Raw genomic sequence first — 56,280 nt, 5'->3', positions numbered from 1 at the left:
GCTCCGGATCCACCAGTTGCTGGATCCTGCCGACGACGACGGCGACTCCTCGGTGGCCGCCCACCGTGAGGGCCTCACGGACGGCATGTCACCGCTGGTCGCCGCCGAACTGCGACGCCAGGTGACCGTCCTGGAACTGGTCGCCGACCACGGAGCGACCGGACTGCGGCAGGCCCGTGATGTGTCGACCGAGGGGCGACGGGTACTGCAGGCGGTGGTCTCCCGCCGCGCCCGAGGCCGGTCCTAGAGACCTGCCTAAACCCCATCCCGTGCAAGGATCCTGTGACTGTCCTGCGGTCCGTGGGGCGGTCCTGCGCCGGTGTCGGGGACTCCTTCCCGAGAGCGTGACGCTTCACGACGGCGGGGCGCTCTTCCCCATGTGAACGCAACTGAGCTGACCAGGCCCCACGCCGCCACCAAGCCCGTGCGCTGGGCGGCCGACGTCGTCGCGGCCCTGCGCGAGGGCGCCCGGCTGCGGCTCGACTACTCGGCGCAGAGCCTGTGGCGGGTGGATCGGACGATCGAGGAGATACGCCGTCAGGGCGCCCCCTACGCCGCGGTGGAGCACACGCTGCGCGGCCTCGGCGCGTACGCTGGCGAGGTGGTCGTACGGCTGACCGGCGGAGAGTGGTGGACGACCGGCGGCGACCACTGGATCCGCACCCCCGACGGCCGCCTGTGGGACCCGATCGACGAGGCGCGCCGCTGTTACCACGGCGACGGCTCGCTGCGGCTGCTGTGCCGGGACGCGGAGGGCGTGGCGCCAAGGGACTTCCCGGCCCGTACGCATGACGGCCAGTGACACTTCCGTGGCAGCGGACGCTGATGACCTTGGGAGCGTGAGTAAGACCGGCGTGCCGCACGTGTGCGGGGACGCGAGACCACTCGCCACGAACGAGGACAGCGTTGGGCCAGGGAGGGGAACCCCGCCGCACGCAGGCGTACGACGGGGAGCTGGGCGCGGCCGTCGCACGGGCCCAGCAGGGGGACGAGGCCGCCTTCGCGGTGGCGTACCGGATCGTGCAGCCGGGACTGCTCGGCTATCTGCGCGGGCTCGTCGGCGACGACGCGGAGGACGTGGCCTCCGACGCCTGGCTGGAGATAGCCCGTGACCTCGGCCGGTTCAGAGGCGACGGCGCCGGCTTCCGCGGCTGGACCGCCACCATCGCCCGGCACCGCGCGTTCGACCATCTACGGCGTCAGCGGGTCCGCCCCCACTCCACGGCCCTCGACGGCGACGTCCTCCAGCTGCCCGGCCGCCACGACACCCACGACCAGGCCCTGGAGTCCCTGTCCACCGAACACGCCCTGGATCTCATCTCCCGGCTGCCGCGCGACCAGGCGGAGGCGGTACTGCTGCGCGTGGTCGTCGGCCTCGACGGGCCCGCGGCCGCCCGGGTCCTCGGCAAGCGCCCCGGCGCGGTCCGCACCGCCGCTCACCGGGGCCTGAAGCGACTCGCACGCGAACTCGCCGCCCCGGGTGTGACGGAAGACGGCAACGAGACGCTGGGGGAGTCGGAATGAGCGCGAGCACGGCGTGGGTCGGGGACGGAAACGGTCATGGGTGAGCGACACAACGGCGGTGGGCACACGGCCCGCCCTCTCGTACTCCCCGGCCCCGAGACGCGGACCGCCGACGCCCTGCGCGCCGCCTTACGGCCCCGGCGCCTCGACCCGGAGGCGGAGGCACGAGCCCTCGCCGCCTTCCTGGACGCCCACAAGCAGCGGCAGGGCACACGGCCGATGCGCACCCGGCGGCGCGACGACTGGCGTCCCAGCGCCCGGCGCCGGGCGTGCCGTTCGCTGCGCACGCTGCTCGCCGTGCTCCTGTCCGGCGCCGCCCTGGGCGGAGTCGCCGTCGCGGCGAGGGGTGATCTGCCGCACGACACCGCGCCGCGACGGCCCGCCGGCTCGCAGGCGCCCCGGACTCCGGGGCCGCCGCAGCGGACGAGCGGCATCGGCACGGCGGGCGAAACGCCCGGGGTGGGCGGGCGGTCCGGGAGGGCCGCACCGCCGAAAGCGTCCCGTAGTCCGGGCGGGGCGACGCGGAAGGCGGCCGGCAAGGGGGCCAAGGCCCGGCGAAAGGCCGACCGCAAGTCCGCCAAAGCGGCAGCCAGGGACGTGAAGAAGGCGGCCGGGGCCGCCGAAAAGGCGGACAAAGCGGCGAAGAAGACAGGCAAGGGGACGGAGAAGGTGAACAAAGGGGAGAAGAGGGCTGAGAAACCCCCCAAGTACCCCAAACCTTCCAAATCTCCCAAGCTCACGAAGTCCTGAAAGTCTCAGAAGTGGCTGCCGCCGATGGCAACGGCCGGGGCCGCCACCCCCCACAGGAGAGGCCCCGGCCGTCGCGCGGCACGGGCCGCGCGGCGGCCCGTACTCTCTACAGCGTCGTGGAGGCGTTTTCTGTCACACCTCCGCGTCACGGGTTGGTTGCGCCGCGTGCGAACGTGGACGTAGAGCGGTTTCAAGCCGTAACGTGCCTTTCGCGCCGACCGCGGATGATCAGAAAAACGTGAGAGGCAACCGCCACACATCACGCGCGGCCGCAGACCGCAACGAACGATGAGGGATCAGGGGCAGTTCGGGTGCTGGGGGACGACGCGGAGCTGACGGCCGCGGTGCTTGCGGCACAGGCCGGGGACGAGACCGCGTTCCGGACCGTGTACCGCGCCGTGCACCCACGGCTGCTCGGATACGTGCGGACGCTGGTCGGCGACCCGGACGCGGAGGACGTCACCTCCGAGGCGTGGCTTCAGATAGCCCGCGACCTCGAGCGGTTCAGCGGCGATGCGGACCGGTTCCGCGGCTGGGCGGCCCGGATCGCCCGCAACCGCGCGCTCGACCACATGCGGATGCGCGGGCGCCGCCCCGCGATCGGCGGGGACGAGACGGAACTGACCGGAAAGGCCGCCGAGTCGGACACGGCGGGCGAGGCCATGGAGGCCCTGGCGACCGGCCGCACCCTCTCCCTCATCGCCCAGCTCCCGCAGGACCAGGCGGAGGCCGTGGTGCTGCGGGTGGTCATGGGCCTCGACGCCAAGTCCGCGGCCGAGACACTCGGCAAGCGCCCGGGGGCCGTCCGCACGGCGGCCCATCGCGGGCTCAAACGGCTTGCGGAGCTGATCGGCAACGCCGGTCCCGAGGCGGATCCGGAATCGGCCGGCGTGCTGGGCGCCATGCCTCCTCAACGAGGAGCCCGCAGGCGCGCGGTGACGTCCGCCGGTGTGACGCATACGCGTTCGCGGACGCAGAGGGACATGTGATGGCCGACGAGCAGTACAGGTGGCTGGACAGTGACGCCGCAGAGCGTCTGCTCCGTGGAGAGCCGCTGGACGCCGTCGGCGACGACGCCCGCGAATCCGCCGCAAGACTTGCCGAAGCTCTTGCCGCACTCGCCGACACACCCCCGCCGACCAGCGCGGAACTGCTGGGCGAGGCCGCCGCGCTGGCCGCCTTCCGGGCCGCGCGCGCCGATCGGGAACAAGCTGGGGCGGCGCTCGGCCGGCCCGACCCCTCGCATGCCGCTCAACGGGCCGCGGACGCCGGGCTGGTCCGCCTCGGGCGTTCCGCCGCAAACGGACGGCGGGCCCGCTGGGGGCGGCCGCTGCGCTTCGGTCTGGCCACCGTTGCGGCCGCCGGGATGATCGGCGGGGTCGCGGTCGCGGCCGGAACCGGAGTCCTGCCGACGCCCTTCCAGGAGGAACCGGGACCCACCGTGTCCGTGTCGGCGGCCGAGTCGCCGCGGCACCCGCTGCTCACTCCGGCGCCCGGCGCGACGGAGACCGGCGGACCTGGGACACCGACGCCGGGCACCACCCCCGGCGCCTCCGCGTCGGGCGGCTCCTCGTATGACGAGGCGGGCGGCGTCTCCGCCGTGACCCGTTCCCCGAGCACCACCGGCGACCTTCCCTACGGGCGCACCCGGGACTGGTGGACCGCGGTCCGCTCCTCCTGCCGTGACATGGCCGGCGGCAGGGAACTGCGCGCGGACCGGCTGCGCGATCTCCGGGACGCGGCCGGCGGCAGCGGCCGGGTGAAGACCTTCTGCAAGGTCCTGCTGGCCGACGGCGAGGACGGTACGGGCACCGGCGACGGCCAGGGGTCCGGCCGGGACGGAAACGGCCGCGGCGGCGACGGCGACCTCGGCGGGGACCACGGCGGCAGCGGCGGCGACGGCCACCACATATGGCCGGGCGGCAGCGGTCTGGTCGGCAGCCCGCTCGGCACTCCGAGCCCGCAGGTCTCGGCGCTCTCATCACCAAACACCGGCTGACCTGCAGGTTCATGTTTTTTTGAATTTTCTTCGATGCGGGTGTGACACTTTCGGCCCCTGCGGCGCAGTACTGAGTGAGCCGACTGGTCATCGGCCGTCGCACAGAGCCGGGGTTCCCCCCGTACCCACGGCTCGGTGCATCGGCGCGGGCGGGACACGTTCCCCCGGTCCCGCCCGCGCCCCACACACTCCGCAGGACCCCCTCACCAGTGCACGACCACCTTGTCGCCGGTCCTCACCTGGGAGAACAGCGCCGCGATCGCGGCCTCGTCCCGTACGTTCACGCATCCGTGGGAGCCTCCCGCGTATCCGCGCGCCGCGAAGTCGTACGAGTAGTGCACCGCCTGGCCACCGCTGAAGAACATCGCGTACGGCATCGGTGCGTCGTAGAGCGTGGACACGTGGTGGCGCGACTTCCAGTAGATCCGGAACACACCCTCGCGGGTGGGCGTGTACTGCGTGCCGAACCGGACCGCCATCGTCGAGACCGTCGATCCGTCGATCATCCAGCGCAGCGTCCGGCTCCTCTTGCTGATGCACAGCACCCGGCCCGTCATACAGCGCGGATCCGGCGCGGCGGCCGGCTGCCCGCCCATCAGATACAGCTCCCACATCCCGGGCTTGTGCGTCATCCTCAGCAGCCGCTGCCAGGTGACTGGGTCGACCTCGCCCGTCCGCGGCAGCCCCCGCTTGCCCTGGAAGCCCTTCACGGCGTTCTCGGTGAGATCGTCGTACGTCCCTGTCGGGCCGTCGAACAGCCAGGCGGCCTGGCGCAGCCGGGCCTGTAGTTCGCGTACCTGTGGGCCCGAGTCCCCGCGCGCCCACAGTGCGGCGGACGAGGGCCCCCGGGCGGGCGCGGCGTCCTGGGTGCCGGCCCCGGAGGGTGTGTGCGGGATCTCGATGTGCACCGGTGAACGGCGCTTGCCGTCACCCCCGTTCGCGTCCACGGGCTGTGCCGTGCAGCCGGCGGCCGCGGCGAGCACGGCCGCCCCGGCCACTGCGGCAAGCGATCGTCCGAGGCGTTCAGTACGCATGCCCGCTCCCCGTGCACATGGTCACCCCTGTCGGCACACCGCCCCCCGGTGTCCCGTCGTGTCCCCGAGATGCTCCCCCTAGGTGACCGCCGCCGAACCAAGGGGCATGGTTGTGAGGAAGGTCCCAGCCGACGGCCCTCCACCGGGCGCACGGCCGCCGCTACAGTCCGTGGCGAGGATCGCCAGTACTGGCGAGTAACCAATGCCGGGTCACCAAGCCGAGTAACGAAGCAGCGAAGCAACGCGGAGGCACACACCATGGCGCGCGAGTCGGAGTCCGGACTGCCCATCGAGCCGGTGTACGGGCCGGACGCCCTCCAGGGCTGGGATCCGGCCGAGAGGCTGGGCGAGCCGGGGGCATACCCCTTCACGCGCGGCGTCTACCCGACGATGTACACGGGCCGCCCGTGGACGATGCGCCAGTACGCCGGCTTCGGTACGGCGACGGAGTCGAACGCGCGGTACAAGCAACTGATCGCGAACGGCACGATGGGCCTGTCGGTCGCCTTCGACCTGCCCACCCAGATGGGCCACGACTCCGATGCGCCGATCGCGCACGGCGAGGTCGGCAAGGTGGGCGTGGCGATCGACTCGGTCGACGACATGCGGGTGCTGTTCGGCGGTATCCCGCTGGACAAGGTGTCGACGTCGATGACGATCAACGCGCCGGCGGCCCTGCTGCTGCTCCTGTACCAGCTGGTGGCGGAGGAGCAGGGGGTCAGCGCGGACAAGCTGACCGGCACGATCCAGAACGACGTGCTCAAGGAGTACATCGCCCGGGGGACGTACATCTTCCCGCCGAAGCCCTCGCTCCGCCTGATCGCGGACATCTTCAAGTACTGCAAGGCCGAGATCCCGAAGTGGAACACGATTTCGATCTCCGGCTACCACATGGCGGAGGCGGGTGCGTCGCCGGCGCAGGAGATCGCGTTCACGCTGGCGGACGGCATCGAGTACGTGCGCACTGCGGTCGCGGCCGGGATGGACGTGGACGACTTCGCGCCGCGTCTGTCGTTCTTCTTCGTGTCGCGTACGACGATCCTGGAGGAGGTCGCCAAGTTCCGTGCGGCCCGCCGGATCTGGGCGCGGGTGATGAGGGAGGAGTTCGGGGCGAAGAACCCGAAGTCGATGATGCTGCGCTTCCACACCCAGACGGCGGGTGTGCAGCTGACGGCCCAGCAGCCCGAGGTGAACCTGGTCCGGGTGGCGGTCCAGGGGCTGGCGGCCGTGCTCGGCGGCACCCAGTCGCTGCACACCAACTCCTTCGACGAGGCGATCGCCCTGCCCACGGACAAGAGCGCGCGGCTGGCCCTGCGCACCCAGCAGGTCCTCGCCTACGAGACGGACGTGACGGCGACGGTCGACCCGTTCGCGGGCTCCTACGTGATCGAGAAGATGACGGACGAGGTCGAGGCGGCTGCGCTGGAGCTGATGCGGAAGGTCGAGGACCTGGGCGGCGCCGTCACGGCGATCGAGCACGGCTTCCAGAAGATGGAGATCGAGCGCAACGCCTACCGCATCGCCCAGGAGACGGACGCGGGCGAGCGGGTCGTGGTCGGCGTCAACCGCTTCCAGCTGGAGGAGGAAGAACCCTACGAGCCGCTGCGCGTCGACCCCGCGATCGAGGCCCAGCAGGCCGAACGCCTGGCGAAGCTGCGCGCGGAGCGCGACCAGCAGACCGTGGACGCGGCGCTCGCGGACCTGAAGAAGGCGGCGGAGGGCACGGAGAACGTCCTCTACCCGATGAAGGAGGCGCTGCGGGCACGCGCGACCGTGGGCGAGGTGTGCAACGCGCTGCGGGAGGTGTGGGGGACGTACGTGCCGTCGGACGCGTTCTGAGCTGGACGATTCGCCCGTATGGCTGAGCGGGGCGAAGAGTGCACGCCCCCGGCCACTCTCGTGGAGAGTGATCCCCGAAATGGAGGATGCCGTGGCTGTACTGCAACGCGAACTGACGTTGGGCGAGGCCGCCGACCTGCTCTCCCGTGCACTGCCGGGGCACCGCGTGGAGATTCTCCAGGGGAGGTTCACTGCGACACCGCCGCCGGACGGCCCGCATGCGCTGTCGTCCGCCCCTCAGAGCTTCGAGCGCGGCCAGAGCGTGGCCGTGCCGGAGAGCGTCGGCGTCCGCGTCGAACTCTCCGTCCACACCCTCCTCGACGGCGACGGCTGACCGTCTCGGCCCCCGGAACCCGGAATCGGAGTGTCGTACCCCCGTGCGACACTCCTTTCCATGTTCGGCGTCATCGATCTCCCCACCTACCTGGCAGGACTCGTCCTGATCGTGCTCCTGCCCGGGCCCAACTCCCTGTACGTCCTCTCGGTCGCGGCCCGGCGCGGTGTGCGCGCCGGGTACACCGCGGCGGCCGGGGTGTGGTGCGGGGACACCGTGCTGATGACGCTGTCCGCGGCCGGAGTCGCCTCGCTGCTCAAGGCGAACGCCGTGCTGTTCGGGATCGTGAAGTACGCCGGGGCCGGGTACCTGACGTGGCTCGCGATCGGGATGCTGCGCGCCGCGTGGACGATGTGGCGGACACGACGGGACAAGAGCCCGGAGGAGGCCCCGGCCGCCACGGCCACCGCCGTGGAGCGGCCCTACCGGCGCGCTCTGGTGATCAGTCTGTTCAATCCCAAGGCGATTCTCTTCTTCATCGCCTTCTTCGTGCAGTTCGTCGACCCGGGGTACGCCTACCCGGCGCTCTCCTTCGTCGTCCTCGGCGCCTTCGCCCAGCTCGCCAGCTTCCTCTACCTGACCGCCCTGATATTCAGCGGTACGCGCCTGGCGGCGGCCTTCCGCCGGCGCAAGCGTCTGTCGGCGGGGGCCACCTCGGCCGCGGGCGTCCTCTTCCTGGGCTTCGCGGTGAAGCTGTCGCTGGCGAGCGCGTAGCCGTCCGGGCGGACAGGGACGACCCGGTTCCGGTACCCGGTCAGACGGGCCGCGGCCGGTTCAGGGCCGAGCGGATCCTCGGTGTGAGCCGCTCCTCCACGAACCGGTTGAGCAGCCAGGCCAGCAGCAGCATGGCGGCGACCGTCAGCAGGAACGTGCCGTAGGACGGGATCCCCAGCCCCCGGTGGAGGGCGTGTATGACGACCCAGCCCAGATGCTCGTGGACGAGGTAGAAGGGGTACGTCAGCGCGCCCGCGACCGTCAGCCAGCGCCAGTTCGCCCAGTCGAGCCGGCCCAGCGCGATCGCGGCGACGGCGAGGAAGCCGAGAGTGACGACCAGGACGATGCCGAAGGCGCTGCGGTAGGAGAAGCCGGGCGCGTGCGGGCCGTGCCACAGCCTCTGCACGGCGTAGTGCTGGCCTATGAGCCAGCTCACGGCAACGATGCCCCAGGCGTACGCGTCCCGCCGGTCGCGGTGCACGAGGTACAGGCCGATGCCGCCGATGAAGAACGGCGCGTACTCGGGCATCAGGACGATCTCCAGCAGCGGCTGGTGGGCGCCCTGCGCGATCGCCGCCGCCAGGGTCCAGCAGGCGCAGAACAGGATCACCCGTCGGCGGTTCGCGCCCGGCAGCACGATGCACAGGGCGAACAGGGCGTAGAACCGTATCTCCGCCCACAGGGTCCAGCAGACGCCGAGTACGCGGTCCACGCCGAGCGGCTGCTGAAGCAACGTCAGGTTCACCAGTGCGTCGCTCGGCGAGACCGCCTGGTACGCCACCACCGGCAGCGCGAACACCGCCGTCACCAGAATGATCGCGGCCCAGTACGCCGGCATCAGCCGGGAGACGCGGGAGGCGAAGAACGAGCGCAGGGTGCGCCCCCAGCCGCTCATGCAGATCACGAAGCCGCTGATCACGAAGAACACCTGCACGCCCAGACAGCCGTAGGCGAAGTAGGAGTGCAGGGTGGGGAACTGGAGCCGGGGCGAGCCGCCCCAGGCCCGGGTGACCTCGCCGTCACGGCCACCGTAGTGGTAGGCCGCCACCATCAGCGCGGCCACCAGCCGCAGCCCGTCCAGGGCGCGCAGCCGGGATCCGCCGGAGCGGGGCCGTACCGGGGTGGTGGGCCCGGGCGGCAGGTCGGCGGCGGGAGGCCGGGCCGGTATGGAGTCCCGGAGGGGGCTCGTGGCGATGGACTGGTCGGACGTGGTCATGCCGGACTCTCTCAGCGAGGCAGCAGATGGAGGACGTGCTGTCACGGGGTGGTACGCGGCAGGCGCGCCGCGCCGAACCGGTGAGCTCCGGTCCATGACACCCGGGCGGAAACGTTCCTGTCGTGAAGGGGGGCCGTACGGCGCCCCCGTCCCGGCGAGGGGACGGGGAGACGGCGTCGTGGGCCACGGCGGTGCCGCCTCAGCGCTTGGTGCCCGCGCCCCGGCGCAGCTCGCGAGCCCGGCGGGCGACCCTGCGGACGGTGGCGTTGCGCGGGATGAACGCGAGCTGGACGGGGATCCCGCCGGGCAGCGCCAGCGAGGTGAGCCGCCGCCGCTTGAAGTAACGCCAGGTGTGCGGGCCCAGATGGCTGGTCAGATAGGCCTCGGCCTCGGCGCGCAGACCCGGGTAGATCTTCGGCTGCATCGCGAAGCCCACGGCGCGCACCAGCGCGTTGAGCGCCTCGACGTCCATGCCCTGGCGCCGGCTGGTGACCGCCGTGCGGTCGGACAGCTCCGGCAGCAGTGCGTCGACGATCGTGACGGGGATGCGGTTGCTGTTCTCGTACGGCGTCAGCCGCTCCAGGAGGGTCTCGGTGCCGATGCGGGCGACCGGGAGGCCGTAGAGCGCGGAGGCGGTGAGCAGCGCGGTGGAGAAGCAGCCCACGACCAGCACCGGACGCATGTGCTGGTAGAGGACCTCGGCGAGGACGGGGGTGTCGAGCACCGTCAGATCGGCGCCGAGCTTCTCCGCCTCCTTCTCCAGGAGGCGCGACCAGCGGGCGGGGGCCGTCGGGTGCGGCTTGAACACCACACGCGTGTGCCCGAGCGCGACCGCGCCCTTCAGCATGCGTACGTGCAGATCCTCCTCCTCCTCGGCGGTGAGGATGCCGAGTGCGGAGAGGTACTGGCCCAGCAGCAGCGCCGGCGCGTCGAGGGACGGCAGTCCCTCGCCGGTGTTCTCCAGTTCGGTGAGCACCTTGGCGAACGCGTCCGTCGGCACGATCTCCGGCTCGACCCCGAACTCGGTGAGCAGCAGCGGCTTCAGGCCGGGCACCAGGTCCAGGTGGAGCAGTCGGTCGACGCGGGTGCCGACCAGCGGGTCGATCTTGTTGCGGGTGGGGCCGTAGCTCATCAGGCCGTCCGCGTACACCGTGACGGGCGCCCCGGTGAAGATCTGGCAGACGCCGAGCGCAGGGTTGACCTGGATCGACTCGACGGCCAGTTCGATGTCGTCGTCGCCGAGGTTCCAGAGGAGCCTGAGATGCCGTTCCCACAGGGGGGCGTCGTCCAGGCGCGGAGCCCAGCCGCCCGGGTGGAACGGAGAGATGGTCTCGTTCCAGGAGACGATGTCGTCGAAGCGGCCGCGCAGGTGCTCGAAGCCGGGCATCTCGTCCAGGCCGGGCGTCGTCTCGGGCGTCGCCGCGTTGTTGCAGACGAGGAGTATGCGCCGGTCGGCGGGCGCGAAGCAGTCGCTGTCCAGCGCCGCGGCCAGCGTCGCGGTGCCGTACAGCGTCGACGCCAGGAAGATCTGCGTCGTCACGCGGCCACCCCCGAGGAGGCAGGACGGCGGCGCAGCCGGCGCAGGCGTGAGGCGCGCTCGATGTCCATGGAGTCGAGGGCCTCCTCGAGTACGTCCTGCGGCATGCGCCGCAGCGCGACAGCGCTCATCGACTTCAGTTTCCGTGCCACCGCCGGCTCGAACCTTTCGATGGATCCCAGATGATGGGAAATGATTGCGCAATATGTGCGAACGGCTTTGGGGAGGAGTTTATCCGCGTCCGGGTCCCCGGCTGTTTCGGCCACCACCTGATCGAACGCACGAATGAAGTCGAGCTGGCGAACATCACCGATCTGGGTGAGCGAGGAGGCGACGCCACGCCGGTAGAAGACGCCGAGCAGCCCCACCGCGGCGAAGGATTCCGCCTCGCGGTGGAGTTTCCAGATCCACGGCCGGTCCTCGGCCGTGCGGAGCCCGTCGGTGAAGTGCAGCAGTCCGCGGTCGACGAGCCGGCGGTGGTAGACGCCGGCCCACGCGTACGCGTAGTCGACGGAGGTGGAGCGGTCGGCGGGCAGGATGGCGTCGCGCGGGTTCATCACCACACCGCGCCGGCCGTGCGGCACCCGGTGGATGGAGCGTGCCCGGGCGGTGCACTGGACATGGTCGGTGCGGATGAAGTCGCAGCCCAACTCCTCGACCGCGGATACGAGTTGGCGGTAGTAGCCAGGGGCGAGCCAGTCGTCCCCGTCGAGGAACGTGAGGTACTCGCCGCGCGCCTTGTCGATCCCGGTGTTGCGTGCGGTCGCCAGCCCTCCGTTCTGCTCGTGGCGGACGTACACCGCGCCTGGCAACTCGCGTTCGGCGCGCGCGAGGATGTCCGGGGTCTCGTCGCGCGAGCAGTCGTCGACGAGAATGAATTCGAAGTCCTCACGCGCGTTCGCACGCAGGCTCTTCAGGGTGTCTGGTGCGTATTGCTGCACGTTGTAGAACGGCACGATGACGGAGAGCTTGACCACCCCTGTGACGTTAGGCGGCGGCCCGGCATTCGTCTTGACCGTCGGCTTGATGTCAGGTGAACGACGCGTGGCGGAACAGTGAACCAAGCTGTTTCGCATGCGTTTCGCGCCCTGATTCTCCGTTCGGCGGTGTGCTGTTAACCCTTTGTTGTATTCCGGTTGGGCTGCGCATCGGAATCGCTTCCTAGCGTCTTAGGTGTGCCAGCAAGTACCGCGAAGTCCCTTCGGGTCGCCGTCCTAGCCGATTCCGATACCCGGTGGAAATGGGGTGCGCTCACCGCGAACCGCATCTCGCCGACGGAATTCATCGAGTCCGACAAATCGAGCGAAATGGTCGATTCGGACATAAGGCTCGACGGTTTCCTCCTGAGGGGCCGTGCCACCCCCACCGCCCGCCAGCTCGAAGAGGTCGGCGTCCGCGCGGACTCCCTCCGCGAGGTAACCGCCGTCGAATTCCTGCGCGAGATGACGAAGGAGACCTACGACGTCCTCGTGCTCGCGCTCGTCGGCGGCGGTGTCCAGGCGATGCTGCACGGGCTCGCCCACGCCTGGCAGGGACGCGCACGGCGGCCCGTGGTCGTCACCGGCTATGTCGGCGTCGTCTACGAGAAGCTCGCCGACGGCCTGCTGCTGCGGCACGGCGCGGACCTGGTGCTCGCCAACTCCCGCCAGGACGCCGAGCGTTTCCGGACGGTCTTCGAGGGGGTGGGCGCCGACGCCTCGTCGGTGACCGAGGTGGCGCTGCCCTTCCTCGGGGGCGCCCCCTACGAGAAGAAGGACCCCTACACGGTCGTCTTCGCCGCGCAGCCCTCCGTGCCCGAGAGCCGCAAGGACCGCGCGTACCTGCTGGAGAGGCTGATCCGGCACGCGCGCAAGCACCCCGAGCGCGAGGTGCTTCTCAAACTCCGCTCCAAGCCGGGCGAGCACACCACGCACATCGAGGAGCTGCCGTACCAGAAGCTGGCCCAGAAGGAGGACCTGCCGGCCAACTTCCGCCTGGTGTACGGGAACATGGGGGAGGTCCTCGACCACACCGATCTGCTGGTCACCGTCAGTTCGACGGCCGCCCTGGAGTCGCTGCACCGCCGTATCCCCACCGTCGTCCTCACCGACCTCGGAGTGCGGGAGGCGCTCGGCAACCACCACTTCGTGGGCTCCGGCTGCCTCGCCTCCTGGGACCAGCTCGACGCCGGGCACGAGCCCGCGCCGGACCCGGAATGGGTCGCCCGGCAGGGTGTCGGGGCCGACGGTTCCTACACGACCGCCTTCGACGGGGCGCGCCGGCGCATCACCGAGCTGCTCGCAGCCGGTGAGCTCCCGCCCCTCGCGCCCTACTACACGCCCGTCACCGCGCCCGGCTATCTGCCCGGCGTCCTCGCCCGCCACCACCTCGCCCCGGACGGCAGCCCGCTGCCCGGCGCGCCCGCCGCCGACAAGGCGCCGAGCCCCGTACGCCAGATCGTGCGCCGCGCCGCGCGTGGCGCCTACCGCCACGGAGTGCAGCGCGTGGCGCCCGTGATCCGGCGGATGGGGGAGCTGTGAGCGAGCGGACCCCAAGTCAAGCACCTCAAGGAGCCGAACCCATGTCCAACCCGCAAGCGGCACAGGCGGCGCCGGTGCGCCGTGTGCTCGCGGTGATCCCCGCCCGCGGCGGCTCCAAGGGTGTGCCCGCGAAGAACCTCGCCCCTGTCGGCGGGGTCCCCCTGGTCGCCCGCGCCGTGCGCGAGTGCCTGGCCGCCCGGCTCGTCACCGACGTCGTGGTCTCCACCGACGACCAGGCGATCGCCGCCGCCGCTCGCGAGGCCGGCGCCGAGGTCGTGCTGCGCCCTGCCGCCATCGCGGGCGACACCGCCACCTCCGAGGACGCCGTCCTGCACGCCATGGACGCCCACGAGGCGCTGCACGGCTCGCCCGTGGAGGTGGTGCTGCTGGTCCAGTGCACCAGCCCCTTCCTCGTCCGTGAGGACGTCGACGGGGTGGTCGCCGCGGTCGTCGAGAACGGCGCGGACACGGCACTGACCGTGGCCCCCTTCCACGGCTTCATCTGGCGCGACGCCGCCGACGAGCCCGCCCCCGTCATCGGCTCCCAGCGCACCGGCGAGGTCGGAGGGGCCACCCGGGTCGCCAACGCCACGGCCACCGACGGCGGATACGGCGTCAACCACGACAAGTCCTTCCGGCCGCGCCGCCAGGACCGGCCCCAGGACCTGCTGGAGACCGGCGCCGCCTACGCGATGGACGCGGCCGGGCTGCGCGAGCACCGGCACCGCTTCTTCGGCCGCACCGAACTCGTGCGCACCGACCCGGCCCGCGTGCTGGAGATCGACGACCCGCACGACCTGGCCCGCGCCCGTGCCCTCGCGCCGCACTTCGACGCCGCGCGGCCCGGCGCCCTCCCGACCCGCGCCGACATCGACGCGGTCGTACTCGACTTCGACGGCACCCAGACCGACGACAGGGTGCTGATCGACTCCGACGGACACGAGTTCGTCTCCGTACACCGCGGGGACGGCCTCGGTATCGCCGCGCTGCGTCGCAGCGGCCTGACGATGCTGATCCTGTCCACGGAGCAGAACCCGGTCGTCGCCGCACGGGCCCGGAAGCTCAAGATCCCGGTCCTGCACGGCATCGACCGGAAGGACCTCGCACTGAAGCGTTGGTGCGAGGAGCAGGGCATCGCGCCTGAGCGCGTGCTCTACGTCGGCAACGACGTCAACGACCTCCCGTGCTTCGCCCTGGTCGGCTGGCCCGTGGCGGTCGCGAGCGCCCACGACGTCGTGCGCGGCGCCGCACGCGCGGTCACCACCGTCCCCGGCGGCGACGGCGCGATCCGAGAGATCGCCAGCTGGATCCTCGGCCCCTCTCTCGACTCCCTCGACAAGTAAGGAACCACCTGCCATGAGCAGCAACTCCCGTCTGCGCACGTTCGGTACCCGTGAGGTCGGCCCGGGCAAGCCCGTCTACGTCTGCGGCGAGATCGGCATCAACCACAACGGCGAGCTCGAGAACGCCTTCAAGCTGATCGACGTCGCCGCCGAGGCCGGCTGCGACGCCGTCAAGTTCCAGAAGCGCACGCCCGAGATCTGCACCCCGCGCGACCAGTGGGACATCGAGCGCGACACCCCCTGGGGCCGGATGACCTACATCGACTACCGCCACCGCGTGGAGTTCGGTGAGGACGAGTACCGTCAGATCGACGAGTACTGCAAGGAGAAGGGCATCGCCTGGTTCGCGTCCCCGTGGGACACCGAGGCCGTCGCCTTCCTCGAGAAGTTCGACGTCCCGGCCCACAAGGTCGCCTCCGCGTCCCTCACCGACGACGAGCTGCTGAAGGCGCTGCGCGCCACCGGCCGCGCGGTCATCCTCTCCACGGGCATGTCGACCCCGAAGCAGATCCGCCACGCCGTCGAGGTCCTCGGCTCCGACAACATCCTGCTCTGCCACGCGACGTCGACCTACCCGGCGAAGGCCGAGGAGCTCAACCTCCGCGTGATCAACACGCTGGAGAAGGAGTACCCGAACGTTCCGATCGGCTACTCCGGCCACGAGACGGGCCTCCAGACCACCCTCGCCGCGGTCGCGCTCGGTGCGACCTTCGTCGAGCGCCACATCACCCTCGACCGCGCGATGTGGGGCTCCGACCAGGCCGCGTCGGTGGAGCCGCAGGGCCTCCAGCGTCTGGTCCGCGACATCCGCACCATCGAGGCGTCCCTGGGCGACGGAGTGAAGAAGGTCTACGACTCCGAGCTCGGCCCGATGAAGAAGCTGCGCCGTTTCGCCGGCGTGGTCACCGAGGCCGAGATCGCCGCGGCCGCCGGTGAGCCGGTGTCGGTCTGAGCGCCTTACGGGACGGTCGTACGCCGATGAGCCCCCGCGCCGGATCCGCCGGCCAGCACACGCTCGCCTTCGTCGAGAGCCCGGTCCAGCTCCTGAACGTCCTGGAGTGGGCACACGCACACGCGCTCCGTACGAAGATCAGCGGTGCGCCGCCCGAGCGCGGGGTGGCGATCCCCGCGCAGGGCGGGCCGCGGTCCGGCGCGGGGCGCACGGCGGCGAACGGCCCGGGGGCGGCCGGGGCGGAGGGCACCGCGCCCGGCCGTCCGGCGCGCGAGGGGCTCACCCTTGTGGTGCTGTCGCCCACCGACCCGATGACCCGCGGCCAGCTGCGCCGCATGGCGGAACTGGCCCGTGACGAGGGCTACGAGGTCCGCTGGGAGGAGGCGCGGGGCGGCGCGATGGCTCCGTTCCGGACGATCGGCGGCCTCACCCGGCTGCTGCGCCGGGCGCGTCGGGTGGTGATGGGGGACCCTTTCTCCCGCTACGTCCAGCTGCTGCTGACCATCACCCGGGCCCGCGAGCTGGTGGTGGTGGACGACGGCACGGCGACGATGGAGTTCGTCGCCCAGCTCGCCCGCGGCGAACGTCTGGTGCGCTGGCACCGCAAGGGCGGCCGTCCGGGCGCCCGTGACCTGGTCTTCGCGCCGGTTTCCGCGTCGGCTCGGCGCCGGCTGACGCCGAGCGCGCGGCGCGCCGTGGAGGTCTTCTCGTCGATGCCGGTCGACGAGACCCCGGACGGGGTCACGGTCACCCCGAACGACTTCGCCTGGACCCGGGCCCGCTTCGGCCCGCCGCGCCTCACCAAGGGCGCGGACCTGGTGGGCACCTCCCTCGTCGAGACGGGCGTGGTGGACGGCGAGCGCTATCTGGAGGCGGTTGGTGCGCTGGCCGCCGCGCACGGCGCGCGGCGCTATTTCGCCCACCGCCGCGAAAGCCCCGAGAAACTTCACCGGTTGGCGGTCGAGACGGGCCTGGAGGTCGTCCGCCCGGACCTTCCTCTGGAACTGATCGCCCGGCGCGGCCCCATCGGCCGAACGATCCTCAGCTTCCCGTCCACGGTCGTCCACACCCTGCCCCTGGCACTCGTCGGCACGGAGGTGCGGGTCGCGGTGTGCGACGTCGACCCGGCCTGGCTGACGGACCGCGCCTCTCCGCGGGCCCAGGGCTTCCTTTCGGGGGTGACCGGGACGGCCCGGGACGTGGACCGGCTGCCCCCGGCGGCGGAACAGCGCCGGGCGACGGAACAGGGGATGGCCGCGGGGTAGACCACAGGATCCCCACGGCTCCCGCACGGAACAGACATGGTTCATTCACAGACCGGCCGCGTGGCACGGGCCGGACCGCCACGATCCGGCCATTGAATCCCCCCCGCGCGGAGCCGACCGGCACCGCGCGGGGAGATTTGTTTCCACCGTGACCACACGTGGCGGCCACACAGCAGGAGCCCGTCGCCCCGGATGCGGACAGACCGGATTCGGATAGACCGGGTGCGGACACAGAGAGCCCGGCGAGCCGCCGCACCAAGGACGAACTCGTCGAGGAGTCCCTCACCCGCGCGGGTCCGTGGAAGGAGGTCCGCGACCGCCTCCGCCAGCCCGGCGGCGCCCTCTCCGGCGGTCAGCAGCAGCGCCTGTGCATCGCCCGCGCGCCGGCCGTACGCCCCCGTGTGCTGCTCATGGACGAACCGTGCTCGGCACTCGACCCCACCTCCACCCGCCGGGTGGAGGAGACGATCCGGGAACTGGCCGGACAGGTGACGGTCGTGATCGTCACCCACGACATGCAGCAGGCGGCCCGCGTCTCCGACCAGTGCGCCTTCCTCCTGGCCGAGCAGGGCACACCCGGCGGCATCGTCGAGCACGGCCCGACCGACGAGATCTTCGGTACCCCGAAGGACCGGCGGACGGCGGACTACGTGGCCGTCCGCTTCGGCTGACCGGCCGGCGGCTTGCGCGCCAGAAGGAACGCCCGCTCCCGTTTCCCGTGCTCGTCCGTCCCGTCCTCGTCCGGGTCGAGGAGCGCGCGCGCGTGGACGAGCAGGCCGGCCCGCGCCAGGTGCCCGGTGACCGTGTCCGGGGCGTGCCAGTGGCAGTCCAGTTCGACGTCGTGCCCGAAGCGCTCGGTGAGGCGGGTGCGGTCGTCCGTGCCCGCCGGGAAGGCCAGGAGGACCTGGCCGCCCGGCACCAGGATCCGCTCGAACTCGGCGAACACCGTGGACAGGTACTCGGTGGGCACATGGCTGACGGAATGGAGCGCGGCGATGCCGCCCAGCGTCCGGGGCGGCAGATCCAGCGCCGTCATGGTGCCCACATGGAACCGCAGCTCCGGGTGGGTGCGGCGGGCCAGTGCCACCATGCGCGGGGAGAGGTCGACGCCGAACACGGGGACACCGAGGGCGTGCAGACGCGCCGTCCCGTGGCCGGGGCCGCAGCCGAGGTCGGCGACGGGGGCGGGCCCGTTCTCCCGCACCAGATCCGCGAAGGCGGTGACCAGGGCCCGGTCCAGCGGGCGGGTCGCCGGGCCGTCGGGAACGTGGGCGGCGTAGTCGGGGGCCAGGGTGTCGTACGACGCCCGGGCGGTGCGCAGGAAGTCCGGTTCCTCGGCGTTCACGGTGGCGCACGCTACCCGCCGGGGAGGGTGCCGCGGGGGCGGCTTCCCAGGGTTCATCCGCTCGTCACCCGTCACCGGGGCCCGCGAGGCAGGACCGCGACCGGGGCGGGAGACGGCGGCGGGGCGGGGTACTCGGGGGAGACGACGGCCCGGCGGTATGCCTGATGTGCCGGGAGGAAGGACGGAGACGGCGTGGTACCGGTGACGGGAGGGAACGGATCGGGCCCCGTGAGCGTTACCCCGGCGGGACGCTCCGACACGAGAGCGGTCCCGGTCAGGGATCCCCGGGCGCCGTCGGCGTGCGCCGGGACGGCTCCGCGTCACCCCGGCGGACCCGCTCACGGCCCTCAGGGATCCCGTCGCCCGGAAAGACGGGTGAGTGTACCCATCGTCACAGCCGGCTATGCGGCGTGCGGCCAGTTTTTCTTCCCCTGACGGGCTGAAGTTTTGTTGATCGTGGGGAGAACGGCCGCCCGATCGCCCTACCCTTCAAAGGGTGAACCACTTGATGTCCCGAGAGTCCGAGGCCGATCACTCCGGGGACGGCGTGCTCCCCGGCACCCTGTCCGAGTTGCTGCGGGCCGAGCTCGTGGCCTTCCGCCGCGACCTTCACATGCACCCCGAACTCGGCAACCAGGAGTTCCGCACGACCGCAGCGATCAAGGGCCGCCTGGAGGAGGCGGGACTCGCGCCGCGCGTGCTTCCCGCCGGCACCGGGCTCGTCTGCGACATCGGTGAACCGGACGGCGTACGCCCGATCCTGGCGCTGCGCGGCGACATCGACGCGCTCCCCATCCCCGACACCAAGACCGACTGTGCCTACCGGTCCACCGTGCCCGACCGCGCCCACGCCTGCGGGCACGACGTCCACACCACGGTCGTCCTCGGGGCCGGGCTCGTCCTCGCCGACCTGCACCGGCAGGGCAGGCTGCCGCGGCCGGTGCGGCTGATCTTCCAGGCCGCCGAGGAGGTCCTCCCGGGCGGTGCCACCGACGCGATCGCCTCCGGTGCGCTCGACGGCGTCGGACGGATCATCGCCGTGCACTGCGACCCGAGGGTCGACGCCGGGCACATCGGACTGCGGCACGGCCCTATCACCTCCGCCTGCGACCGGCTGGAAGTCACGCTCGCCGGCGCGGGCGGCCACACCGCGCGCCCCCACCTCACCACCGACCTCATCACGGCCGTCTCGCGTGTCGCGACCGATGTGCCGTCCCTGGTCGCCCGCCGCGTCGACGCGCGCAGCGGGCTCTCGGTCACCTGGGGGCGCATCGAGTCCGGCCACGCCTGCAACGTCATCCCGCAACACGCCGAGCTGGCCGGGACCGTGCGCTGCCTGGACCTCGAGACCTGGCGGCACGCACCCGACGTCGTCCACGCGGCGATCGACGAGATCGCGAACCTGTACAAGGCGAAGTCCGAGATCAACTACGTGCGCGGAGTGCCGCCCGTGGTCAACGACATGGCCGTCACGGAACTCCTGCACGACGCGATGGCCGCACGCCGCGGCGTCCACTCCGTCCAGGACACGCAGCAGAGCCTCGGCGGCGAGGACTTCTCCTGGTACCTGGAGCATGTGCCCGGCGCCATGGCCCGCCTCGGCGTCCGCCGCCCGGGCGAGCGGACCGTCCGCGACCTCCACCAGGGCGACTTCGACGTGGACGAGCACGCGATCACGGTCGGAGTGGAGCTGTTCACGGCGGCCGCGCTGCTGGACGCGAAGGACCAGACGGACGAGGCCTAGACGGACGAGGCCTGGACGGACGCGCCCGGGCGCCGGACGGGGCCGGGTCTCCCAGCCCCAGATGGCCGAAAGGGCGCCCCGGTTCGCCCCTTTCGTGAGCTTGCGTGACCCTTCTGTAACCGGCGGCGCGAAAACGCAACGCGGTGTCGGCACGAATCGATAACGGCCACGAGAAACCCCGTTCCCCTCCCCTTCTACGCGCGTTACTGTGCGCCGAATCGCTGCGGTGGCGGCGCATTGGGGAAACGGACCGGTGACGGTGCCGTGGGGATGAAGGGGTGCTTGCTGTGCGTCTGATCTCTCGGAGGACGAGGTTCTCCCAAGCTGCGGTGGCCGTCGCGGTCGTCGCCCTCGCGGCCGCCGGGTGCGGCAAGTCCAGCACCGACGCCTCGAACAGCTCGGACAAGGGCTCGTCCGGCTACACGGGCAAGGGCATAGGCCTGGCCTACGACATCGGCGGCAAGGGCGACCAGTCCTTCAACGACGCCGCCTTCGCCGGTTTCGAGAAGGCCGAGAAGGAGTTCAAGATCGGCGGCCGGGACATCGAGCCGCAGGACGGCGAGTCCAGCGCGGACAAGGTGCAGCGCCTGGAGCAGCTCGCGAAGGCCGGCTACAACCCGATCATCGGAGTCGGCTTCGTCTACGCGCCCGCCGTCAAGGAGGTCGCGGCCAAGTACCCGAAGATCACCTTCGGCATCATCGACGACGACACGGTCAAGGCGAGCAACGTCGCCGACCTGGTCTTCCACGAGGAGCAGTCCTCGTACCTGGCCGGTGTCGCCGCCGCGAAGGCGACCAAGAAGAACCACATCGGCTTCATCGGCGGCGTGGACATCCCGCTGATCCACAAGTTCGGGGCGGGCTTCGCCCAGGGTGCCAAGTCGGTCAACCCGAAGATCAAGATCGAGTCGCAGTTCCTGACGCAGACGCCCCAGGAGGGCGGCTTCTCCAGTCCCGACAAGGGCAAGGACGCGGCGAACGGCCAGATCGAGGCGGGTGCCGACGTGATCTACCAGGCGGCGGGTCTGTCGGGCCAGGGTGTGATCCAGGCCGCCGCCGAGCACAAGGTGTGGGCGATCGGCGTCGACTCCGACCAGTACCAGCAGGGCGCCCTCGCCAAGTACAAGGACAACATCCTCGGCTCGGCCCTGAAGAACGTCGGAGGCGCGGTGTACGACCTGACCAAGTCGGTCGTCGAGGGCAAGCCGCTGAGTGGTGAGCAGCGCGGCGACCTCAAGTCGGGCGGCGTCGGCTTCGCCGACTCCAACCCGAAGTACCAGGCCCTGAAGGACGTCGTCGCGGCGGTCGACAAGGCCAAGCAGGACATCATCGACGGCAAGGTCACGGTCAACACGCAGTGACGCCGCCGTTCCGGCCGGCTACCGGGGTGCCCCGTAGCCGGTAACGGACGCCGTGAGTGAATCCGCCCCGTCGGCTCCGGTCCGGCGGGGCGGAGCGCTGAGCGCCCCCGCCGGCCCCGCATCGGCCCCGCATCGGCCCCATGCCGGCCTCACGTCGGTCGGGGTGCCGCGGTCCCGCGGCAGGCGCAGGCTGGGAGACAGGACGGTGGCCGCGCGGAGAGGGGCCGCCCGTCCGCGGTGCAGAGGTCGCACGGTCGCACGGTCGTACCTGGGGTCACAAATCCCCCTTTTTTCTCCTAGCTCACCTTCACATCAGGAGCCCCTTCCCTCCCTGTGATCCCCCGCACCCTTGCCTCGCGCAAGCGCCGCACCGCGCTCCGTAACCTGCCCTGTGTCAGTGGCCACATCTCGATAACGGACCGGACAGAAGGGGTTTTCCGTCCGGTCTACGCGCGTTACGCTGCCGCGGAACCAGCGCCTGGTATGGGCGCTTGCACAAAGGAGTCACGTTCCATGCGCCGGGTGTCCCGTATCGCCGTTGCCGGGGTTGCGACCGCAGCCCTTGCAGTCACCGTATCCGCCTGTGGCAACTCGTCCACGTCGTCTGCCGGTGGCAGCGGCAAGTCCAAGGGCGTAGGCCTCGCGTACGACATCGGCGGCAAGGGCGACCAGTCCTTCAACGACGCCGCGTACGCCGGTTTCCAGAAGGCCGAGAAGGACTTCGGTGTCACCGGCCGTGACGTCGAGCCGCAGGACGGCGAGACGGACGCCGACAAGGTGCAGCGCCTGGAGACGCTCGCCAAGGCGGGTTACAACCCCGTCATCGGTGTCGGCTTCGTGTACGCGCCGGCCGTCAAGGAGGTCGCGGCGAAGTTCCCGAAGGTGACCTTCGGCATCATCGACGACAACGAGATCCACGCGAAGAACGTCACCGACATGGTCTTCCACGAGGAGGAGTCCTCCTACCTCGCCGGTGTCACCGCCGCCAAGACCACCAAGAAGAACCACATCGGCTTCATCGGTGGTGTGAACATCCCGCTGATCCACAAGTTCGAGGCGGGCTTCATCCAGGGTGCCAAGTCGGTTAACCCGAAGATCAAGGTCGAGTCGCAGTTCCTGACGCAGACGCCCCAGGAGGGCGGCTTCTCCAGTCCCGACAAGGGTGAGAACGCCGCGAACGGCCAGATCGACGCCGGTGCGGACGTGATCTACCACGCCGCCGGCCTCTCCGGTCAGGGCGTCATCAAGGCCGCCGCCACGCACAAGGTGTGGGCGATCGGCGTCGACTCCGACCAGTACAGCCAGAGCGCTCTGGCGTCGTACAAGGACTACATCCTCACCTCGGCGCTCAAGAACGTCTCCGGTGCGGTGTACGACCTCGCCAAGTCCGTCATCAAGGACAAGAAGCCGCTGACCGGCGAGATCCGCGGCAGCCTCGACAACGGTGGCGTCAGCCTCGCCGACTCCAACCCGGTGTTCAAGAACAACGCCGACCTCCAGGCCGCTCTGAAGAAGGCCGAGCAGGGCATCAAGGACGGCTCGATCAAGGTCAAGACCTCCTGACCGGAGATCACAGGCCGACCGGAAGCATGGCCAAAAGAACGCTGTAGTGGCAGCGTTACGGTCGCGGAACGGGGCGCGGGGAGGAAGACCGACTCGCGCCCCGTTCGCGCGGCAGAATGCTCGGAACGGATCGACAGGGATCAGGTCCGGGCACTATTTAAAGCAGGGGCGCTACGCGCGTAGAGCGGCCCCTTTCCCAAGGAGAGTGCGCCATCGACGCGTCCAGCAGCCCTCCGCTCACCGCACCGTCGACGACCGCGGTCGAGCTGGCGGGGATCACCAAGCGATTCCCCGGTGTCGTCGCCAACCACGACATCCACCTGACGGTCCGCAAGGGCACCGTGCACGCCCTCGTCGGCGAGAACGGTGCCGGCAAGTCGACGCTGATGAAGATCCTCTACGGCATGCAGAAGCCGGACGAGGGCACGATCACCGTCGACGGCGAGCAGGTGTCCTTCAACAGCCCCGCCGACGCCATCGTGCGCGGCATCGGCATGGTTCACCAGCACTTCATGCTCGCCGACAACCTCACGGTCCTCGAGAACGTGGTCCTCGGCAGCGAGAAGCTCCACGGCATCGGCAGCGGCGCCCGCAAGAAGATCAAGGAGATCTCCGAGCGGTACGGCCTCGGCGTACGCCCCGACGTCCTGGTCGAGAACCTCGGCGTCGCCGACCGCCAGCGCGTCGAGATCCTCAAGGTCCTCTACCGCGGCGCCAAGACCCTCATCCTCGACGAGCCGACCGCCGTGCTCGTCCCGCAGGAGGTCGACGCGCTCTTCGACAACCTGCGCGAGCTGAAGTCCGAGGGTCTGTCCGTCATCTTCATCTCCCACAAGCTGGGCGAGGTGCTGTCGGTCGCCGACGACATCACCGTCATCCGCCGCGGCACGACGGTCGGCACCGCCGTTCCCTCCCAGACGACACCCCGCCAGCTCGCCGAGCTGATGGTGGGCAGCGAGCTGCCCACGCCGGAGACCGCCGAGTCGACCGTGACGGACCGGCCGGTGATCGAGGTCAAGGGCCTCATCGTGCACGCGAGCGGCGGCCCCTCGCTCGGCGACCTCGCCGAACCCTCCTCCACCGGCCTGCTCACCGAGCAGACCGCCGAGAGTGCGACGGGGGTGCGCCGCGTCCTCGACGACATCACCTTCACCATCCACGCCGGTGAGGTCATGGGCATCGCCGGTGTCGAGGGCAACGGCCAGACCGAGCTGATCGACGCGCTGATCGGCCTGAAGAACGCCGACTCCGGCTCCATCGCCTTCCTCGGCGAGGACATCACCGCCTGGTCCACCCGCAAGCGCCGCGAGCAGGGTGTCGGCTACATTCCCGAGGACCGCCACCGCCACGGTCTGCTCCTCGAGGCCCCGCTGTGGGAGAACCGCATCCTCGGCCACGTCACCGAGCGCCCCAACGCCAAGGGCTTCTGGCTCGACCCCAAGGGCGCCCAGGACGACACCCGGCGGATCGTCAAGGAGTACGACGTCCGCACGCCCGGCATCGACGTCACCGCCGCCTCCCTGTCCGGCGGCAACCAGCAGAAGCTGATCGTCGGCCGCGAGATGAGCCACAACCCGAAGTTCCTGATCGCCGCCCACCCCACCCGCGGCGTGGACGTCGGCGCGCAGGCGCAGATCTGGGACCAGATCCGCGCGGCCCGCCGCGAAGGCCTGGCCGTTCTGCTGATCTCCGCCGACCTGGACGAGCTGATCGGCCTCTCCGACACCCTGCGGGTGATCTACAACGGCCGGCTGGTCGCCGACGCCGACCCCGCCACCATCACCCCGGAGGAACTGGGCTCGGCCATGACGGGTGCCGCGTCCGGTCACCTGGAACACGTAGAAAACGCCACAGAAGGCGACGCAGACGCCGGTCCGGAGGACGACGCCCGATGAAGAAGTTCGACAAGGAGCGGATGCTCCTCGCGGTGGCCGGTCCGGTCATCGCGCTCGTCTCGGCGATCGTGCTCACCTCGGTCGTGCTGATCGCCTCCGGCAAGAACCCGTTCGAGCCGTACCGCCTGATGATCGAGCAGGCGACGTTCTCCGACGTCCAGGTGCTGATCGTCAACCAGGCGTCGATGTACTACCTGGCGGCGCTCGCGGTGGCCATCGGCTTCCGTATGAACCTGTTCAACATCGGCGTCGACGGCCAGTACCGCCTCGCCGCGATGATGACCGCCGTCGTCGGCGCGCACCTCGCGCTGCCGTCCTTCCTCCAGATCCCGCTGCTCATGCTGGTCGCCATGTTCACCGGCGCCTTCTGGGCCGGTATCGCGGGTGTCCTGAAGACCACCCGGGGGGTGAGCGAGGTCGTCGCGACGATCATGCTCAACGCCATCGCCACCAGCCTCATCGGCTACCTCACCCTCTCCAACGTGTGGGGCGTGCAGGTCGGCAACAACATGACGACCGGCATCATGAAGAACTCCGGATGGGTCCCGGGCATCAACCTGGGCCCCGACGTCGGCGAGATCTACGGCCTGGTCTTCCTCGCGGTCGTCGCGGGCGTCCTGTACTGGCTCGTCCTCAACCGCACCCGGTTCGGCTTCGACCTGCGCGCCACCGGCGCCTCCGAGACCGCCGCCGCGGCCTCCGGCGTCAACGCCAAGAAGATGGTCCTCACCGCGATGCTGATCTCCGGCGCGGTCGCGGGCCTGTCCGGCCTGCCGCTGCTGCTCGGCGACGCCCACACCTACAGCCTCAGCTTCCCGGCGGGCCTCGGCTTCACCGGCATCACCATCGCCCTGCTCGGCCGCAACAACCCGGTCGGCATCGCCTTCGCGGCGCTGCTGATCGCCTTCCTGGACAAGGCGTCCCCCGCTCTCGACTACGCGACCCCGGTGGCGTACGAGAAGGAGATCGCCACGATCATGCAGGGCCTGATCGTCTTCGCGGTCGTCATCTCGTACGAGTTCGTCCGCCAGTGGGGTCTGCGCCGCCAGCAGAGCCGGGTCGGCGCCGAGCTGGCCGCCGCCGCTCAGAACACCAACAAGGAGGTGGCGGCCTGATGAGCACCGCGACCATCGCCAAGCCCAAGGCGAAGCAGCCCGGCAGGGGCAGCCGCCGTATGTCACTGCCGGTACTCCTGCTGATCATCGCCGGAGTCCTGGCCCTCACCTCGATCGTCCGGTTGATCACCGGCGCGGACGGCATCACCTCGACCGGCCAGATGTCCACGGCGCTGCGCCTGGCCGTCCCGATCGGTCTCGCGGGCCTCGGCGGCCTGTGGGCCGAGCGCTCCGGCGTCGTCAACATCGGCCTCGAGGGCATGATGATCCTCGGCACCTGGTTCGGTGCCTGGGCCGGCTACCAGTGGGGCCCGTGGACCGGTGTCGTCTTCGGCATCATCGGTGGTGCGCTCGGCGCCCTCCTGCACGCCATCGCCACCGTGACCTTCAACGTGAACCACATCGTCTCCGGTGTGGCGATCAACATCCTGGCCCTCGGCACCACCCGCTACCTGTCGAAGTTCACCTTCGAGAACGCCCCGCAGGGCTCCTCCAAGCAGTCCCCGCCGATCGACTCGCTGGGCACCTTCGACATCCCCGGCCTGTCGAGCTGGCTGGACACGCTGAACCACAAGCACTGGTTCCTGGTCTCCGACATCGCGGGCCTGATCGGCGGTCTGGTCACCGACCTGTCCCCGCTCACCGTGATCGCGGTCGCGCTGGTCCCGGTCTCGTGGTGGGTGCTGTGGCGCACGGCCTTCGGCCTGCGGCTGCGTTCCTGCGGCGAGAACCCGGTGGCGGCGGAGTCCCTCGGCGTCAACGTGTACAAGTACAAGTACATCGCCGTGATCATCTCCGGTGGGTTCGCGGGCCTCGGCGGCGCGTTCCTGTCCATCGTGGCGTCCAACGTGTACCTGGACGGCCAGACAGCCGGCCGCGGCTACATCGGTCTCGCCGCGATGATCTTCGGTAACTGGATGCCGGGCGGACTCGCCCTCGGCGCGGGCCTGTTCGGCTACACCGACAGCCTCAACCTGCGCGGCGGCACCACCAACGTCCACGCCCTGATCCTGCTGCTCGGCATCCTGGTGGTGCTCGGCGCGGCGTACCTCGCATGGAAGAAGAAGTACGTCCCCGCGGTGATCACCGCCGTGGTCGGGGCGCTGCTCTTCGTCTGGTACTCCAGCACCAGCGAGGTTCCCGCGCAGCTTGTCACCGCCACCCCGTACATCGTCACCCTGCTGGTGCTGTCGCTGTCGGCGCAGAGCCTGCGGATGCCGAAGGCGGACGGCATGCCGTACCGGAAGGGACAGGGCAAGTGACGCCGCCCGCCACGGTCGACTGGGCGGCCCTGCGAGAGCAGGCGCGCGCGGCGATGGCCCGCGCGTACGCCCCCTACTCGGGCTACCCGGTCGGTGTCGCGGCCCTGGTCGACGACGGACGCGTCGTCACCGGCTGTAATGTCGAGAACGCCTCCTACGGCCTCGGCCTGTGCGCGGAGTGCGGACTCGTCTCCCAGCTCCAGAACACCGGGGGCGGCCGGCTGACGCACTTCACCTGCGTCGACGGCAACGGGGAGATCCTCGTGCCGTGCGGCCGCTGCCGCCAGCTGCTGTACGAGTTCGGCGGCCCGGATCTGCTCCTGGAGACCCCGGCGGGCATCCTGCCGCTGTCAAAGATGCTGCCCCAGGCGTTCGGCCCGGACCATCTCACCAAGTAACTCCCGCGCGGCCCCCCGAGTCGTCCTTCATGACTCAGGGGGCCGCGCACCTTCGGACCTTCGGAAGGAAACCCTGGCCATGGACGCCATCTCCGTCATCCGCACCAAGCGGGACCGCGGTGAGCTGAGCGACGAGCAGATCGACTGGGTCATCGACGCATACACGCGGGGCGAGGTCGCCGACGAGCAGATGTCCGCGCTCGCGATGGCAATCCTGCTCAACGGCATGAACCGCCGTGAGATCGCCCGCTGGACCGCGGCGATGATCGCCTCGGGCGAGCGGATGAACTTCTCGTCGCTGTCCCGTCCGACGGCCGACAAGCACTCGACCGGCGGCGTCGGCGACAAGATCACCCTCCCGCTGGCGCCGCTGGTCGCCGCCTGCGGGGCGGCGGTCCCGCAGCTGTCGGGCCGCGGCCTCGGCCACACCGGCGGCACCCTGGACAAGCTGGAGTCGATCCCCGGCTGGCGCGCACTGCTGTCGAACGAGGAGATGCTGCACGTCCTGGACACCACGGGCGCGGTGATCTGCGCGGCGGGCGACGGCCTGGCACCCGCCGACAAGAAGCTCTACGCGCTGCGCGACGTCACGGGCACCGTCGAGGCGATCCCGCTGATCGCCTCCTCCATCATGTCCAAGAAGATCGCGGAGGGCACGGGCTCGCTGGTCCTCGACGTGAAGGTCGGCTCCGGCGCCTTCATGAAGACGATCGAGGACGCGCGGGAGCTGGCGTCCACGATGGTGGGTCTCGGCACCGACCACGGCGTGAAGACGGTGGCGCTGCTGACGGACATGTCCACGCCCCTGGGCCTGACGGCGGGCAACGCCCTCGAGGTCCGCGAGTCGGTGGAGGTCCTGGCGGGCGGCGGCCCCTCCGACGTGGTGGAGCTGACCATCGCCCTGGCCCGCGAAATGCTGGACGCGGCGGGCGTGAAGGATGCGGACCCGGCGAAGGCGCTGGCCGACGGCTCGGCCATGGATGTCTGGCGCCGGATGATCGCGGCCCAGGGCGGCGACCCGGACGCGTCGCTGCCGACGTCGAAGGAGCAGCACGTGGTGAGGGCCCCCTCGTCGGGTGTCCTGACCCGCCTGGACGCCTACGGCATCGGCGTCGCCGCCTGGCGCCTCGGTGCGGGCCGCGCCCGCAAGGAGGACCCGGTGCAGGCCGCCGCGGGAATCGAGATGCACGCCAAGCCGGGCGACACGGTGACCGAGGGCCAGCCGCTGCTGACCCTGCACACGGACACCCCCGAGCGCTTCGAGTACGCGCTGCAGGCGGTCGAGGGCTCGTACGACGTGGCGGCCCCGGGCACGGACTTCGGCGCCTCGCCGGTGGTGCTGGAACGGATCGCCTGACCTGGGCTTTCCCCTTTCGGGTGAACGGGACCGGTGGACCGCCGCCGGTCCCGTTCGGCATGCTGGGATCGGTGACGCACCGATGGGAGACACCGCCATGAGCGCACTCACCGTGAGCCAGGACCCCGATCAGAGCTGGGACGACCTCGTTCGGTTCTGGGAGGAGATGGAATGGCCCGAGGGCAGCAAGGTGGAGATCATCGAAGGGGTCGTCACCGTGTCACCCGCTCCCGCGTCCCGGCACAATGTCATCGCGGAACGCATTCAGCGTCGCCTTTACTCTGTGATTCCCGATGACTGGGGCGTCTACCAGACACTGGCCATCGCCGTCCCCTCGCGTCTGGGCATGCTCATCCCGGACCTTGTGGTGGCTCCGGTGCCGGAGTGCACGGAAGCGGACACCCACATCCCGGCCGCCCTGGCCGAACTCGTCGTCGAGGTGACCTCCAGGTCCAACGCCCGCCACGACCGCGTCAGCAAGCCCGCCGCGTACGCGACCGCGGGCATCCCGCTCTATCTCCTCGTCGACCGCTGGGCCTCCGGCGTTCCCACGGTGACGCTGTACGGCGAGCCGAAGGGCGACGTCTACCAAGTTCTGTCCGCCGTCAAGTTCGGCGACACCATCACGCTGCCCGCACCCTTCGACCTCACCCTCGACACCAGCCAGTTCCCCGCCGACTAGCCACGCCGCCGCGCTCGTCCGCCCGATGACTTCCGCGTGCCACGGTCGTCTACCGAACGTGGACGCGACAACACCAGCAGTGCTGTACCTGCCCGTCTCCCTCGGCCGGGACGAGGTGGCGGCGCTGTGCGAGGACGTGCGGGCGCGGCTGGTGTCCGGCGGGGCCGAGGTCGTGGTGTGCGATGCGTCCGGGCTGGGCCCACCGGCACTCACGACCGTCGACGCCCTGGCCCGGATGCAGCTGGCCGCCCGGCGGGCCGGGGGCCGTATCCGGCTGCGCGATCCGGCGCCCGCCCTACGCGCGCTAATCGATCTGACCGGCCTCCCCATCGCGCTGGAGGGGCAGGCCGAACAGCGGGAACCAGCGCTTGGTGTCGAGGAAGCAGTGGAACCCGGAGATCCTGCCGTCTGATGTCTCCAGGACCTGGACCGCCCAGGCCGTGAAGCCGCCGGTGTCCGGGTCCGGCTTGTACTGGGCGAAGCCCGGCAGGCCGTTGACCGCGACCGGCACCAGGCGGGAACCCGCGCAGGCGGAGCCGAGCGTGGTCATGAAACCGGTGATGTCCGCCGTACCGCGCAGCCACAGGTCGAACGGCGGCATCGTCATCACCGCGTCCTCGTGCAGCAGGGCCGTCAGCGCCGTCATGTCGTACCCCTCGAAGGCCGCCACATAGCGCTCCAGCAGTTGCCGCTGCCCCGCGTCCAGAGGGTCCGCGACGGCGGCGCCGGCGCCCTCGCCGGCCCGCTCCGCCAGCGTCGCACGCGCCCGCTGCAATGCGCTGTTGACCGAGGCGACCGAGGTGTCGAGCAGCTCGGCGACCTCGCTCGCCCGCCAGGCCAGCACCTCGCGCAGGATGAGCACCGCGCGCTGCTTGGCGGGCAGCTGCTGCAAGGCCGCCATGAAGGCCAGCCGGACCGACTCCTTGGCGACCGCCGCCTCCGCCGGGTCGTCGGTGGTCGGCAGGACGCGCGCGTCAGGCATCGGCTCCAGCCAGGTGCTGTCCGGGCGCGGGCAGAGGGCGGCCTGGGCCAGGGGCGTCGACTCGGTCAGGTCCATCGGGCGGGCACGCCTGTTGCCCGCGCTCAGCATGTCCAGGCAGACGTTCGTCGCGATCCGGTACAGCCAGGAGCGGAGCGAGGAGCGGCCCTCGAACCTCTCGTAGCTCCGCCAGGCGCGGACCATCGTGTCCTGTACCGCGTCCTCGGCCTCGAAGGACGAGCCGAGCATGCGGTAGCAGTATCCCGTCAGCTCGGTCCTGTGCCTCTCCAGCCGGACGTCGAGGTCCTCCACCGTCGCCGTACCGTCACCCATGGTCCACCCACCCCAGTGGCCGTCCGTGTCGCGCGCCATCGCGCCCAGCACTTCGGAAGCTATCGCAGCCCACTGACAACGGGGCCCGCGGCGGAGAAAGCCGCAGGCCGGGGGGCCCGGCACCACCTCGAAGGTGCGGCCGCCGCCTGTGCGGCGCGGCGTCTACGCCGCCGCCGGCTCCCCTCGCGCGGCGAGGCGGGCCGCGCGTGATCCGAACACGGTGATCGTCACGACGCCGAGAACGGCCAGTACGCCCATGCCCACCGTCCCGGGCCAGCCGCCCGCGTGGAACGCCATCGCGCCGACCGTGCTGCCGGTGCTGGAACCGATGTAGTACGACGACTGGTACAGCGCGGACGCCTGGGCACGGCCCCGCTTCGCCGTGTGACTGACCGCCGACGACGCCACCGCGTGGCCCGCGAAGAAGCCCGCCGTGATCAGCACCAGCCCCAGCAGGACCAGCGGCAGCAAGGACGCCACGGACAGGAGGAGGCCCGCCGTCGTGGTGCCGGCCGCCATGTAGAGCGCCCCGCGGCGGCCCAGCCGGTGCACCAGCCGCCCCGCCGTCGACGCCGACACCGTGCCCACCAGGTACACCAGGAAGATCGAGCCGATGATGCCCTGCGGCAGCCCGAACGGCTCCTCCGTCAGGCGGTAGCCGATCACGGTGTAGACGCCGCCGAACACCGTCATGAACAGCGCGCCGATCGCGTAGAGCCGGCGCAGCAGCGGATCGGCCAGGTGGTCGCGGACCGTGCGGGCCAGCACCCGCGGCCGCAGCGACCCCGGCGTGAAGTGCCGCGGCACCGGCAGCAGGAGCCGGAAGGCCACCGCACACGCCACCGCGATCACCCCGATCGTGCCGACGGAGACCCGCCAGCCCCATTCCTGCGCGACCCAGCCGGTGATGACCCGGCCGCTCATCCCGCCCACGCTGTTGCCCGCCACGAACAGGCCGATAGCCGTGATCAGGGCCCTGGGGGTGACCTCCTCGGCCAGGTACGCGGTCGCCGACGCGGGCAGCCCGGCCAGTGCCGCGCCCTGGAGGGCGCGCAGCGCGATCAGCGCACCGAGCGACGGGGCGAAGGGGACCAGCAGCCCGACCGTCACCGCCACGGCCAGCGACGTCGTCATCAGCGTCCGCCGTCCGAACCGCTCGGACAGCGCGCTCATGGGGAGGACGAACAGCGCCAGTCCGCCCGTGGCGCCCGACACCGTCCAGCTCGCCGCGCTCGCCGTCACCCCGAAGTCGCGGGAGACGAGTGGCAGCAGGGCCTGCGTGGAGTAGAGGAGGGCGAAGGTCGCGACCCCGGCGAGAAACAGGGCGAGGCTCATCCGGCGGTAGCCGGGGCCGCCCGGGGTCAGACGGGAGACGGGGGCGGGGGCGGTCGCGGAGTCGGCGCCCACGGTGGTGGACGCCGCGGTATCAGCAGCGGGCATGCTTCGAACGTACGGATCCCGCTCCTCATCCGTCCAATGCACAGAAACGCCATAATCGTTCCCATGGTGCATCAGCAGAGGTCAGCCACTCGCCTGTCATCGTCCAGTGACACAAGTGACGCAGAAGACATCGTCGCGCTGCTCGCGCCGCGCCTGGCGCACTTCGCGGGTGTCGCCCGGACCGAGCATGTCACCCGTGCCGCGCAGGAGATGCAGGTCCCCCAGTCCACCCTGTCCCGCGCGCTGGTCCGCCTCGAAAAGGACCTGGGCGTCGAGCTGTTCGCCCGGCGCGGGCGCACGGTCGCCCTCACCCCCGCCGGCCGGACCTTCCTCGCGTCCGTCGAGCGCGCTCTCGCGGAGATCGAACGGGCTGCCGAAGAGGTGCGCGCGGACGCCGACCCGGCCACCGGCAAGGTCGCCTTCGGCTTTCTGCACACGATGGGTGCCGAGACCGTACCCGGCCTTATCCACGCCTTCCGCGCCGACCACCCGCGCGTGCGCTTCAGCCTCGTCCAGACCTACGGCGAGGCGATGCTCGAGAAGCTGCGCGCCGGGGAGCTGGACCTGTGCCTGACCTCCCCGGTTCCCGACGAACCCGATCTGGTCGCCCGCCGCCTCGACGAGCAGAAGCTGCGGCTCGTCGTCCCCGCCGACCACCGGCTCGCGGGCCGCCGGCGCATCCGGCTCGCCGAGGCCGCGGACGAGACGTTCGTGACCCTGGAGCCCGGCTACGGGATGCGCCGGATCACCGACGCACTGTGCCGCGAGGCGGGGTTCACACCGCGCGTCGCCTTCGAGGGCGAGGAGGCCGAGACCCTGCGGGGCCTGGTCGCGGCGGGGCTGGGCGTCGCACTGCTGCCGCCGCCGGCGGTGCCGCGGCCGGGTGTCGTCGAGCTGACGGTCACGGCGCCGCGGGCGGTGCGGGAGATCGGCGTCGCATGGCTGGCGGGGCACGTCGACACGCAGCCGGTGGCGGCCTTCAAGAAGTTCCTGCTGTCGAGAAGGGGGCGGCTGCTGCACCAGTGAGCGGCGCCGGGCGCCTCATCTGCGCAACGACCGGCCGAACCCCGCTGCCAGCGGCATCCGCAGCCCAAGGGGCGGGGGAGCGGCGAGCGCGTCCTCCACCGGCCGGGACAACGGCCGCCCGAACAGCGTGCCCATTATGAAGTCCTCGGCGAGCGCGTGTACTTCGGAGCGGTACTGGTGCAACCCGTGCCCGTCCGCGTGCACTTCGAAGCGGCAGATGTCACGGTTGGTCTTCTTCGCGCGGGCCGCCAGCCGGAAGGACAGCTCCGGGTCCGTGCGCTCGTCGTTGGTGCCGTGCACGATCAGCACCTGCCGCCCGGCGAGCTGCTTCACCGGTTCGGGCGGCGCCGCCATGTCCTCCTCGGGCAGCCAAGGGGCCAGTGCGAGCACGGAGTTGACGGCCGGGTGCCCGGCCGCGTGCAGCGCCGCCCGGCCGCCCATGCCCATCCCGACGAGACACACCGGCACATCCCCATGGCGTCGTACGACCTCGTCGGCGGCCCATGCGGCGTCCTGCGCCGGATGCGCCTCGCCGCCGTTCCAGCCCCGGTAGCGGTAGTGCACCACGTGGGTGACCAGGCCCTCGCCGTGGCCGGCCCGGGCCAGGCGGCGGCCGAGCCCGAGGACGGAGACGGTCGCGAGCAGGGTCGAGGGCCTGCGGGCGGAGACCTCGTCGCCGCCGGGGAGCAGCAGCACCGCGCCGCTCACCGTCGTCGGCTCCGGGCCGAGCGCCCTCCCCAGCCGGGCCCTGCGCATCGGCGTCGCTTGGTGTGCCATGACAGAACAGTGTCAGAAGCGACGGTGTACGCGACCCGTCCTGAGGGTCACCTTTACATATCGACGTCTCGCCGTACTCCAGCCTCTACGCGCGTAGGCGTTATGGTGCGGAAATGACGAGCCAGCACCAGAACACCCCGAGCTGGGACCATATCCGCCGGGCGCCCAAGGTCCTGCTGCACGACCATCTCGACGGGGGTCTGCGCCCCGGCACCATCGTCGATCTCGCCCGGGAGGCGGGCTATGCGCACCTGCCCGAGACGGACCCGGACAAGCTCGGCATCTGGTTCCGAGAGGCCGCGGACTCCGGTTCCCTGGAGCGGTATCTGGAGACCTTCTCCCACACGGTCGGGGTCATGCAGACCCGGGACGCGCTGGGGCGGGTGGCGGCCGAGTGCGCCGAGGACCTCGCCGAGGACGGCGTCGTCTACGCGGAGGTGCGCTATGCGCCCGAGCAGCATCTGGAGGGCGGGCTGACCCTGGAGGAGGTCGTCGAGGCGGTCAACGAGGGCTTCCGGGAGGGCGAGCGGCGGGCGAAGGCTAACGGCCACCGCATCCGCGTCGGCGCCCTGCTCACCGCCATGCGCCACGCGGCCCGCTCCCTGGAGATCGCCGAACTGGCCAACGGCTACCGCGACCAGGGCGTGGTCGGTTTCGACATCGCCGGAGCCGAGGCCGGTTACCCGCCCACCCGGCATCTCGACGCCTTCGAGTACCTGAAGCGCGAGAACAACCACTTCACCATCCACGCCGGGGAGGCCTTCGGACTGCCGTCCATCTGGCAGGCGTTGCAGTGGTGCGGCGCCGACCGGCTCGGCCACGGGGTGCGCATCATCGACGACATCGAAGTACTCGAGGACGGCTCGGTGCAGCTCGGACGCCTCGCCTCGTACGTACGCGACAAGCGCATCCCCCTGGAGATGTGCCCCAGTTCCAACCTCCAGACCGGCGCCGCCGACTCGTACGCCGACCACCCCATCGGGCTGCTGCGGCGGCTGCATTTCCGTGCCACCGTCAATACGGACAACCGTCTGATGTCCGGGACGAGCATGAGCCGAGAATTCGAGCACCTGGTCGACGCTTTCGGTTATACGCTCGACGATCTCCAGTGGTTCTCGGTCAATGCTATGAAGTCAGCATTCATTCCTTTCGATGAACGGCTGGCAATGATCAATGACGTCATCAAGCCCGGCTACGCCGAGTTGAAGTCCGAATGGCTGTTCCGTCAGACCGCCTCCACCAGCGCTTCCGCGGCCGGCGACAGCTGAAGGGGCCCGTTTTCCGGCGGTCGGGAAACATGGATCCGGCCGATCGGGGACGTTTGCGGAGCACGCATCCGCGTGCTTACGGTTTCCGGACCGCTCACATCCCCGTCATCGGATCCAAGGACGCATTCATCATGAAGCAGTCTGCTGCCAAAACCGTTGGGGTCGCCGCCCTGGGCGCCGCCTTCGCCGCCGTGGGCGCGGGCGTCGCGAGCGCGGCCCCGGCCGTACCGGACATCGCCGGGCCGGACACCGTGACCCAGGCGCTGCCGCTGGGCAACGTCACCGGCACGGTGCCCGGCGCGGGCGAGGTGCTCGGCCAGGGTCAGCGCGCCCTCGGCACCGCGGTGCCCGCCGTGGGAAAGGCGGCGGCCGACGGGCCGGCCGCGCCGGTCGGCGGTCTGCTCGGCGGACTGCCCGTCAAGACGCTGCCGTTGCACGGTCTGCCGGTGAACGGCAGCCCGCTGACCTGACAGGGCATCAGTCCGCGACGCCGATGGGCGCCCCCGACCGACCGGGGGCGCCCATCGGCGTCATGGCGTCCGGCGGACCGGACCGTGGACCGTCACCAGGCCGTGCGGGCCCCGGCCTTGTCCTGTGACGGGAACAGGATCCACAAGGCTATGTAGAGCAGGAACTGCGGGCCCGGGAGCAGGCATGACAGCAGGAAGATCACCCGCATCGTGGTCGCGGAGGTGCCGAAGCGCTGTGCCAGCGCTGCGCACACTCCGCCGATCATCCGTCCGTGGGTGGGGCGGGCAAGGGCGGTCATGGTGGCTCCTTCGCGAACCGTGGCGGGAGACGGCTCCCGGCGGCTGCCGGGACGCTCGGTCGGTGCCCAGGCCCTCGACTGTGTCGATGTCTTCGGCGTTTCCGACGTGGTCCACGCTACGGGGACGAAGCGGGAGAAGCGTCGCTCTAAGGAGCTATCCCGACCCTGGGAATCGTCGGGGTCCGACCCTGAGCCGTCTCCTCCCGGGGGTGGGCGGCCCGCCGCCGTGACTCGGCCCGGCGGCGGAGCAGGGACCGCGCTGTCGGCACGACCAGCACATGGGCCAGCGCCACCCCGACGGTGTTCAGCAGAATCGAGTCGATGTCGACGACCTGGCCGGGCACCCCGGTCTGCACCAGTTCGATCCCCAGGGAGACCAGGGTGCCGGTGGCGACCGCACGGGCCAGCGAGGCGAACGGCGAGCCGGCGAGCCGGCCGCCCGCCATCGGCAGCAGCACTCCGAGCGGTGCGAGCAGCGCCAGGCCCTTGCCGATGCGGCGGGCCGCCTCCGGCCAACCCAGGGCCAGATCGGCTCTGATACCGGCCAGCGGATGCAGATTGGCGGGCCTCACCCAGGGAACGTCCAGGGGGCGCAGCGTGATCCAGGCGACGAGGGCCAGATGCGCGACGAGGAGGACACCCCCGGCCACGCGGATGCGGATCACGGCGCTGCCGCCGTCTGAGCCTTGACGCTGCACGCCCTCCAAGACGCCCCGCCCGGCGGGATCGGTTCCCCTTCCGCCTTTTTGCTCCTCCGCCTCCGGGGCGATCGGTCCGCCGCCGGCGCGCCCCCGGCGGTCAGCCCCCGGACACCTCCGTCGACGGGGGTGCCACCGTGCCCGGGCGGGAGCGCACCTCGGCCGTGCACTCGTAACGGCGCAGCGCCTGTGCGTCCGGGCCGCCGAGGACGACGGTGCCGTCGTCGGCGGTGGTCGCCTCCGAGTCGGCGAACGTACAGACGATCTGGGCGAGGGCGTACGAGGTGAGGCTCTCCGGGCGGGTGCTCAGCCGGAACGTGTCCGCCGCGTCCCTGCCGCGCGGACCACTGACCTTGATCGCGGCGGGCACGTCCGTCGTGTACCCCGCCTGCTTCTCCGCGGACGGAGGTGTCATGGCGAGCTGGTCGACCAGCCCCTGCGCGACCAGCACCCGGCGCGCCGCCTCGGCGGCGCCGTCCGGGATGCGCACGAAGCGGTCCACCGGCACGAGCTGCGAGGCGCACAGCAGGAACACCTGGACCGGTATGCCGCGGCCCGCCTGCGCCGAGGGTTCCGAGCCGGACAGTGCGCACGGCACCCGGGACGGCGCGGGACCGAAGTCCGTCGGCACCTGCGTGGCACGGATACCGCAGCCGCTCAGCAGCGTCGCCAGCAGCGCGGTGGCGAGCCAGGGGCGTCCGCCTCGTCTGTTCATCGGGCGTTCCCCTTGGTGCCGTTCCCGTTCCGCTTCTCCTCCTCGACCAGCGGTGACGCGTCGCGCGGCAGGCGCAGCGTGAACACCGCCCCGCCGTCAGGGGAGTTGGCCGCGGTGATCTCGCCGCCATGGATGTGCGCGTTCTCCATCGCGATGGACAGGCCGAGGCCGCTGCCCTCGGAACGCGGCCGTGAGGCGCTCGCCTTGTAGAAGCGGTCGAAGACGTGCGGCAGGACGTCCTCCGGGATGCCGGGACCGTGGTCCCGCACCCTGATGACCAGCTCCTCGCCCTCCTCGCGCACGGACACCCGGACCGGCGAACCGCCGTGCTTGAGCGCGTTGCCGATCAGGTTCGCCAGGATCACGTCGAGCCGCCGCGGGTCGAGGCGGGCCATGATGCCGCGCTCGGCGTCCAGCTCGACGGCGTCCAGCCAGGCGCGGGCGTCGATGCACGCGGTGATCTGGTCGGCGATGTCCACGTAGTCCAGGACCAGCCGGGCGGTGCGCGCGTCGAAGCGGGTGACCTCCATCAGGTTCTCGACGAGGTCGTTCAGCCTCCGGGTCTCGCTGACCACGAGCCGTACGGCCGGCTCGATCATCGGGTCGATGCCGCCCGTCTCCGCGTCCAGCTCCTCTTCCAGGACCTCGGTGACGGCCGTGATCGCCGTGAGCGGTGTACGCAGTTCATGGGACATGTCGGCGACGAAGCGCCGGGACGCCTCCTCGCGGGCGCTCATGTCCGCGACCGTCTTCTCCAGGGACTCGGCGGCACGGTTGAAGGTCCGGGACAGCTCGGCCAGTTCGTCGGTGCCGGACACCCGCAGCCGGGTGTCCAGTTTGCCCTCGCCCAGCCGCCGGGCCGCGATACCGAGGCGGTGCACCGGCTTCAGCACGGTCGTGGCGGCCGCCTGCGCGAGCAGCGCCGAGCCGATCAGCGCGAGACCGGTGGCGATGCCGAGCGACCAGGCCAGCGAGTTGAGGTCCTTAGCCTCCGGCTCCAGGGACTTGAGCATGTAGCCGGTCGGACCACCGCCTATCACCTTGGCGCCGCCCACCAGGTACGGCTTGTCGTCCTCGACGATCCGCTGCCAGTACAGGTGGTACGAGTCCTTCGCACCCGACGACTTCTGCTGCTTGTCGACCGCCTTCCGCAGCGACGCGGGCACGTCCTCCAGCGTGAAGGTGTCCAGGTCGGAGTTGCCGGTCACGGTCCTGCCGTGCTCGTCCTGCGCCACCAGCAGCACGCTGAAGCGCTGGCTGCTGTTCGCCATCTGCCCCGCGGTGTGCTGCAACTGGTCGCGGGTCGGGTGCACCGGCAGCGACGTCGCCCGGTTCTGCATCTCCTGCTGGAAGTCGCGCAGCACCGCGTCCTGGGTGCGGGTGAGCACGGCCTCGCGGTTGAGCCAGTACGCGATGCCGGAGGCCGACACCGCCGCGGTCAGCGCGACGAGCCCGAAGACCACGACCAGGCGCAGTCTGAGACTGGTGAAGCGCAGGCGTGACTGCACCGCCCTGCGTGCCGCGGCCCAGCCGCGGAGCCCCCTGTACGGATCGGTCACTGAGGAGCGTCCAGCCGGTATCCGACGCCACGGACCGTGCGGATCAGCGTGGGCGACGAGGGCACGTCCTCGACCTTGGCGCGCAGCCGCTGCACGCACGCGTCGACGAGCCGCGAGTCGCCCAGATAGTCGTGCTCCCACACCAGCCGCAGCAGCTGCTGCCGGGACAGCGCCTGTCCGGGCCGCCGGCTCAGCTCCAGCAGCAACCGCAGTTCCGTCGGGGTGAGTTGCAGGTCCTCGCCGTTCTTGGTGACCGTCATCGCCGACCGGTCGATGACGAGGTTGCCGAACGACGCCGAGTCGCTGGACTCCCGCTCGCCGCGCCGCAGTACGGCCCGGATCCGGGCGTCGAGGACCCGCCCCTGCACGGGCTTGACGACGTAGTCGTCGGCGCCGGACTCCAGCCCGACCACGACGTCGATGTCGTCGCTGCGCGCGGTCAGCAGAATGATCGGCAGCTGGTCGGTGCGCCGGATCCGCCGGCACACCTCGAAACCGTCGATGCCGGGCAGCATGACGTCCAGCACGATCAGATCCGGCCGCTGTTCACGCAGCAGCTTCAGGCCGTCCTCTCCGGTGGCAGCCGTGGCCACACGGTGTCCCTGGCGCGTCAGTGAGAGCTCCAGGGCCGTTCGGATGGCGTCGTCGTCCTCGATCAGCAACAGGGAAGGCACGGGGGCCATTCTGGCCCATACCGCGGCCGTCTATCGACTGTGGGAGCGACTGTGTGAGCGGCCGGGGCGGTCGGTACGGCTGCGTAATCGTATGGCTCTTCCTTGTGATGGCGCTGTGAAACGGCTGCGGACGGTCCCTGTGACAGCCCTGTGACAGTCGGCGGACACGGCGATGAAGTCGCCCGGGCAAGCTTTTCGACACAAGCAAGACCGCACGGAAGTCCGGGATCCACGACGGGGGGCGCAAGATGAACACGCTGCACGGCACCAGCACAAGCGCAGTTGTCACGCGTCTTCACGACGTCAGCCGCACCACGGACAAGTCCCGGAGCACGGAGAAGTCCGGTGTCGTGAGCGGGCGGGGGTGCGCTCGCGGCACCGGGCGTCAGCACACCGCGTACATGACGGTGGTTGACGCACACACGGGGGAGGCTCACGGGGGAGCCGCGTACGGGGAGGCATCGGGGGAGCGCCGCTCGGTGACGGAGGCGGAGTTCACCGCCTATGTCGAGGAGCGCCGCGCCTCCCTGTACGCAACCGCCTACCACCTGACCGGTGACCGGTTCGAAGCCGAGGACCTGCTCCAGAGCGCGCTGTTCTCGACGTACCGGGCCTGGGACCGGATCAGCGACAAGGCCGCGGTCGGTGGCTATCTGCGGCGCACGATGACGAATCTCCACATCAGCGCCTGGCGCCGCCGCAAGCTGAACGAGTACCCGACCGAGGAGCTGCCGGAGACCGCCGGCGACACGGACGCGATGCGCGGCACCGAACTGCGCGCCGTCCTGTGGCAGGCGCTCGCCCGGCTGCCGGAACTCCAGCGCACCATGCTGGTCCTGCGCTACTACGAGGGCCGCACGGACCCGGAGATCGCGGAGATCCTCGACATCAGTGTCGGCACGGTGAAGTCCAGCATCTGGCGGTCGCTCCGCCGGCTGCGCGAGGACGAGGTCCTCAGCTTCGGCCGTGACGAGGAGGAGTCCTTCGGCGAGCTTGTCGCCTGAGGACGGGGGGAAACGGGGGAGCACCACCTGGGGGAAAGCACGGGGGAGCACCACCTGGGGGGAAGCACGGGGGAGTCTGCACCACGGGGGAACGGGTGCCGGCACGGGGGAAGCACGGGGGAGCACCGCCGCGGGGGACACGTGAGGTGCGCAGGAGAGCGGGACTGGAGGGCCGGGGGGTCCGTCCAGTCCCGCTTTTCGTCGTGCCTGTGGTGGTGGCCGGTCCCTACACCGCAGCCCTGGCGGGGGCCGGCCGTCCCGCGGTCGCCGCGGCGAGCCGGCTCAGCGCCTCGTTCCGGTTGCAGGCATGCGCGCCGAGAGCGGTCTGGCGGGTGACGATCGACCGCTCCGCGCGCATCAGCCGCCAGCCGCGGCGCAGCAGGAACGGGACCGACTTGCGGCCCTCCCTGAGATCGCGCACGAAACGACGGCGGAACGTGGTGAGGGGCCCGCGCGTCAGGCACAGGGCGTCGGCGAGCAGGCCCAGTTGCCGGCAGCGCGCCACGATCTCGGCGGCGAAGATCCCTTCCGCGATGAACACCGGCGTGCGGCCGATGTCCAGCGCCTCCTCGCCCGTGCGCGCGCTCAGCGAGATGTCGTAGACGGGCACCCTCGTACGGCCCGTGGCGCACAGTTCGGCGATGGCCGCGACCGCGACGTCCGCGTCCCATGACCGCGGATGGTCCCAGTCGATGTCCGAACTCCCCTCCACCAGGGGCAGCGTCGGGTCGTCGCCCTCCTTGTAGAAGTCGTCGAGTCGCAGCACGGGAAGCCTGGAGAGGGCGGCGATCAGGGACTTGCCGGAGCCGGAGGGGCCGCACAGCAGCACGACGCGGGCGGGGGCCGGAGGATGGGAACTCACGAGACACCAGTCTGACGCATTGCGTACACCGTGCCGACCCCGCGGGTCGACGTTTGAAGCACACATCACGACTCAACTACTGTGCGTGTCGACATCATTACCCTACGCAGTGAAGAGGTGGCAGCAGCCATGGCACGACACGCCTCCCCCAAGAACCCCACCGCCCGGCGAGCCCTCGTCCTCATCGCGACCGCGGGCGCCGCGCTGGGGGCGGGCGCGGCCGCGGCGTCGGCGGACAGCGCCCCGGTCCTGGACGTGATGCGCACCCGGCCCGTCTCGCTCGACCAGGCCGGGCAGCAGCAGGGTCTTCAGGAGCTGAGCGGGGTCGTGGGACGGGTCACCGGGCCGCTCTCGGATCTCAAGCCGAACCCGCTGGCGGGCACGGGCGTCGACCCGCTGGACAACGGCGTCACCACGCAGATCGCCGACTTCAACCCGCTGTCGTCGCAGACCCTGACCCGGCCGGTGGCCCAGGCGCAGTCGCTCGGCAGTCTTCCGGTGGCCGGCCAGGTGCTCCGCGGGATGCGCTGACCCGCGGCCCCATGACGCGGAGCCGCGCTTCCCCTGGACGGCGGGGAACCGCGGCTCCGCTGTTCCGCGTCGGCGTACGCGCCTCGTACGAGAGCGCGTCCCTGCGGCGAAGCGCCTCTAGTACGACGAGCCGGAAGCGCCCAGCGACCCGGTCGGGTGCCAGACCGTCTTCGTCTCCAGGAAGGCCGTCAGGCGCTCGATACCCGGCGCCTCGAAGTAATCCACAGGCTGTGGACGCAGCACGCGCTTCAGGTTGTCCGCCGCCGCGATCTCCAGTTCCTTCGCCAGGCCCTCGTCGGCACCCGCGAGATCGATCGCGTTGACGTCCCGGTGCGCGGCGAGCGGCGCCGCGATCTCCGCCGTACGGCCGGACAGCACGTTGACCACACCGCCCGGCACGTCGGAGGTGGCCAGCACCTCGCCCAGCGAGAGGGCCGGCAGCGGGGCCTTCTCGGACGCGATCACGACCGCGGTGTTGCCGGTGGCGATCACCGGGGCCACGACCGAGACGAGACCCAGGAAGGACGACTCCTGCGGGGCCACGACGGCGACCACGCCGGTCGGCTCCGGGGAGGAGAGGTTGAAGAACGGGCCCGCGACCGGGTTGGCGCCACCGACCACCTGGGCGATCTTGTCGGTCCAGCCCGCGTACCAGACCCAGCGGTCGATCGTGGCGTCCACGACCGCCGCCGCCTTGGACTTGGACAGGCCCTCCGCCTCGGCCACTTCGCGCACGAACTGCTCCCGGCGGCCCTCCAGCATCTCCGCGACGCGGTAGAGGACCTGGCCACGGTTGTAGGCCGTGGTGCCTGACCATCCGCCGAACGCCTTGCGCGCGGCCACGACCGCGTCACGGGCGTCCTTGCGGGAGGACTGCGGAGCGTTGGCCAGCCAGTTGCCCTTGGAGTCCGTCACCTCGTACACCCGGCCGCTCTCGGAACGCGGGAACTTCCCGCCGACGTACAGCTTGTAGGTCTTGAAGACAGCGAGTCGCTGCTGTTCGGTCTTCTCAGACATCGAGGTACGCCTCCAGGCCGTGACGGCCGCCCTCGCGGCCGAAGCCCGACTCCTTGTAGCCGCCGAACGGCGAGGTCGGGTCGAACTTGTTGAACGTGTTGGACCAGACGACACCGGCCCGCAGCTTGTTCGCGACGGCCAGGATCCGCGAGCCCTTCTCGGTCCAGATGCCGGCCGACAGGCCGTACTGCGTGTTGTTCGCCTTGGCGACCGCCTCGTCCGGCGTGCGGAAGGTGAGGACCGACAGCACCGGGCCGAAGATCTCGTCGCGGGCGATGGTGTGTGCCTGGGTGACGTTCGTGAAGAGCGTCGGGGCGAACCAGTAGCCGCTCTCGGGCAGTTCGCAGGCCGGGGACCAGCGCTCGGCGCCCTCCGCCTCGCCCTGCTCGGCGAGCGCGCTGATCCGGGCCAGCTGCTCGGCGGAGTTGATCGCACCGATGTCGGTGTTCTTGTCGAGCGGGTCGCCGAGGCGCAGGGTCGACAGGCGGCGCTTGAGGGAGTCCAGCAGTTCGTCCTGGATCGACTCCTGGACCAGCAGGCGGGAGCCCGCGCAGCAGACCTGGCCCTGGTTGAAGAAGATGCCGTTCACGACGCCCTCGACGGCCTGGTCGATCGGCGCGTCGTCGAAGACGATGTTCGCGCCCTTGCCGCCCAGTTCGAGGGTGAGCTTCTTCTTCGTACCGGCCACCGTGCGGGCGATCTCCTTGCCCACGGCCGTGGAACCGGTGAAGGCGACCTTGTTCACGTCCGGGTGGGCGACGAGCGCGGCACCCGTGTCGCCGTAGCCCGGAAGGATGTTGACGACACCCTTGGGCAGGCCGGCCTGGCGGCAGATGTCCGCGAAGAACAGGGCGCTCAAAGGCGTGGTCTCCGCGGGCTTCAGGACGACCGTGTTGCCGGTCGCCAGCGCCGGGGCGATCTTCCACGCCAGCATCAGCAGCGGGAAGTTCCAGGGGATGACCTGACCCGCGACCCCCAGCGGCTTCGGGGCCCGGCCGAATCCGGCGTGCTCCAGCTTGTCGGCCCAGCCCGCGTAGTAGAAGAAGTGCGCGGCGACCAGCGGGAGGTCCGCGTCGCGGGTCTCCTTGATCGGCTTTCCGTTGTCCAGGGTCTCCAGCACGGCCAGCTCGCGGCTGCGCTCCTGGATGATGCGGGCGATACGGAAGAGGTACTTGGCACGCTCCGAGCCGGGTAGCGCCGACCACTTCTCGAAGGCCTTGCGGGCGGCCTTGACCGCACGGTCGACGTCCTCGGAACCGGCCTGCGCGACCTCGGAGAGGACCTCCTCGGTGGACGGGCTGATGGTCTTGAAGACCTTGCCGTCGGCCGCCTCGGTGAACTCGCCGTCGATGAACAGGCCGTAGGAGGGGGCGATGTCGACGACCGAGCGGGACTCGGGCGCCGGTGCGTACTCGAATGCGGATGACACGTTGTTCATGAGGGTCTCAGTCCACCGTCACGTAGTCGGGGCCGGAGTAGCGGCCGGTGGCGAGCTTCTGACGCTGCATCAGCAAGTCGTTCAGGAGCGAGGAGGCGCCGAAGCGGAACCAGTGGTTGTCGAGCCAGTCGGCACCGGCGGTCTCGTTGACGAGGACCAGGAACTTGATCGCGTCCTTGCTGGTGCGGATGCCGCCGGCGGGCTTCACGCCGACCTGCACGCCGGTCAGGGCGCGGAAGTCGCGGGCGGCCTCCAGCATGAGGAGGGTGTTGGACGGGGTCGCGTTGACGGCGACCTTGCCGGTCGAGGTCTTGATGAAGTCGGCGCCCGCCAGCATGCCGAGCCAGCTGGCCCGCCGGATGTTGTCGTACGTGGACAGCTCGCCCGTCTCGAAGATGACCTTCAGCCGGGCGTTCGTCCCGCAGGCCTCCTTCACGGCGACGATCTCGTCGTACACCTTCAGATACCTGCCCGCGAGGAACGCCCCGCGGTCGATGACCATGTCGATCTCGTCGGCGCCGGCGGCCACGGCCTCGCGCACGTCGGCCAGCTTCACCTCGAGCGCGGTGCGGCCCGCCGGGAAGGCGGTGGCGACGGACGCGACCTTCACACCGGAGCCCGCGACGGCCTCCTTGGCGACGGCCACCATGTCGGGGTAGACACAGACGGCCGCGGTCGTCGGGGTCGTCCGGTCCGTGGGGTCGGGGTGGACCGCCTTGGCGCCGAGCGCACGGATCTTGCCGGGGGTGTCCGCGCCTTCCAGCGTCGTCAGGTCGACCATCGAGATGGCGAGGTCGATGGCGTACGCCTTCGCGGTGGTCTTGATGGAACGGGTGCCGAGCGAGGCGGCGCGCGCCTCCAGGCCGACCGCGTCGACGCCGGGCAGCCCGTGGAGGAAGCGGCGCAGCGTGCTGTCGGACGCGGTGACGTCACTGAGAGCAGATGCAGGTGCAAAGGTGGGCATGGTCACCAGAGGAGCATATCTACGCGCGTAGCGGATGTACACCCCCGTGTCCGCATCGCAACTCCGGCGAGACCGCCCACGACGGCGCGGGGCCCGTCGGGCAGAATCGGGACCATGACGACGCCCGAGCACGAGTCACCAGCGCCGCAGCCGCCGGCCCCCGAGGTCAGGGACCGGATCTACCGGTCGTCCGGAGGCATCGCGGGCGGTGTCCTGCTGCTCGCGATCATCGGGTGGCTCGGCTTCGACGCGATGTCCACCGGCCATGGCCGCACCCCGTGGCTGGCGCTCGCCGCGATGATCCTCATCGTGCCGCTGGTGGTCGCCTTCACCCTGCGGCCGGCCGTCTACGCCAACGACGAGCGGCTCCGCATCCGCAACCCCTTCCGCGTGATCGTCCTGCCCTGGGGTCAGGTCGCGGCCCTGCGGTCCCGTTACTCCAACGAGGTCGTCTCCCAGTCCGGCACCACGTACCAGCTGTGGGCGGTGCCGGTGTCGATGCGGGCGCGCAAGAGGGCGGTACGGCAGGAGACGCGGGCCGCCGGGGCGGGGGAGCGCGGGTCGGACCGCGCGGCCCGACTCACTGCCCCTCGCCTCTTCGGCTCTCCGGGCTCCCACGGGCCGGGCGGAACCGGGCAGACCGGGCCGGTCCGCGCCGCGGCCGACCGGACCATGAGCGATCTGCGCGAGCTCCACGAAGCCCGGGAGCACGACGAGCGGGCGCAGGGCGAGGTGACGGTCCGCTGGGCCTACGAGATCGCGGGGCCGGCGGTCGCCGGAGCGGTGGTGTTCGCGATTCTGCTGGCGACGGGCTGAGGCCGGCCGGCGGCGTTCTTGCGGATCATGTTTCTCCCAGCAGTTGCACGATGAAGGCCAGCGACTCCCCCGGCGAGAGCGCCTGATGAGAGCAGCCCGCCCGCCCTCAATGCCTCGTCCGCCCTGTCCAGGAACTAGGGCCGCGGGACGCGCTTCCAGCGTCGTCCAGATCACCTATCTGGGTTTCTGAGCGTCCCCCGGGATCCTCCCGGTGGCCCTCGCCTCGCCCGCCGTACGGCACGGCTCTGCCCGCGGCCGTCGGGCCGCGGGCAGAGGCCGCCCGGTCAGATGCCGGCCGCTGCCGACAGGTCGTGCTTGATCGTGGTCAGCAGGTCCGTGGCCTTCACCCGGGCCGACGGAAGGTCGGCGTGCGAGGCGACGGGCACCACGACCTCCAGGTAGCACTTCAGCTTCGGCTCGGTACCGCTGGGGCGGACGATCACACGGGCGCCATCGAGCGTGTAGCGCAGGCCGTCGGTGGGCGGGAGCCGGTCCGTGCCCTGGGTGAGGTCCTCGGACCGGGTGATCGGCAGACCCGCGAGCCGGGTCGGGGGCTGCTCGCGCAGGCGACGCATCGCATCGGCGATGACCGACAGGTCCTCGACGCGCACCGAGAGCTGGTCCGTGGCGTGCAGTCCGTGTTCGACGGCGATGTCGTCGAGCAGGTCGAGCAGGGTGCGTCCCTCGGCCTTCAGCCCGGACGCCAGCTCGGTGATCAGCAGGGCGGCCGTGATGCCGTCCTTGTCGCGCACGCCGTCGGGGTCGACGCAGTAGCCGAGCGCCTCCTCGTAGCCGTAGCGCAGCCCGTCCACGCGGGAGATCCACTTGAAGCCCGTGAGGGTCTCCTCGTACGGCAGGCCCGCCTTCTCGGCGATACGGCCGAGCAGGGAGGAGGAGACGATCGACTCGGCGAAGGCACCGGTGACCCCGCGGCGGACCAGGTGCGTGGCGAGCAGGGCCCCCACCTCGTCGCCGCGCAGCATGCGCCAGCCGGAGCCGTCCTTGACGGCGGCGGCGCAGCGGTCGGCGTCGGGGTCGTTGGCGATCACGAGGTCGGGGTCCGTCTCGCGGGCCTTCGCGAAGGCGAGGTCCATGGCGCCGGGCTCTTCGGGGTTGGGGAAGGCGACGGTCGGGAAGTCGGGGTCGGGCTCGGCCTGCTCGGCGACCAGCACCGGGGCGGGGAAGCCGGCCCGGGCGAACGCGGCGAGCAGGACATCCTTGCCGACACCGTGCATCGCCGTGTAGACCGTGCGGGCGGTGCGCGGGGAGCCGGGGGAGAGAACGGCGTCCGTACGGGCCAGGTAGGCGTCGAGGACGCTGTCGTCCAGGACCTCCCAGCCGGAGTCCGGGCGGGGAACCGCGGTCAGGGTGGTGATCGCGTCGATCTCGGCCGCGATCCCGGCGTCGGCCGGGGGCACGATCTGGGAGCCGTCGCCGAGGTAGACCTTGTAACCGTTGTCGCGGGGCGGGTTGTGGCTGGCCGTGACCTCCACGCCGGCGACCGCGCCGAGGTGCCGGATGGCGAAGGCGAGGACGGGAGTGGGCAGCGGGCGGGGCAGCAGGGCCGCGCGCAGGCCCGCGCCCGTCATCACGGCCGCGGTGTCCCGGGCGAAGTCGGCGGACTTGTGGCGGGCGTCGTAGCCGATGACCACGAGCCCGTCGCCCTGCCCCTTGGACTCGAGGTAGGCGGCGAGACCGGCGGCGGCGCGGATGACCACCGAGCGGTTCATACGCATGGGGCCGGCGCCCAGTTCGCCGCGGAGTCCGGCGGTGCCGAACTGGAGGGTGCCGGCGAAGCGCGCGGCGAGCTCGGCGTGGTCCCCGGAGTCGATCAGCTTGGCGAGTTCCTCACGGGTCTCCGCGTCGGGGTCCTCGGCCAGCCACGCCTGGGCCCGTGCGATGAGTTCGTCGTGCACGTCGGGTCAACCTCTCGTTGTGTGTCTGTGGGGGTGGCATCGCCCGCGGCGACCGGGCGGAAACGCGGCGGCCGGGTGGAAACGCGCAGGCCCGGCGCGAACACGGCGGAGAGTCGGTGGCCTACCGGCCGATGCGAACGGACACCCCCGCCCGGTGGACGTACACCCCGCCCGGTGGGTCGCCGCCGGAGCGGCGGCCGGGCGGGGCCGTGTGCCGCATCGTCTTCCCGCTCGGGACGGCAGCAGTCGGCCGTCCGGCACGGTAGTGCCTTACAGGCGGTGCAGCACCTGGGCGAGCAGGGCCCCCATGCGCGTGGCGCTGTCGCGGCCCGCCTGCAGGACTTCCTCGTGGTTCAGCGGCTCACCCGTCATGCCGGCGGCCAGGTTCGTGACCAGGGAGATACCGAGGACCTCGGCACCCGCCTCGCGCGCGGCGATCGCCTCGAGAACCGTGGACATGCCCACCAGGTCCGCGCCGATGGCGCGGGCCATGCGGATCTCCGCCGGGGTCTCGTAGTGCGGGCCGGTGAACTGGGCGTAGACGCCCTCCTCGAGGGAGGCGTCGACCTCCTTGCACAGGGCGCGCAGGCGCGGGGAGTACAGGTCCGTCAGGTCGACGAAGTTGGCGCCCACGATCGGGGAGGTCGCCGTGAGGTTGATGTGGTCGCTGATCAGGACCGGCTGGCCGGGACGCATGGTGTCGCGCAGGCCGCCGCAGCCGTTGGTGAGGACCACGGTCTTGGCACCGGCGGCGACGGCGGTACGCACGCCGTGCGCGACGGCGGCCACACCGCGGCCCTCGTAGTAGTGCGTGCGGCCCAGGAAGACCAGGGCGCGCTTGTCGCCGATCCGGTAGGAGCGGACCTTGCCGCCGTGGCCCTCGACGGCCGGCGGCGGGAAGCCGGGCAGCTCGGTGACCAGGAACTCGGCCTCGGCCTCGCCGAGGGCGTCGACGGCCGGCGCCCAGCCGGAGCCCATCACGAGGGCGACGTCGTGGGTCTCGGCGCCCGTCAGCTCGCGCAGGCGCGCGGCGGCGGAGTCGGCGGCGGCGTAGGGGTCGCCCTGGATGTCGTCCGGAAGAAGAGATGCGTTCACGCGGAAGAGGGTAGCCGCTCTCGGCCTACGCGCGTAGATGACGCCGGTCACGGGAATGCGATCGTTGTCTTGTCGTTTCCGACGAAGATGGGCCCCGGCCTGGGGTGGAGGGGGACGGACCGAATGCGTCGCGGGGTCCGGGCGGGTGGCCGTCCGGAGGCGGCGGGAGGGGCGGGAGGGCGCGGAGGGGGCGTGCGCCGTTGCGGGTGGCAGCCGGTTCGGCGCGTGAGCCGGTGCGGGGACGTGAGGCGGGGGCGCGGCAGGCGGTGGGGGAGCGGGCGCCGGCGAGTGTACCCGGCCGGAGGAGGCGCGCCGACCGAGCGACGGCTGGGATGGGGGGCGGTCGCCGGTCTGTGGGCGGCAGTCGATTCGGGAGCGGCGGCGGGTTTGTGGGCGGTGGCCGATCTGGGGGCGGCAGTCGGTCTGCGGGCGGTAACCGACGTGGGAGCGGTGGCCGGTTTGCAGGTGGCGGTCGGTTCGGGGGCGGCGGCCGGTTCCCGGGCGGCGGGCGAGTCGAGTGCGCCCGGCCGGAGGACGTGCGCAGGCCGAGCGAGGGCCGGTCTGTGGGGGCGGTCGGTTCGGGAGCGGCGGCGGGTTTGTGGGCGGTGGCCGATCTGGGGGCGGCAGTCGGTCTTCGGGCGGTGGCCGATCCGGGGGCGGCAGTCGGTCTTCGGGCGGTAACCGACGTGAGAGCGGCGGCCGGTTTGTGGGCGGTGGCCGATTCGGGGGCGACGGCCGGTTCCTGGGCGGCGGCCGGTTCCCGGGCGGCGGGCGAGTCGAGTGCGCCCGGCCGCAGAGCGTGCGCAGGCCGAGCGAGGGCCGGTCTGTGGGCGGCAACCGACGTGGGAGCGGCGGCCGGTTTTGGGCGGCGGGCGATTCAGGCGCAACCGCCGGTCTGTGGGCGGCGGGCGGTCCGCGGGTGGACTGCCTCGGGGGGCCGTCGGCCCCGGTCCGTGGCCGGGGTGTCAGCAGGGCCGCTTGCGGAGTTCCATCACGTAATCGTGGGGCGCCCCGGCCGACTCCGCGGCGTCCGCGACCTCGCCCAGGTAGCGGGCCGACGGAAGGCCGCCCTCGTAACCGTTCAGGACGTAGGTCCACGCGCTCTCCTCGCCCTCCAGGGTGTGCACGCGGACCCGCAGGCGGCGGTATATGTCCAGGCCCACGCCCTCCCAGCGGTCCATGGACTCCTCGTCCATGGGCGCGATGTCGTACAGCGCGACGAACACCTGTGACATCGGGTCCTCGACGATCGTCGCGAGAGCTCCCTCCCAGCCCATGTGCTCGCCCCCGAAGGTCAGCCGCCAGCCGTTGAGCCAGCCGGTGGCACGCATCGGCGAGTGGGGTGCGCGGCGGGTCATCAGCCGCGCGTCGAGGTTGCCGGCGTACGCGGCGTAGAGCGACATGGAGACGAGAGTACGGCAGTGCCCCGGCAGTCTCTTCTGTAACAGAAGCACCAGCGGCCGCCCCCGGAGGAGACGCACCCGGAACGTGCGGGACAATGGGGTACGTGACTCGGATCGTGATCATCGGTGGCGGACCCGGCGGATACGAAGCGGCTCTGGTGGCCGCTCAGCTCGGCGCGGAGGTGACCGTCGTCGACTGCGACGGTCTGGGCGGAGCGTCGGTGCTGACCGACTGTGTGCCGTCGAAGACCCTTATCGCAACGGCCGAGGTGATGACCACCTTCGACTCCTCCTACGAGGAGCTGGGCATCATCGTCGCCGACGACACCCCGTACATCGAGCAGGCGGCCCGGGTCGTCGGGGTCGACCTCGGCAAGGTCAACCGACGGGTGAAGCGTCTCGCGCTCGCCCAGTCCCACGACATCACCGCGTCCGTCACGCGCGCCGGCGCCCGGGTCATGCGCGGACGCGGCCGGCTGGAGGGCATGCAGGCCCTGGACGGGTCGCGCAAGGTCGTCGTACGGGCCGCGGACGGCAGCGAGGAGACGCTCACCGCCGACGCCGTGCTCATCGCCACCGGCGGCCACCCCCGCGAGCTGCCCGACGCCCAGCCGGACGGGGAGCGCATCCTCACCTGGACCCAGGTCTACGACCTCGACGAGCTGCCCGAGGAGCTCATCGTCGTGGGGTCCGGCGTCACCGGCGCCGAGTTCGCCGGCGCCTACCAGGCCCTCGGATCCGAGGTCACCCTCATCTCCTCGCGCGACCGGGTGCTGCCCGGCGAGGACCCGGACGCCGCGGCCGTCCTCGAGGACGTCTTCCGCCGCCGCGGTATGAACGTCATGGCCCGCTCGCGCGCGCAGTCCGCCAAGCGCGTCGGCGACCGCGTCGAGGTCACCCTCGCCGACGGGCGGGTCATCACCGGCTCGCACTGCCTGATGGCCGTCGGCGCGATACCCAACAGCAGCGGCATGGGCCTGGAGGAGGCCGGCGTCAAGCTCCGCGAGTCCGGGCACATATGGACGGACAAGGTCTCCCGCACGACGGCTCCCGGCGTCTACGCCGCCGGTGACGTCACCGGTGTCTTCGCCCTCGCGTCGGTCGCCGCCATGCAGGGGCGCATCGCCATGTACCACTTCCTCGGCGACGCGGTGACGCCGCTCAACCTGAAGACCGTCTCCTCGAACGTCTTCACCGACCCCGAGATCGCGACCGTCGGCTACACCCAGGCCGACGTGGACGCGGGCAAGATCGACGCGCGGGTGGTCAAGCTGCCCCTGCTGCGCAACCCGCGCGCCAAGATGCAGGGCATCCGGGACGGCTTCGTCAAGATCTTCTGCAGGCCCGGTACCGGGATCGTCGTCGGCGGCGTGATCGTCGCACCGCGCGCGTCCGAACTGATCCATCCCATCTCGATCGCGGTCGACAACAATCTGACGGTCGAACAGATCGCGAACGCCTTCACCGTGTACCCCTCCCTGTCGGGCTCGATCGCCGAGGTGGCACGGCAGCTGCACACCCGCAAGACCGCGGGCGCCGCCTGACGCCAGGACATAGGTGCCGGGACTGGGCGCGTATACCACTTTCCGCCCTGCCATGCGAACAACTTCTGTTATTCGGCGCAAACTGCTGAAACCAGACGGTCGTTGGGGTTACTGTCAGTTTCGTGTTCGCTGCAGAACGTCGTCAATTGATCCTCGAAATGGTGCGAGCGAACGGTGCCGTGTCGCTCCGTGAGCTCGCCCGTGTCGTCCAGACCTCCGAAGTGACCGTACGGCGGGACGTGCGCGCGCTGGAGGCAGAAGGACTCCTCGACCGCCGGCACGGCGGTGCGGTACTGCCGGGCGGGTTCACGCGGGAGTCCGGCTTTCCGCAGAAGTCCCATCTCGCGACCGCCGAGAAGACCGCCATCGCCGACCTCGCCGCGGGCCTCGTGGAAGAGGGCGAGGCCATCGTGGTGGGGGCGGGTACCACCACGCAGGAGCTGGCGCGCCGGCTCGCGAGGGTGCCCGGGCTCACCGTCGTCACCAACTCGCTGCTGGTGGCTCAGGCGTTGGCCCATGCCAATCGGGTGGAGGTCGTGATGACCGGCGGCACCCTGCGCGGCTCCAACTACGCCCTCGTCGGCAGCGGCGCCGAGCAGTCGCTCCAGGGCCTGAGGGTCTCCAAGGCCTTCCTGTCCGGGAGCGGGCTCACCGCCGAGCGGGGGCTGTCCACGTCCAACATGCTGTCGGCGTCCGTCGACCGCGCGCTGGTGCAGGCGGCCGCGGAGGTCGTCGTCCTCGCCGACCACACCAAGCTCGGTACGGACACGATGTTCCAGACCGTACCGACGGATGTGATCACCCGGCTGGTGACGGACGAGCCGCCCGCGCACGACGACCGGGCGGCCACCGAGTTGCAGGCCCTGGCCGATCAGGGTGTGCAGATCGCGGTCGCCGGGGCGTCGGCCGGGGGCTCCTCGCCGGGGGACCCGGGCCCGGCGGGGCGTCAGCCGCGCCGGGAGGTGCCCCTCCCCGGCCCCCGTCGCAGCCAGGTCCCCGGCGGGGGCCCGCAGTTGCGCAGCGCGACGGTCCTCGGGGAGCCCCCGACGGGGGAGCGCGCCCGCGTCGCGGACCTGCGCCGCCGTTAGGCCCTGTCGCCGAACTCCGGCCGCCGGTCTTCGCCCGCGTCCCCCGGCGCGCGGTCGCGCCCTCATCTGATCGGCTGCCATCCGGCGGGAGCGTCACGCACATGCCCCAGGGGCCGGGAACGGGAGCGCCCGGCGGGCCGAGGGTTCGGGCCGCCGGGCGCTCCCGGGTGTCGTATGTGCGGGTCAGTCCATGATCTCGCAGATCAGGGCGCCGGAGGTGACGGACGCGCCGACCTGGGCGTTGAGGCCCTTGATGGTGCCCGCCTTGTGCGCGTTCAGCGGCTGCTCCATCTTCATCGCCTCGAGGACGACGACCAGGTCGCCCTCCTTGACCTCCTGGCCCTCCTCGACGGCGACCTTGACGATCGTGCCCTGCATCGGGGAGGCGAGGGAGTCGCCGGAGGCCACCGGCCCGGACTTCTTGGCCGCGCGGCGCTTGGGCTTGGCGCCCGCCGCCAGGCCCGTACGGGCCAGCGACATGCCGAGCGACGAGGGCAGCGAGACCTCCAGGCGCTTGCCGCCCACCTCGACCACGACCGTCTCGCGGCCCGGCTCCTCCTCGGCCTCCGCCTCGGCCGGCGCCGTGAACGCCTTGATCTCGTTGACGAACTCGGTCTCGATCCACCGGGTGTGCACCCTGAACGGGTCGCCGGAACCGGTCAGTTCGGGCGCGAACGCCGGGTCCCTGACCACCGCGCGGTGGAACGGGATCGCCGTGGCCATGCCCTCGACCTGGAACTCCTCCAGCGCGCGGGAGGCACGCTCCAGCGCCTCCTTGCGGGTGCGGCCCGTGATGATCAGCTTGGCGAGCAGCGAGTCCCACGCCGGGCCGATCACGCTGCCGGACTCCACGCCCGCGTCCAGGCGGACACCGGGACCGGACGGCGGGGCGAACTTCGTCACCGTGCCGGGGGCCGGCAGGAAGTTACGGCCCGGGTCCTCGCCGTTGATGCGGAACTCGATGGAGTGGCCGCGCAGTTCGGGGTCGCCGTAGCCCAGTTCCTCGCCGTCGGCGATGCGGAACATCTCGCGGACCAGGTCGATGCCGGCGACCTCCTCGGTGACCGGGTGCTCGACCTGGAGACGGGTGTTGACCTCCAGGAAGGAGATCGTGCCGTCGTTGCCGACGAGGAACTCCACGGTGCCCGCGCCGACGTAGCCGGCCTCCTTGAGGATGGCCTTCGACGCCCCATACAGCTCATCCAGCTGCTTCTGGCTCAGGAAGGGAGCCGGGGCCTCCTCGACGAGCTTCTGGTGGCGGCGCTGAAGCGAGCAGTCGCGGGTGGACACGACGACCACGTTGCCGTGGGTGTCGGCCAGGCACTGCGTCTCCACGTGGCGGGGCCGGTCCAGATAGCGCTCGACGAAGCACTCGCCGCGGCCGAAGGCGGCCACCGCCTCACGGACCGCGGACTCGTACAGCTCGGGGACCTCTTCGAGGGTGCGGGCCACCTTCAGACCGCGCCCGCCACCGCCGAAGGCGGCCTTGATCGCGATGGGCAGGCCGTGCTCCTCGGCGAAGGCGACGACCTCGTCGGCGCCGGACACCGGGTCGGGCGTACCGGCGACCAGCGGGGCACCGGCGCGCTGGGCGATGTGCCGGGCCGCGACCTTGTCGCCCAGGTCGCGGATGGCCTGCGGCGGTGGGCCGATCCAGATCAGCCCGGCGTCCAGGACGGCCTGGGCGAAGTGGGCGTTCTCGGAGAGGAAGCCGTAACCGGGGTGGATGGCGTCCGCGCCGGAGTCCTTCGCGGCCTGGAGGACCTTCTCGATGTCCAGGTAGCTGGTGGCGGGGGTGTCGCCGCCCAGGGCGAATGCCTCGTCCGCCGCGCGGACGTGCAGGGCGTCCCGGTCCGGGTCGGCGTACACGGCCACACTCGCGATCCCGGCGTCACGGCAGGCCCGGGCGACACGGACAGCGATTTCGCCACGGTTGGCGATCAACACCTTGCGCACGTTGGCTCCCTCTCCTTGAAACAAGCCGAGTTTAGGGACTGCCGACACGACGTTTCGACCCGTCCCCAGAGGTGAGCTTGCCCACACAGAGCGTGAAACCAGGCTCACTCAACCTGCGAAATCCCTTGTCGCACCGCCGTACAGGGGAATCCACCGGAAAACCCTAGCCTTCCGGTGTGGCCAAGGTCTCTATGAAGTAGTCCTGCCGCCGGTCGTGTTTCTTTGTGGAGTCCCTACTAATGGCCCAACGAAACTTTGCCCCTGCCGGGCCTCTTGTCCCCAGGTTTACCCGTTAGTAGCGTTCGCGATGTCTCGAAGGTACTCGGAGTAACACGCAGCGCGCTCGAAGGTGGGTGGGGCCGGTGGTCCGCAGACCGGTGGCAGGGATCGTGGCGGTGGTCCTCTTCGTGGAGGCGTTCGGCATCGGGCTGCTGAACTGGTTCCTCGGCATGGTCGTGGACCGGCAGAAGATGTCACTGGCGGGGCTCGACCCGGATGCGATGGCCATGTCGTCGAAGGCGGGCGGCGTCGTCTTCGGCCTCTACTTCGCGCTGTGCGCGCTCGCCGCCCTGCTGGTGGCCGTGCGCGACCGCTCCCCGTCGGGCTTCTGGCGCATCCTGCTGATCAGCGCCGCGGTGGTGCATGCCCTGCTCGGCGCCT

Annotated in this window: 53 protein-coding genes and 1 pseudogene (2 of these 54 cut by a window edge); 33 read left to right on the top strand and 21 right to left on the bottom strand. The window is 71.1% G+C overall.

What is annotated here, in order from left to right:
* From ABZ876_RS02630 to ABZ876_RS02605, 6 genes are all read left to right on the top strand, one after another.
* On the top strand, nucleotides 1–247 hold the 3' end of the coding sequence (locus ABZ876_RS02630) for a hypothetical protein (RefSeq protein ID WP_361773158.1). It extends 326 nt beyond the left edge of the window; the window shows 247 of its 573 coding nt (coding positions 327–573); its start codon lies beyond the left edge, outside the window; it ends in the stop codon at nucleotides 245–247.
* A 132-nt stretch (nucleotides 248–379) separates the two neighbouring features.
* Entirely contained in the window at nucleotides 380–802 is a 423-nt protein-coding gene (locus ABZ876_RS02625) for a hypothetical protein (protein WP_361773155.1), read from the top strand.
* A 104-nt stretch (nucleotides 803–906) separates the two neighbouring features.
* Nucleotides 907–1,524 (top strand): RNA polymerase sigma factor, encoded by a 618-nt coding sequence (locus ABZ876_RS02620; protein ID WP_361773152.1) that lies wholly within the window; start codon nucleotides 907–909, stop codon nucleotides 1,522–1,524.
* Nucleotides 1,525–1,560: 36 nt separating this feature from the next.
* A complete protein-coding gene (locus ABZ876_RS02615; protein WP_361773149.1) occupies nucleotides 1,561–2,274 on the top strand; it encodes a hypothetical protein in 714 nt (237 codons plus the stop codon).
* Between the two features lie 311 nt (nucleotides 2,275–2,585).
* Nucleotides 2,586–3,263 (top strand): RNA polymerase sigma factor, encoded by a 678-nt coding sequence (locus ABZ876_RS02610; protein ID WP_361773146.1) that lies wholly within the window; start codon nucleotides 2,586–2,588, stop codon nucleotides 3,261–3,263.
* Nucleotides 3,263–4,273, top strand: coding sequence for a hypothetical protein (locus ABZ876_RS02605; protein WP_361773143.1), 1,011 nt, complete (start codon nucleotides 3,263–3,265; stop codon nucleotides 4,271–4,273). Before ABZ876_RS02610 ends, ABZ876_RS02605 begins: the two co-directional genes overlap by 1 nt.
* 203 nt (nucleotides 4,274–4,476) lie before the next feature.
* Here ABZ876_RS02605 and ABZ876_RS02600 read toward each other — a convergent pair whose 3' ends face one another.
* Entirely contained in the window at nucleotides 4,477–5,307 is an 831-nt protein-coding gene (locus tag ABZ876_RS02600) for a L,D-transpeptidase family protein (protein WP_361773140.1), read from the bottom strand.
* Nucleotides 5,308–5,565: 258 nt separating this feature from the next.
* Between ABZ876_RS02600 and ABZ876_RS02595 the strand changes: the two genes are divergently transcribed.
* The 3 genes from ABZ876_RS02595 (at nucleotide 5,566) to leuE (ending at nucleotide 8,194) form a co-directional block, all read left to right on the top strand.
* Nucleotides 5,566–7,146, top strand: coding sequence for a methylmalonyl-CoA mutase family protein (locus tag ABZ876_RS02595; RefSeq protein ID WP_361773137.1), 1,581 nt, complete (start codon nucleotides 5,566–5,568; stop codon nucleotides 7,144–7,146).
* A gap of 91 nt (nucleotides 7,147–7,237) precedes the next feature.
* Entirely contained in the window at nucleotides 7,238–7,480 is a 243-nt protein-coding gene (locus ABZ876_RS02590; protein ID WP_361773134.1) for a hypothetical protein, read from the top strand.
* Nucleotides 7,481–7,540: 60 nt separating this feature from the next.
* Nucleotides 7,541–8,194, top strand: coding sequence for a leucine efflux protein LeuE (gene leuE / locus ABZ876_RS02585; protein WP_361773131.1), 654 nt, complete (start codon nucleotides 7,541–7,543; stop codon nucleotides 8,192–8,194).
* Nucleotides 8,195–8,234: 40 nt separating this feature from the next.
* On the opposite strand, the gene ABZ876_RS02580 is transcribed toward leuE, so the two are convergent.
* The 3 genes from ABZ876_RS02580 to ABZ876_RS02570 form a co-directional block, all read right to left on the bottom strand.
* Nucleotides 8,235–9,410: an acyltransferase gene (locus tag ABZ876_RS02580; protein WP_361773128.1), complete on the bottom strand. Its 1,176-nt coding sequence runs from the start codon at nucleotides 9,408–9,410 to the stop codon at nucleotides 8,235–8,237.
* 199 nt (nucleotides 9,411–9,609) lie between these two features.
* Nucleotides 9,610–10,950, bottom strand: coding sequence for a polysialyltransferase family glycosyltransferase (locus ABZ876_RS02575; protein ID WP_361773125.1), 1,341 nt, complete (start codon nucleotides 10,948–10,950; stop codon nucleotides 9,610–9,612).
* A complete protein-coding gene (locus ABZ876_RS02570; RefSeq protein ID WP_361773122.1) occupies nucleotides 10,947–11,924 on the bottom strand; it encodes a glycosyltransferase family 2 protein in 978 nt (325 codons plus the stop codon). Before ABZ876_RS02570 ends, ABZ876_RS02575 begins: the two co-directional genes overlap by 4 nt.
* Before the next feature lie 198 nt (nucleotides 11,925–12,122).
* Here ABZ876_RS02570 and ABZ876_RS02565 point away from each other — a divergent pair, with 198 nt between their 5' ends.
* From ABZ876_RS02565 to ABZ876_RS02545, 5 genes and pseudogenes are all read left to right on the top strand, one after another.
* Nucleotides 12,123–13,466: a DUF6716 putative glycosyltransferase gene (locus ABZ876_RS02565; protein WP_361773119.1), complete on the top strand. Its 1,344-nt coding sequence runs from the start codon at nucleotides 12,123–12,125 to the stop codon at nucleotides 13,464–13,466.
* A 41-nt stretch (nucleotides 13,467–13,507) separates the two neighbouring features.
* Nucleotides 13,508–14,809, top strand: coding sequence for an N-acylneuraminate cytidylyltransferase (locus ABZ876_RS02560; protein ID WP_361773116.1), 1,302 nt, complete (start codon nucleotides 13,508–13,510; stop codon nucleotides 14,807–14,809).
* A gap of 13 nt (nucleotides 14,810–14,822) precedes the next feature.
* On the top strand, nucleotides 14,823–15,761 hold the full coding sequence (locus ABZ876_RS02555) for an N-acetylneuraminate synthase family protein (protein ID WP_361773113.1): 939 nt from the start codon (nucleotides 14,823–14,825) through the stop codon (nucleotides 15,759–15,761).
* A gap of 26 nt (nucleotides 15,762–15,787) precedes the next feature.
* Nucleotides 15,788–17,026: a hypothetical protein gene (locus ABZ876_RS02550; RefSeq protein ID WP_361773110.1), complete on the top strand. Its 1,239-nt coding sequence runs from the start codon at nucleotides 15,788–15,790 to the stop codon at nucleotides 17,024–17,026.
* Nucleotides 17,027–17,274: 248 nt separating this feature from the next.
* Nucleotides 17,275–17,697, top strand: a pseudogene (locus ABZ876_RS02545) (ATP-binding cassette domain-containing protein); the annotation flags it as partial.
* On the opposite strand, the gene ABZ876_RS02540 reads toward ABZ876_RS02545, so the two are convergent.
* Nucleotides 17,673–18,371, bottom strand: coding sequence for a class I SAM-dependent methyltransferase (locus ABZ876_RS02540; RefSeq protein ID WP_361773107.1), 699 nt, complete (start codon nucleotides 18,369–18,371; stop codon nucleotides 17,673–17,675). The pseudogene ABZ876_RS02545 and the gene ABZ876_RS02540 overlap by 25 nt on opposite strands.
* A 508-nt stretch (nucleotides 18,372–18,879) precedes the next feature.
* Between ABZ876_RS02540 and ABZ876_RS02535 the strand changes: the two genes are divergently transcribed.
* The 10 genes from ABZ876_RS02535 to ABZ876_RS02490 all read left to right on the top strand — a co-directional run bounded on the left by ABZ876_RS02535 (nucleotide 18,880) and on the right by ABZ876_RS02490 (nucleotide 30,160).
* Entirely contained in the window at nucleotides 18,880–20,115 is a 1,236-nt protein-coding gene (locus ABZ876_RS02535) for an amidohydrolase (RefSeq protein ID WP_361773104.1), read from the top strand.
* A gap of 329 nt (nucleotides 20,116–20,444) precedes the next feature.
* A complete protein-coding gene (locus ABZ876_RS02530; RefSeq protein ID WP_361773101.1) occupies nucleotides 20,445–21,476 on the top strand; it encodes a BMP family ABC transporter substrate-binding protein in 1,032 nt (343 codons plus the stop codon).
* Between the two features lie 513 nt (nucleotides 21,477–21,989).
* Nucleotides 21,990–23,039, top strand: coding sequence for a BMP family ABC transporter substrate-binding protein (locus ABZ876_RS02525; RefSeq protein ID WP_361773098.1), 1,050 nt, complete (start codon nucleotides 21,990–21,992; stop codon nucleotides 23,037–23,039).
* A gap of 212 nt (nucleotides 23,040–23,251) precedes the next feature.
* Nucleotides 23,252–24,934, top strand: a complete 1,683-nt coding sequence (locus ABZ876_RS02520) for an ABC transporter ATP-binding protein (RefSeq protein WP_361773900.1) — start codon at nucleotides 23,252–23,254, stop codon at nucleotides 24,932–24,934.
* On the top strand, nucleotides 24,931–26,049 hold the full coding sequence (locus tag ABZ876_RS02515) for an ABC transporter permease (RefSeq protein WP_361773095.1): 1,119 nt from the start codon (nucleotides 24,931–24,933) through the stop codon (nucleotides 26,047–26,049). Before ABZ876_RS02520 ends, ABZ876_RS02515 begins: the two co-directional genes overlap by 4 nt.
* Nucleotides 26,049–27,311 carry an ABC transporter permease gene (locus tag ABZ876_RS02510; RefSeq protein ID WP_361773092.1) on the top strand — a complete coding sequence of 421 codons (1,263 nt, stop codon included), beginning with the start codon at nucleotides 26,049–26,051 and terminating at the stop codon, nucleotides 27,309–27,311. The genes ABZ876_RS02515 and ABZ876_RS02510 overlap by 1 nt, the downstream gene beginning before the upstream one ends.
* Nucleotides 27,308–27,709, top strand: coding sequence for a cytidine deaminase (locus tag ABZ876_RS02505; RefSeq protein WP_361773089.1), 402 nt, complete (start codon nucleotides 27,308–27,310; stop codon nucleotides 27,707–27,709). Before ABZ876_RS02510 ends, ABZ876_RS02505 begins: the two co-directional genes overlap by 4 nt.
* Before the next feature lie 73 nt (nucleotides 27,710–27,782).
* Entirely contained in the window at nucleotides 27,783–29,066 is a 1,284-nt protein-coding gene (locus ABZ876_RS02500) for a thymidine phosphorylase (protein WP_361773897.1), read from the top strand.
* Nucleotides 29,067–29,163: 97 nt separating this feature from the next.
* Nucleotides 29,164–29,748 (top strand): Uma2 family endonuclease, encoded by a 585-nt coding sequence (locus tag ABZ876_RS02495; protein ID WP_361773086.1) that lies wholly within the window; start codon nucleotides 29,164–29,166, stop codon nucleotides 29,746–29,748.
* Nucleotides 29,749–29,773: 25 nt separating this feature from the next.
* On the top strand, nucleotides 29,774–30,160 hold the full coding sequence (locus ABZ876_RS02490; RefSeq protein ID WP_361773083.1) for an STAS domain-containing protein: 387 nt from the start codon (nucleotides 29,774–29,776) through the stop codon (nucleotides 30,158–30,160).
* Here ABZ876_RS02490 and ABZ876_RS02485 read toward each other — a convergent pair.
* Together ABZ876_RS02485 and ABZ876_RS02480 are read right to left on the bottom strand one after the other, a co-directional pair.
* Nucleotides 30,053–31,060: a sigma-70 family RNA polymerase sigma factor gene (locus ABZ876_RS02485; RefSeq protein ID WP_361773080.1), complete on the bottom strand. Its 1,008-nt coding sequence runs from the start codon at nucleotides 31,058–31,060 to the stop codon at nucleotides 30,053–30,055. The two genes, ABZ876_RS02490 and ABZ876_RS02485, sit on opposite strands and share 108 nt — an antisense overlap.
* 162 nt (nucleotides 31,061–31,222) lie before the next feature.
* Nucleotides 31,223–32,500, bottom strand: a complete 1,278-nt coding sequence (locus tag ABZ876_RS02480) for an MFS transporter (protein ID WP_361773077.1) — start codon at nucleotides 32,498–32,500, stop codon at nucleotides 31,223–31,225.
* Nucleotides 32,501–32,563: 63 nt separating this feature from the next.
* Here ABZ876_RS02480 and ABZ876_RS02475 point away from each other — a divergent pair, with 63 nt between their 5' ends.
* Nucleotides 32,564–33,526, top strand: coding sequence for a LysR family transcriptional regulator (locus ABZ876_RS02475; protein ID WP_361773074.1), 963 nt, complete (start codon nucleotides 32,564–32,566; stop codon nucleotides 33,524–33,526).
* Between the two features lie 15 nt (nucleotides 33,527–33,541).
* On the opposite strand, the gene ABZ876_RS02470 is transcribed toward ABZ876_RS02475, so the two are convergent.
* The gene (locus ABZ876_RS02470) at nucleotides 33,542–34,303 is read right to left on the bottom strand and encodes an alpha/beta hydrolase (protein WP_361773071.1); all 762 of its coding nucleotides are present in this window, start codon (nucleotides 34,301–34,303) and stop codon (nucleotides 33,542–33,544) included.
* A 113-nt stretch (nucleotides 34,304–34,416) separates the two neighbouring features.
* On the opposite strand from ABZ876_RS02470, the gene ABZ876_RS02465 reads away from it, so the two are divergent.
* Together ABZ876_RS02465 and ABZ876_RS02460 are read left to right on the top strand one after the other, a co-directional pair.
* The gene (locus ABZ876_RS02465; RefSeq protein ID WP_361773068.1) at nucleotides 34,417–35,571 is read left to right on the top strand and encodes an adenosine deaminase; all 1,155 of its coding nucleotides are present in this window, start codon (nucleotides 34,417–34,419) and stop codon (nucleotides 35,569–35,571) included.
* A 131-nt stretch (nucleotides 35,572–35,702) separates the two neighbouring features.
* Entirely contained in the window at nucleotides 35,703–36,041 is a 339-nt protein-coding gene (locus ABZ876_RS02460; RefSeq protein WP_361773065.1) for an ATP-binding protein, read from the top strand.
* Between the two features lie 92 nt (nucleotides 36,042–36,133).
* Here the strand turns inward: ABZ876_RS02460 and ABZ876_RS02455 are convergent, their stop codons facing one another.
* From ABZ876_RS02455 to afsQ1, 5 genes are all read right to left on the bottom strand, one after another.
* The gene (locus tag ABZ876_RS02455; protein WP_361773062.1) at nucleotides 36,134–36,340 is read right to left on the bottom strand and encodes a PspC domain-containing protein; all 207 of its coding nucleotides are present in this window, start codon (nucleotides 36,338–36,340) and stop codon (nucleotides 36,134–36,136) included.
* Between the two features lie 146 nt (nucleotides 36,341–36,486).
* Entirely contained in the window at nucleotides 36,487–37,038 is a 552-nt protein-coding gene (locus tag ABZ876_RS02450) for a VanZ family protein (protein ID WP_361773059.1), read from the bottom strand.
* A gap of 100 nt (nucleotides 37,039–37,138) precedes the next feature.
* Nucleotides 37,139–37,753 (bottom strand): hypothetical protein, encoded by a 615-nt coding sequence (locus ABZ876_RS02445; RefSeq protein WP_361773056.1) that lies wholly within the window; start codon nucleotides 37,751–37,753, stop codon nucleotides 37,139–37,141.
* Nucleotides 37,750–39,312 (bottom strand): HAMP domain-containing sensor histidine kinase, encoded by a 1,563-nt coding sequence (locus ABZ876_RS02440; protein WP_361773053.1) that lies wholly within the window; start codon nucleotides 39,310–39,312, stop codon nucleotides 37,750–37,752. Before ABZ876_RS02440 ends, ABZ876_RS02445 begins: the two co-directional genes overlap by 4 nt.
* Nucleotides 39,309–39,986, bottom strand: coding sequence for a two-component system response regulator AfsQ1 (afsQ1, locus tag ABZ876_RS02435; RefSeq protein WP_361773050.1), 678 nt, complete (start codon nucleotides 39,984–39,986; stop codon nucleotides 39,309–39,311). Before afsQ1 ends, ABZ876_RS02440 begins: the two co-directional genes overlap by 4 nt.
* Nucleotides 39,987–40,234: 248 nt before the next feature.
* On the opposite strand from afsQ1, the gene ABZ876_RS02430 reads away from it, so the two are divergent.
* Nucleotides 40,235–40,990: a SigE family RNA polymerase sigma factor gene (locus ABZ876_RS02430; RefSeq protein WP_361773047.1), complete on the top strand. Its 756-nt coding sequence runs from the start codon at nucleotides 40,235–40,237 to the stop codon at nucleotides 40,988–40,990.
* A gap of 226 nt (nucleotides 40,991–41,216) precedes the next feature.
* Here ABZ876_RS02430 and ABZ876_RS02425 read toward each other — a convergent pair whose 3' ends face one another.
* Nucleotides 41,217–41,852 (bottom strand): uridine kinase, encoded by a 636-nt coding sequence (locus ABZ876_RS02425; protein WP_361773044.1) that lies wholly within the window; start codon nucleotides 41,850–41,852, stop codon nucleotides 41,217–41,219.
* 129 nt (nucleotides 41,853–41,981) lie between these two features.
* On the opposite strand from ABZ876_RS02425, the gene ABZ876_RS02420 reads away from it, so the two are divergent.
* Nucleotides 41,982–42,383 carry a hypothetical protein gene (locus ABZ876_RS02420; RefSeq protein ID WP_361773041.1) on the top strand — a complete coding sequence of 134 codons (402 nt, stop codon included), beginning with the start codon at nucleotides 41,982–41,984 and terminating at the stop codon, nucleotides 42,381–42,383.
* Between the two features lie 117 nt (nucleotides 42,384–42,500).
* Here ABZ876_RS02420 and ABZ876_RS02415 read toward each other — a convergent pair whose 3' ends face one another.
* Genes ABZ876_RS02415 through deoC form a run of 3 tightly spaced genes read right to left on the bottom strand, consistent with a single transcriptional unit; the run spans nucleotide 42,501 to nucleotide 45,802 of the window.
* Nucleotides 42,501–43,400 (bottom strand): aldehyde dehydrogenase family protein, encoded by a 900-nt coding sequence (locus ABZ876_RS02415; protein WP_361773038.1) that lies wholly within the window; start codon nucleotides 43,398–43,400, stop codon nucleotides 42,501–42,503.
* Nucleotides 43,393–44,829 carry an aldehyde dehydrogenase family protein gene (locus ABZ876_RS02410; RefSeq protein WP_361773894.1) on the bottom strand — a complete coding sequence of 479 codons (1,437 nt, stop codon included), beginning with the start codon at nucleotides 44,827–44,829 and terminating at the stop codon, nucleotides 43,393–43,395. The genes ABZ876_RS02415 and ABZ876_RS02410 overlap by 8 nt, the downstream gene beginning before the upstream one ends.
* 16 nt (nucleotides 44,830–44,845) lie before the next feature.
* Nucleotides 44,846–45,802, bottom strand: coding sequence for a deoxyribose-phosphate aldolase (gene deoC / locus ABZ876_RS02405; protein WP_361773891.1), 957 nt, complete (start codon nucleotides 45,800–45,802; stop codon nucleotides 44,846–44,848).
* A 114-nt stretch (nucleotides 45,803–45,916) separates the two neighbouring features.
* Here deoC and ABZ876_RS02400 point away from each other — a divergent pair, with 114 nt between their 5' ends.
* Nucleotides 45,917–46,618: a PH domain-containing protein gene (locus ABZ876_RS02400; protein ID WP_361773035.1), complete on the top strand. Its 702-nt coding sequence runs from the start codon at nucleotides 45,917–45,919 to the stop codon at nucleotides 46,616–46,618.
* 284 nt (nucleotides 46,619–46,902) lie between these two features.
* Here the strand turns inward: ABZ876_RS02400 and ABZ876_RS02395 are convergent, their stop codons facing one another.
* From ABZ876_RS02395 to ABZ876_RS02385, 3 genes are all read right to left on the bottom strand, one after another.
* Nucleotides 46,903–48,534, bottom strand: a complete 1,632-nt coding sequence (locus ABZ876_RS02395) for a phospho-sugar mutase (protein ID WP_361773032.1) — start codon at nucleotides 48,532–48,534, stop codon at nucleotides 46,903–46,905.
* 270 nt (nucleotides 48,535–48,804) lie between these two features.
* Nucleotides 48,805–49,629 carry a purine-nucleoside phosphorylase gene (locus ABZ876_RS02390; RefSeq protein ID WP_361773029.1) on the bottom strand — a complete coding sequence of 275 codons (825 nt, stop codon included), beginning with the start codon at nucleotides 49,627–49,629 and terminating at the stop codon, nucleotides 48,805–48,807.
* Nucleotides 49,630–50,594: 965 nt separating this feature from the next.
* Complete coding sequence (locus tag ABZ876_RS02385; protein ID WP_361773026.1) at nucleotides 50,595–51,032, bottom strand: gamma-glutamylcyclotransferase; 438 nt, start codon at nucleotides 51,030–51,032, stop codon at nucleotides 50,595–50,597.
* Between the two features lie 95 nt (nucleotides 51,033–51,127).
* Here ABZ876_RS02385 and ABZ876_RS02380 point away from each other — a divergent pair, with 95 nt between their 5' ends.
* Nucleotides 51,128–52,576 (top strand): NAD(P)H-quinone dehydrogenase, encoded by a 1,449-nt coding sequence (locus ABZ876_RS02380; RefSeq protein ID WP_361773023.1) that lies wholly within the window; start codon nucleotides 51,128–51,130, stop codon nucleotides 52,574–52,576.
* Between the two features lie 122 nt (nucleotides 52,577–52,698).
* On the top strand, nucleotides 52,699–53,664 hold the full coding sequence (locus tag ABZ876_RS02375) for a DeoR/GlpR family DNA-binding transcription regulator (protein ID WP_361773020.1): 966 nt from the start codon (nucleotides 52,699–52,701) through the stop codon (nucleotides 53,662–53,664).
* 183 nt (nucleotides 53,665–53,847) lie between these two features.
* Here the strand turns inward: ABZ876_RS02375 and ABZ876_RS02370 are convergent, their stop codons facing one another.
* Nucleotides 53,848–55,620 (bottom strand): biotin carboxylase N-terminal domain-containing protein, encoded by a 1,773-nt coding sequence (locus tag ABZ876_RS02370; RefSeq protein ID WP_361773017.1) that lies wholly within the window; start codon nucleotides 55,618–55,620, stop codon nucleotides 53,848–53,850.
* A gap of 362 nt (nucleotides 55,621–55,982) precedes the next feature.
* Between ABZ876_RS02370 and ABZ876_RS02365 the strand changes: the two genes are divergently transcribed.
* Nucleotides 55,983–56,280, top strand: the 5' portion of a protein-coding gene (locus ABZ876_RS02365; RefSeq protein ID WP_361773014.1) for a hypothetical protein. 251 nt of this gene lie beyond the right edge of the window; the window shows 298 of its 549 coding nt (coding positions 1–298); the start codon lies at nucleotides 55,983–55,985; its stop codon lies off the right edge, out of view.

It is taken from the genome of Streptomyces sp. NPDC046931, from assembly GCF_040644655.1.
GTDB lineage: Bacteria > Actinomycetota > Actinomycetes > Streptomycetales > Streptomycetaceae > Streptomyces.
This window is presented reverse-complemented; position numbering and strand designations above follow the sequence as displayed.

Bases quoted from the DNA above. Each gene is read 5' to 3' on its own strand.
- ABZ876_RS02615 (WP_361773149.1), top strand. From the start codon at position 1,561: ATGGGTGAGCGACACAACGGCGGTGGGCACACGGCCCGCCCTCTCGTA.
- ABZ876_RS02605 (WP_361773143.1), top strand. From the start codon at position 3,263: ATGGCCGACGAGCAGTACAGGTGGCTGGACAGTGACGCCGCAGAGCGT.
- ABZ876_RS02600 (WP_361773140.1), bottom strand. From the start codon at position 5,307: ATGCGTACTGAACGCCTCGGACGATCGCTTGCCGCAGTGGCCGGGGCG.
- ABZ876_RS02595 (WP_361773137.1), top strand. From the start codon at position 5,566: ATGGCGCGCGAGTCGGAGTCCGGACTGCCCATCGAGCCGGTGTACGGG.
- leuE (WP_361773131.1), top strand. From the start codon at position 7,541: ATGTTCGGCGTCATCGATCTCCCCACCTACCTGGCAGGACTCGTCCTG.
- ABZ876_RS02580 (WP_361773128.1), bottom strand. From the start codon at position 9,410: ATGACCACGTCCGACCAGTCCATCGCCACGAGCCCCCTCCGGGACTCC.
- ABZ876_RS02560 (WP_361773116.1), top strand. From the start codon at position 13,508: ATGTCCAACCCGCAAGCGGCACAGGCGGCGCCGGTGCGCCGTGTGCTC.
- ABZ876_RS02555 (WP_361773113.1), top strand. From the start codon at position 14,823: ATGAGCAGCAACTCCCGTCTGCGCACGTTCGGTACCCGTGAGGTCGGC.
- ABZ876_RS02550 (WP_361773110.1), top strand. From the start codon at position 15,788: ATGAGCCCCCGCGCCGGATCCGCCGGCCAGCACACGCTCGCCTTCGTC.
- ABZ876_RS02535 (WP_361773104.1), top strand. From the start codon at position 18,880: ATGTCCCGAGAGTCCGAGGCCGATCACTCCGGGGACGGCGTGCTCCCC.
- ABZ876_RS02525 (WP_361773098.1), top strand. From the start codon at position 21,990: ATGCGCCGGGTGTCCCGTATCGCCGTTGCCGGGGTTGCGACCGCAGCC.
- ABZ876_RS02515 (WP_361773095.1), top strand. From the start codon at position 24,931: ATGAAGAAGTTCGACAAGGAGCGGATGCTCCTCGCGGTGGCCGGTCCG.
- ABZ876_RS02510 (WP_361773092.1), top strand. From the start codon at position 26,049: ATGAGCACCGCGACCATCGCCAAGCCCAAGGCGAAGCAGCCCGGCAGG.
- ABZ876_RS02495 (WP_361773086.1), top strand. From the start codon at position 29,164: ATGAGCGCACTCACCGTGAGCCAGGACCCCGATCAGAGCTGGGACGAC.
- ABZ876_RS02490 (WP_361773083.1), top strand. From the start codon at position 29,774: ATGACTTCCGCGTGCCACGGTCGTCTACCGAACGTGGACGCGACAACA.
- ABZ876_RS02485 (WP_361773080.1), bottom strand. From the start codon at position 31,060: ATGGGTGACGGTACGGCGACGGTGGAGGACCTCGACGTCCGGCTGGAG.
- ABZ876_RS02480 (WP_361773077.1), bottom strand. From the start codon at position 32,500: ATGCCCGCTGCTGATACCGCGGCGTCCACCACCGTGGGCGCCGACTCC.
- ABZ876_RS02475 (WP_361773074.1), top strand. From the start codon at position 32,564: ATGGTGCATCAGCAGAGGTCAGCCACTCGCCTGTCATCGTCCAGTGAC.
- ABZ876_RS02470 (WP_361773071.1), bottom strand. From the start codon at position 34,303: ATGGCACACCAAGCGACGCCGATGCGCAGGGCCCGGCTGGGGAGGGCG.
- ABZ876_RS02465 (WP_361773068.1), top strand. From the start codon at position 34,417: ATGACGAGCCAGCACCAGAACACCCCGAGCTGGGACCATATCCGCCGG.
- ABZ876_RS02460 (WP_361773065.1), top strand. From the start codon at position 35,703: ATGAAGCAGTCTGCTGCCAAAACCGTTGGGGTCGCCGCCCTGGGCGCC.
- ABZ876_RS02455 (WP_361773062.1), bottom strand. From the start codon at position 36,340: ATGACCGCCCTTGCCCGCCCCACCCACGGACGGATGATCGGCGGAGTG.
- ABZ876_RS02445 (WP_361773056.1), bottom strand. From the start codon at position 37,753: ATGAACAGACGAGGCGGACGCCCCTGGCTCGCCACCGCGCTGCTGGCG.
- ABZ876_RS02430 (WP_361773047.1), top strand. From the start codon at position 40,235: ATGAACACGCTGCACGGCACCAGCACAAGCGCAGTTGTCACGCGTCTT.
- ABZ876_RS02420 (WP_361773041.1), top strand. From the start codon at position 41,982: ATGGCACGACACGCCTCCCCCAAGAACCCCACCGCCCGGCGAGCCCTC.
- ABZ876_RS02415 (WP_361773038.1), bottom strand. From the start codon at position 43,400: ATGTCTGAGAAGACCGAACAGCAGCGACTCGCTGTCTTCAAGACCTAC.
- deoC (WP_361773891.1), bottom strand. From the start codon at position 45,802: ATGCCCACCTTTGCACCTGCATCTGCTCTCAGTGACGTCACCGCGTCC.
- ABZ876_RS02400 (WP_361773035.1), top strand. From the start codon at position 45,917: ATGACGACGCCCGAGCACGAGTCACCAGCGCCGCAGCCGCCGGCCCCC.
- ABZ876_RS02385 (WP_361773026.1), bottom strand. From the start codon at position 51,032: ATGTCGCTCTACGCCGCGTACGCCGGCAACCTCGACGCGCGGCTGATG.
- ABZ876_RS02380 (WP_361773023.1), top strand. From the start codon at position 51,128: ATGGGGTACGTGACTCGGATCGTGATCATCGGTGGCGGACCCGGCGGA.